This window comes from Methanococcoides burtonii DSM 6242, from assembly GCF_000013725.1.
GTDB lineage: Archaea > Halobacteriota > Methanosarcinia > Methanosarcinales > Methanosarcinaceae > Methanococcoides > Methanococcoides burtonii.
This window is the reverse complement of the sequence record NC_007955.1, coordinates 2,532,499-2,575,032: the sequence shown is the minus strand read 5'-3', so window position 1 is coordinate 2,575,032 and position 42,534 is coordinate 2,532,499. Positions and strand designations below refer to the sequence as shown.

At 42.4% G+C, this 42,534-nt stretch carries 39 protein-coding genes and 1 other RNA gene (1 of these 40 only partly in view); 20 read left to right on the top strand and 20 right to left on the bottom strand.

Annotation, left to right across the window (positions count from 1 at the left end; translation table 11 throughout):
* Positions 1-266: 266 nt before the first annotated feature.
* Positions 267-1,310, top strand: a complete 1,044-nt coding sequence (locus MBUR_RS12700; RefSeq protein ID WP_232221914.1) for a trimethylguanosine synthase — start codon at positions 267-269, stop codon at positions 1,308-1,310.
* A 26-nt stretch (positions 1,311-1,336) separates the two neighbouring features.
* Here the strand turns inward: MBUR_RS12700 and MBUR_RS12695 are convergent, their stop codons facing one another.
* The 3 genes from MBUR_RS12695 to MBUR_RS12685 all read right to left on the bottom strand — a co-directional run bounded on the left by MBUR_RS12695 (position 1,337) and on the right by MBUR_RS12685 (position 2,677).
* Positions 1,337-1,714, bottom strand: a complete 378-nt coding sequence (locus MBUR_RS12695) for a response regulator transcription factor (protein ID WP_011500430.1) — start codon at positions 1,712-1,714, stop codon at positions 1,337-1,339.
* A gap of 92 nt (positions 1,715-1,806) precedes the next feature.
* A complete protein-coding gene (locus MBUR_RS12690) occupies positions 1,807-2,334 on the bottom strand; it encodes an Hsp20/alpha crystallin family protein (RefSeq protein WP_011500429.1) in 528 nt (175 codons plus the stop codon).
* A gap of 103 nt (positions 2,335-2,437) precedes the next feature.
* Positions 2,438-2,677, bottom strand: a complete 240-nt coding sequence (locus MBUR_RS12685) for a hypothetical protein (protein ID WP_048063433.1) — start codon at positions 2,675-2,677, stop codon at positions 2,438-2,440.
* 373 nt (positions 2,678-3,050) lie between these two features.
* Between MBUR_RS12685 and MBUR_RS12680 the strand changes: the two genes are divergently transcribed.
* The gene (locus MBUR_RS12680) at positions 3,051-3,992 is read left to right on the top strand and encodes an IS5-like element ISMbu1 family transposase (RefSeq protein ID WP_011498312.1); all 942 of its coding nucleotides are present in this window, start codon (positions 3,051-3,053) and stop codon (positions 3,990-3,992) included.
* A gap of 135 nt (positions 3,993-4,127) precedes the next feature.
* Here the strand turns inward: MBUR_RS12680 and MBUR_RS14495 are convergent, their stop codons facing one another.
* Entirely contained in the window at positions 4,128-4,709 is a 582-nt protein-coding gene (locus MBUR_RS14495) for a PEF-CTERM sorting domain-containing protein (RefSeq protein ID WP_011500427.1), read from the bottom strand.
* Between the two features lie 146 nt (positions 4,710-4,855).
* Here MBUR_RS14495 and rnpB point away from each other — a divergent pair.
* Positions 4,856-5,209, top strand: an RNA gene (gene rnpB, locus MBUR_RS13210) — RNase P RNA component.
* 37 nt (positions 5,210-5,246) lie between these two features.
* On the opposite strand, the gene MBUR_RS12670 is transcribed toward rnpB, so the two are convergent.
* From MBUR_RS12670 to MBUR_RS12645, 6 genes are all read right to left on the bottom strand, one after another.
* Entirely contained in the window at positions 5,247-5,873 is a 627-nt protein-coding gene (locus MBUR_RS12670) for a DUF116 domain-containing protein (protein ID WP_011500425.1), read from the bottom strand.
* On the bottom strand, positions 5,866-6,501 hold the full coding sequence (locus tag MBUR_RS12665; RefSeq protein WP_011500424.1) for a DUF116 domain-containing protein: 636 nt from the start codon (positions 6,499-6,501) through the stop codon (positions 5,866-5,868). The genes MBUR_RS12670 and MBUR_RS12665 overlap by 8 nt, the downstream gene beginning before the upstream one ends.
* A 99-nt stretch (positions 6,502-6,600) precedes the next feature.
* On the bottom strand, positions 6,601-7,851 hold the full coding sequence (locus tag MBUR_RS12660; RefSeq protein ID WP_048063695.1) for a (Fe-S)-binding protein: 1,251 nt from the start codon (positions 7,849-7,851) through the stop codon (positions 6,601-6,603).
* Positions 7,851-8,657: a disulfide reductase gene (locus MBUR_RS12655; protein WP_011500422.1), complete on the bottom strand. Its 807-nt coding sequence runs from the start codon at positions 8,655-8,657 to the stop codon at positions 7,851-7,853. The genes MBUR_RS12660 and MBUR_RS12655 overlap by 1 nt, the downstream gene beginning before the upstream one ends.
* Before the next feature lie 347 nt (positions 8,658-9,004).
* Positions 9,005-9,664 carry an NAD(P)/FAD-dependent oxidoreductase gene (locus tag MBUR_RS12650; RefSeq protein WP_011500421.1) on the bottom strand — a complete coding sequence of 220 codons (660 nt, stop codon included), beginning with the start codon at positions 9,662-9,664 and terminating at the stop codon, positions 9,005-9,007.
* A gap of 46 nt (positions 9,665-9,710) precedes the next feature.
* Positions 9,711-10,085 (bottom strand): ferritin-like domain-containing protein, encoded by a 375-nt coding sequence (locus MBUR_RS12645; RefSeq protein ID WP_011500420.1) that lies wholly within the window; start codon positions 10,083-10,085, stop codon positions 9,711-9,713.
* 220 nt (positions 10,086-10,305) lie between these two features.
* Between MBUR_RS12645 and MBUR_RS12640 the strand changes: the two genes are divergently transcribed.
* From MBUR_RS12640 to MBUR_RS12620, 5 genes are all read left to right on the top strand, one after another.
* Positions 10,306-11,001 (top strand): RNA methyltransferase, encoded by a 696-nt coding sequence (locus MBUR_RS12640; RefSeq protein WP_011500419.1) that lies wholly within the window; start codon positions 10,306-10,308, stop codon positions 10,999-11,001.
* 117 nt (positions 11,002-11,118) lie between these two features.
* On the top strand, positions 11,119-13,209 hold the full coding sequence (locus MBUR_RS12635; RefSeq protein ID WP_011500418.1) for a minichromosome maintenance protein MCM: 2,091 nt from the start codon (positions 11,119-11,121) through the stop codon (positions 13,207-13,209).
* Between the two features lie 12 nt (positions 13,210-13,221).
* Positions 13,222-13,512: a DUF424 domain-containing protein gene (locus tag MBUR_RS12630; protein WP_011500417.1), complete on the top strand. Its 291-nt coding sequence runs from the start codon at positions 13,222-13,224 to the stop codon at positions 13,510-13,512.
* A 31-nt stretch (positions 13,513-13,543) separates the two neighbouring features.
* Positions 13,544-14,203 carry a hypothetical protein gene (locus MBUR_RS12625; protein WP_157196745.1) on the top strand — a complete coding sequence of 220 codons (660 nt, stop codon included), beginning with the start codon at positions 13,544-13,546 and terminating at the stop codon, positions 14,201-14,203.
* Positions 14,200-15,123 carry a coiled-coil protein gene (locus MBUR_RS12620; protein ID WP_011500415.1) on the top strand — a complete coding sequence of 308 codons (924 nt, stop codon included), beginning with the start codon at positions 14,200-14,202 and terminating at the stop codon, positions 15,121-15,123. The genes MBUR_RS12625 and MBUR_RS12620 overlap by 4 nt, the downstream gene beginning before the upstream one ends.
* A gap of 209 nt (positions 15,124-15,332) precedes the next feature.
* Here MBUR_RS12620 and MBUR_RS12615 read toward each other — a convergent pair whose 3' ends face one another.
* The 5 genes from MBUR_RS12615 to MBUR_RS12595 all read right to left on the bottom strand — a co-directional run bounded on the left by MBUR_RS12615 (position 15,333) and on the right by MBUR_RS12595 (position 20,870).
* The gene (locus MBUR_RS12615) at positions 15,333-15,782 is read right to left on the bottom strand and encodes a hypothetical protein (protein WP_048063432.1); all 450 of its coding nucleotides are present in this window, start codon (positions 15,780-15,782) and stop codon (positions 15,333-15,335) included.
* 114 nt (positions 15,783-15,896) lie between these two features.
* Entirely contained in the window at positions 15,897-16,862 is a 966-nt protein-coding gene (locus MBUR_RS12610) for a biotin--[acetyl-CoA-carboxylase] ligase (RefSeq protein WP_011500413.1), read from the bottom strand.
* 48 nt (positions 16,863-16,910) lie between these two features.
* Positions 16,911-18,407, bottom strand: coding sequence for an acetyl-CoA carboxylase biotin carboxylase subunit (locus MBUR_RS12605; protein WP_011500412.1), 1,497 nt, complete (start codon positions 18,405-18,407; stop codon positions 16,911-16,913).
* 14 nt (positions 18,408-18,421) lie between these two features.
* Positions 18,422-20,137: a sodium-extruding oxaloacetate decarboxylase subunit alpha gene (oadA, locus tag MBUR_RS12600; RefSeq protein WP_011500411.1), complete on the bottom strand. Its 1,716-nt coding sequence runs from the start codon at positions 20,135-20,137 to the stop codon at positions 18,422-18,424.
* Positions 20,138-20,402: 265 nt separating this feature from the next.
* Positions 20,403-20,870 carry a hypothetical protein gene (locus tag MBUR_RS12595; protein ID WP_011500410.1) on the bottom strand — a complete coding sequence of 156 codons (468 nt, stop codon included), beginning with the start codon at positions 20,868-20,870 and terminating at the stop codon, positions 20,403-20,405.
* A gap of 143 nt (positions 20,871-21,013) precedes the next feature.
* On the opposite strand from MBUR_RS12595, the gene MBUR_RS12590 reads away from it, so the two are divergent.
* Positions 21,014-24,451: a DNA polymerase II large subunit gene (locus tag MBUR_RS12590; protein ID WP_048063431.1), complete on the top strand. Its 3,438-nt coding sequence runs from the start codon at positions 21,014-21,016 to the stop codon at positions 24,449-24,451.
* A 40-nt stretch (positions 24,452-24,491) separates the two neighbouring features.
* Here MBUR_RS12590 and mmp10 read toward each other — a convergent pair whose 3' ends face one another.
* Positions 24,492-25,721 (bottom strand): methyl coenzyme M reductase-arginine methyltransferase Mmp10, encoded by a 1,230-nt coding sequence (gene mmp10 / locus MBUR_RS12585; RefSeq protein ID WP_011500408.1) that lies wholly within the window; start codon positions 25,719-25,721, stop codon positions 24,492-24,494.
* A 423-nt stretch (positions 25,722-26,144) separates the two neighbouring features.
* On the opposite strand from mmp10, the gene mcrB reads away from it, so the two are divergent.
* The 9 genes from mcrB (at position 26,145) to MBUR_RS12535 (ending at position 36,596) form a co-directional block, all read left to right on the top strand.
* Positions 26,145-27,449 (top strand): coenzyme-B sulfoethylthiotransferase subunit beta, encoded by a 1,305-nt coding sequence (gene mcrB, locus MBUR_RS12580; protein WP_011500407.1) that lies wholly within the window; start codon positions 26,145-26,147, stop codon positions 27,447-27,449.
* A gap of 36 nt (positions 27,450-27,485) precedes the next feature.
* On the top strand, positions 27,486-27,974 hold the full coding sequence (mcrD, locus tag MBUR_RS12575; protein ID WP_011500406.1) for a methyl-coenzyme M reductase operon protein D: 489 nt from the start codon (positions 27,486-27,488) through the stop codon (positions 27,972-27,974).
* A 5-nt stretch (positions 27,975-27,979) separates the two neighbouring features.
* Positions 27,980-28,582 (top strand): methyl-coenzyme M reductase I operon protein C, encoded by a 603-nt coding sequence (mcrC, locus tag MBUR_RS12570; protein ID WP_011500405.1) that lies wholly within the window; start codon positions 27,980-27,982, stop codon positions 28,580-28,582.
* Between the two features lie 13 nt (positions 28,583-28,595).
* Complete coding sequence (gene mcrG, locus MBUR_RS12565) at positions 28,596-29,342, top strand: coenzyme-B sulfoethylthiotransferase subunit gamma (RefSeq protein WP_011500404.1); 747 nt, start codon at positions 28,596-28,598, stop codon at positions 29,340-29,342.
* 14 nt (positions 29,343-29,356) lie between these two features.
* A complete protein-coding gene (mcrA, locus tag MBUR_RS12560) occupies positions 29,357-31,075 on the top strand; it encodes a coenzyme-B sulfoethylthiotransferase subunit alpha (RefSeq protein ID WP_011500403.1) in 1,719 nt (572 codons plus the stop codon).
* 252 nt (positions 31,076-31,327) lie between these two features.
* A complete protein-coding gene (locus MBUR_RS12550; protein WP_011500402.1) occupies positions 31,328-32,677 on the top strand; it encodes a glutamate-5-semialdehyde dehydrogenase in 1,350 nt (449 codons plus the stop codon).
* A gap of 25 nt (positions 32,678-32,702) precedes the next feature.
* Positions 32,703-33,830 carry a glutamate 5-kinase gene (gene proB, locus MBUR_RS12545; RefSeq protein ID WP_011500401.1) on the top strand — a complete coding sequence of 376 codons (1,128 nt, stop codon included), beginning with the start codon at positions 32,703-32,705 and terminating at the stop codon, positions 33,828-33,830.
* Positions 33,831-33,954: 124 nt separating this feature from the next.
* On the top strand, positions 33,955-35,472 hold the full coding sequence (locus MBUR_RS13205) for an ATP-binding response regulator (protein WP_011500400.1): 1,518 nt from the start codon (positions 33,955-33,957) through the stop codon (positions 35,470-35,472).
* A gap of 86 nt (positions 35,473-35,558) precedes the next feature.
* The gene (locus MBUR_RS12535) at positions 35,559-36,596 is read left to right on the top strand and encodes an AI-2E family transporter (RefSeq protein WP_011500399.1); all 1,038 of its coding nucleotides are present in this window, start codon (positions 35,559-35,561) and stop codon (positions 36,594-36,596) included.
* A 17-nt stretch (positions 36,597-36,613) separates the two neighbouring features.
* Here MBUR_RS12535 and MBUR_RS12530 read toward each other — a convergent pair whose 3' ends face one another.
* The 4 genes from MBUR_RS12530 to MBUR_RS12515 all read right to left on the bottom strand — a co-directional run bounded on the left by MBUR_RS12530 (position 36,614) and on the right by MBUR_RS12515 (position 40,389).
* Positions 36,614-37,285 (bottom strand): PHP domain-containing protein, encoded by a 672-nt coding sequence (locus tag MBUR_RS12530; RefSeq protein ID WP_011500398.1) that lies wholly within the window; start codon positions 37,283-37,285, stop codon positions 36,614-36,616.
* Positions 37,286-37,553: 268 nt separating this feature from the next.
* On the bottom strand, positions 37,554-38,795 hold the full coding sequence (gene hflX / locus MBUR_RS12525; RefSeq protein ID WP_011500397.1) for a GTPase HflX: 1,242 nt from the start codon (positions 38,793-38,795) through the stop codon (positions 37,554-37,556).
* Between the two features lie 37 nt (positions 38,796-38,832).
* Entirely contained in the window at positions 38,833-39,225 is a 393-nt protein-coding gene (locus MBUR_RS12520; RefSeq protein WP_011500396.1) for a DUF2209 domain-containing protein, read from the bottom strand.
* A gap of 159 nt (positions 39,226-39,384) precedes the next feature.
* Positions 39,385-40,389, bottom strand: a complete 1,005-nt coding sequence (locus tag MBUR_RS12515; RefSeq protein ID WP_232222168.1) for a lysylphosphatidylglycerol synthase transmembrane domain-containing protein — start codon at positions 40,387-40,389, stop codon at positions 39,385-39,387.
* Positions 40,390-40,621: 232 nt separating this feature from the next.
* On the opposite strand from MBUR_RS12515, the gene MBUR_RS12510 reads away from it, so the two are divergent.
* Both MBUR_RS12510 and MBUR_RS12505 read left to right on the top strand, forming a co-directional pair.
* Positions 40,622-41,467 carry a phosphatase PAP2 family protein gene (locus MBUR_RS12510; RefSeq protein WP_011500394.1) on the top strand — a complete coding sequence of 282 codons (846 nt, stop codon included), beginning with the start codon at positions 40,622-40,624 and terminating at the stop codon, positions 41,465-41,467.
* Positions 41,464-42,534: the 5' portion of a UDP-N-acetylglucosamine--N-acetylmuramyl-(pentapeptide) pyrophosphoryl-undecaprenol N-acetylglucosamine transferase gene (locus tag MBUR_RS12505; RefSeq protein WP_011500393.1), read on the top strand. The gene runs 81 nt beyond the window's last position; the window shows 1,071 of its 1,152 coding nt (coding positions 1-1,071); the start codon lies at positions 41,464-41,466; its stop codon lies beyond the right edge, outside the window. The genes MBUR_RS12510 and MBUR_RS12505 overlap by 4 nt, the downstream gene beginning before the upstream one ends.

Below are 42,534 nucleotides of genomic sequence, written 5' to 3'. Positions count from 1 at the left end.
GCCAAATTACACAATCAATCCTAACTTAGGATGTCTAAATGTAATATTCAATATATATATGTATTGCACAGATTCCCATAAAAAACAGTATATTAAGCACAACTCAACAGGGAATTTTACAAACCAGTACAATTTATTATACACACATCAACACTAGCACCAATATCCATTATAGAACAAAGGTATCTAAATAAAGATATCGGATCATTCCCAGGATAGCATGAGATTACTTTAAATTGATTGAGCTATTTTCCAGACTGATAATTGTGTCACGAAAAAAGATATTTGATAAAAGGATGAAAGCTGACAATGATGGTATCCGTTTTGCCACACCGGAAATAGTTGCAAAGTACAGGGCAAAACGGCTCAAATGCAGGACCATCGCAGACATCAGTTGTGGTATCGGAGGACAGACGATATTCTTTGCAAAGGAATGTAAAAAGGTCTATGCAATAGAGATAGATCTTAAGAAAATAGAATATGCAGAGATAAATTGTGAACGCTACGGGCTCGACAATGTAGAATTCATTTGCGGAGATGCGCTTTCAGAAGAAGTCATCAACCAGATACCAAAACTGGACGTACTTTTTTCCGACCCTGCAAGACCACCATCAGAGGATGAAAGAAGACTCTCGAGTCTTCAACCGGGAATACCACAAGTATTAGAAGCATATTCCAAAATAACGAATAATTTCGCATTCGAAGCACCACCCCAACTGACACCTGAAAAAATTCAATTCGATTGTGAAAAAGAATATATTTCATTGAACGGACAGCTGAACCGCCTGAACCTGTACTTTGGAGACATAAAGACATGCGACAAGTCCGCAATTGCACTCCCGGCAGAAGCAAGAATTGACTCTGGACACGAACGTTCCAAGCTGTCAATGACGAACAAGATACAAGCATATGCATGTGAGCCGGAACCATCCGTCACAAAAGCAGAATTACTTCCCGAATTGGCAAATGATCTAAATGAAAATAACACAACGCAGGTCCAGCTGTACGAGATCGACCAAAAGAGAAGTCTCTTTACATCTGAAGAACCTTTAGATCACCCACTGGCCAAGAATAGTTATGAGATCAAGTATGTAACCGAGATGGATGCAAAAATTATCAACAGTCTCTTAAAAAAAGATAGTGTAGGAGCCGTGATACTAAGAGCTGGAATAGACCCACAGAAATATTGGGATATTCGAAAAGAAGTTGAGAATGGACTGACTGGAAATAGAACAGTACACCTTTTTGCCAAAAATGGAAAAGCGATCATCTGCAAACCAAGAGTATTGATCAAAGATAGCGACCAATGACAACAAAAGTATAAAAGATCATGATCTCACCCTAAAATCGCATTGATGCGCCCGATAAGGTCTTCAGCCGAAAAGGGCTTATTGATGTAGTCATTCGCATTAAGAACATTCAGACCAAGCATCCGATCAAAACTCTGTGATTTAACAGAAATAATACAAATTGGAACATCAACATCTTCTGATCGGATCTTATGGAAAGTTTCCCAGCCATCCATATCAGGCATCATAATATCCAACAGTATTACATCCGGCTTCACAGATTCGAGTATTTTCAAACACTCAGCACCCCCATCAGCCCCGATGACCTCAAACCCTTCCGGTTCAAGAATCGAACTTATAAGAAAGATAGTATCTGCTTCATCGTCAACGACCAATATTTTCTTATTCAAAGTACCAGAACTCATACTACCCAATCCTATAGAAGATAATTTATATTTACTACTATATAAGAAAATATATAAGCTTAATGTTTTTTTGACATTTCGTCGTCAAAATGTCAGTTAATATCAATATTATACGACCCACCCATAAGACGGCGTTTGAAGATAACATCAAGCACGCCATTCTTAAAAGTTGCTTTTGCAGATTCCGGATACACAGGCACCAGCAAATCAAACGTCCTAACATATGACCAATGCCCACGCGATGCAGTGACATGCAAGGTCATTTCCTCCGCATTAAGCTTAATATCTTCTTTTTCCACGCAAGAGAGGTCCACCATAAAATGGACATGATCATCAGTTTCAATGAGGTCAACAAGAGGGTCCGATTCCGAGATACCCATACGAGAACCCTCAGTAAGATCATCACCATCACCAGTTGTACCAGTATCAAACTCCCGTACAACAGGTTCTTCACCAGGGTGGTGTGTTATCGAAAAACCATAGACTTTTGGCTTCCCAGAAAGGTCACCCAGATCAACATTCATGGCATCCATGATGTTTTCGATCATATCCCTAACATCTTCAAATGAATCATTTTCAAAGAATCCATCAAATAAATGCCGTCTCTTATTTTCATCCATGTTGATCATCCCCACATTATTATAAATGGCACCTAAGTTCCAATCAAATAATACCTATGCGTTTCGAATCACAAATTGAATAATAAAAATATAATAGCTAAAATTATTCCATGCGTTTTTCAGATAGAGTGGAAACCCTCCGACTGGAAAGTGGATCATCAGACATATGTACATCATGATCTATTGAATCAAACTTATCCGAAACTGCTCGCTCCGGTAATCCATTATCAATAGTATCCGCAATGCTGCCCATTTTAGATGATAACTCCACCAATTCAGAATGAAGTTGCTTCGTCTTTTCCACCATTTCTTTATATTGATCGAGAACGATCTGATCAGCCATATTTCCACCACCTGAATATACAAAGATATCGACCTGCACCACACAGGAAGAAACACTAATTATAATATCCAGACAAACTATTACATAATAAAATATATAATTGCTTACATATATACTTATTCAGCCTGAAAAAAACAAACCTCAAAAACATAAGAACTAAAACAAAAAACAAAGGAACATCTGAGATAGATGTTCACTTACATTATAACTTACGAGAATTCCGATAAACCCCTCAAACAGAAGCAATATTTATAACATATTACAATAATTTTGTATTATGTCCTTAACGAACTTTGCTTTTAAAGAAGAGAGAATTCCGATAAACCCCTCAAACAGAAGCAATATTTATAACCTATTACAATAATTTTGTATTATGTCCTTAACAAACTTTGCTTTTAAAGAAGAGTACAAACGTCTTGAAAATCTCGGTGACAAGCTCTCTGAAATTGAATCTCTCATCGATTGGAAACCATTTCGTCCAATTATAGCAGAGATGTATATCAATAAAACAGAGTTCGGTGGCAGACCAAACGTTGATGAAATCGTCATGCTCAAAATGTTAGTATTGCAACAATGGCATGGCCTATCTGACCCTGAACTTGAAAGACAAGCTACTGATAGAATTTCCTTTAGGAAATTCTTGGGCTTTCCTGCAAAAATTCCAGATCATACTACTGTTTGGGCATTTAGAGAACGAATTTCCCAGGCAGGAAAAGAAGATGAAATCTGGAATGAAATGCAAAGACAACTTAATAAGAAAGGTCTGAAGATCAAGCAAGGTATGATTCAGGATGCAACATTTATACATGCTGATCCAGGACATGCAAATCTTGATACTCCTCGTGGAAATGAAGCAAAGACCAGAAGATGTAAGGACGGTACATGGACAAAAAAGGCATCTAAGTCACATTTTGGATATAAACTACATACCATTGAAGATACCGAATATGATCTGATAAGGAGATATAGGACAACTACTGCCTCAGTTCATGATAGTCAGGTGGATCTTTCTGAAGAAGGCGAAGTTGTTTACAGAGATAGAGGTTACTTTGGTGCAATTTCAAAAGGATATGATGCAACTATGCAAAGGGGAGTACGAGGGCACCCTATTGGTATTAGGGATAAGATGAGAAACAAAAGAATAAGCAGGAAAAGAGCAAAGGGAGAAAGACCTTATGCTGTTATCAAAAATGTGTTTACGTCAGGATTTGTAAGAGTAACAACGTTGGCAAGAGTAAATGTCAAAATGGCGATTACAGCATTCAGCTATAATCTCTATCAATTGAGGACAATAAGAAGAAAATCATTAGGATGAATAGCGGTAGCTATTCAAAAAAGTTGGAAAGTATATAAATAGATACTAGCAAACTGCTGGAAATAGAGAGAAAAGCTCAAAATTTTAGCTGGAAATATTTGCTTTGAAAAAAATCAGCAGTTAATCGCAATTCTCTTACTCTTTACGGCGCATGAAAATAAATGCCAATCCGAGAATAGCTACTACCGGAAGTGCAATTGTTGGGAATTCTGGGATTTCCTGACCACACCCACCATCTGCAACTTTGACACTCGCACCACCATCAAGTCCCTGGAGATGCACAGCTGCATCAAAGCCCTGAGAATTTGGTACAAGCACCACGGGACTGTCAAATGTTATTGTAATAGGACCAGTGGTCTTGACACTTGGATGAAAACCAATTCCAGTATTGAAATTACCAAATTCAGCCGAAAAATTGTCAACACCAGTCAGCTTTCGAGTTGCACCAGTGACACTCATTACATTGTCTTCGGTTAGCCCCACAGTGTTCAAACCAAATGTTTTGATATTATTATCACTTGAAATGTGTGTAGGAGCTAAATATATAACTTCCACAGTTACAGTATTACCGTCAACGATCACACCAACATCCACATCCCCGCATGAGAGCGTGTCCTTTGGATAGGTTAAGTTATATAATTCACTCGCACTTGCCACACTAGCCATCGATATAAGGATAACAAGAAGCCCTATAATCAGTAAAGATTTTTTGATCATGTGCACCACCTCATTCTATAACCATGGTTCATTGGTAATAGGCAATAAACATATCGAAAAAAGAATAAACGTTATTATCATGAGTAGAATAAGAAATATAAGTAGTCGTAGGCAACTATATATACAACCCATTCAATGATAAATCTGAGAGAGGAAGGACGATTGCCGGGTATTTGACCTGAGGAAAGTCTCCCCATCATCCAGATACACGAACACCTGTGAAGGGTGTCGGGTGAGAACCCGGGCTCTGGCACAGAAACGATACCACACCATATCAATGCTATGATACCGAAAGGTTGAGGTCGTATGGAACGTGGATGGAACGGCGAAACCTCGTGGATGCAAGTTGGAGTAGGGATCAAGCAGGTTTCTGGACTGCCCCGAATTTATTAACGCATAGCCGAATATCGTCAATGCAAGTGTCCACAAGGACCATTCCCAAATCAGCCCTGCTGATGGGAAGCTTTGCATCAACAGAAGGGAGCTTACTCTCCTCACTCACAACCAACTTATTTTAAACTAAATGGATACCTGTTATCATTCATTTTGAGAGAACTTTTGCAATGTGTCCTCTACGAACACTTCATCTACTTTCGTATTGTAGCAACCATCATTGAGCATAGGGATACCATATGTAATAACCCCAGTACCCGCCAGTGAACGCATACCCTTATTTATTTCATAGTCACAGGCAATGACAAGCACACCATCCGCAGGCCGGTCTTTAAGAATATTCTTCACAAAGGATGAGCCGGTCACGATATAAAATTCATAACCATACTTTTCTGCATCCTCTTTGAGTTGGTCGAACACACATTTCCCACATGACCTGCACTGTATCCCATATTTCGTTGCATATGCAGGACAATCAAGTGAACGCATGCAATGTGGGACGAACATCAGCCGCTTTTTTGTTTTTGCAAAATCTGACATGTGTGCGGAATTTTTCAAAGAGACCATCCACATATCAAGTTTTCGCGGGTCAGAGAACTTACAAAAGAAATATTTAAGCGGAAGGAAGAAGAAATCCAATACATTCGCAAAAAGGCCGGATAACCAGACATTTCGAGTAAGACTTACACGACTAGCATAAAGAGATAATGCTGAAACAAACACAGACAACACCAAAAGAACCAATAACAATTTACCTATAAAATTATACATTGCAGAGCTCCATTTTTTCGATCACTTCGAGAACATCCACTTTTGTATTGAAGCAACCATCTTTCAAAAGACAAACACCCTGAACAGGCATGAACGATATTTCTTCCATGGATTCAGAAAGCTCATTGTAACAAGCTACCCCTATACAAGAACCTGGTTTGTGTGCTTTCATTATCTTCTTTACAAAACTGCCTCCAGGAATCACATAAACTGTGAAACCATGTTCATCGGCAGCTTTACAGATTATGCCAATATCGCATAGACCACATTTTTTACACTCATAGCCAAGTATAGGATCACATCGGGCCCTGCAATTGGGATGGCGCATACACTGGGGTAAAAATACAGCTCTTGGACCTTTTGCATTGATAAAATCATCAAGCATTACAGCATTCCTTATCTCAATGAGGATCTCATCCACAAGAGTATCTCTTATTGAGAAGACACCACACATCCATTTGGCAGGAGAATAGAACAGATAAAGCATGAAAAGAACAAAGCTAGGAAAAATGACCATTTTATTCTTAAAACTGTAAAATCCAACAAGCAATGCCACAACAATCCCCAGTAGAGCAAAGAGAAGCATATATACGAATAGCTTACCCAGAAGTTCATAGGGAATTTCCATGAGCCAGAGAGAGTAGGTAGCAATATTTAAAAGTAACTGTGAAAGAGAACTGAGTAAAAATAAAGAAGGATATAAAAAAATTAACGAAAGGTAGAGAGATCAACTCTCCACACAATCATCAAGTGAAATTCCAAGTGCTTCAGCCGTCAGAACAATAATATCCTCAACAACAAGCTCATCTGCACCAAGGGAATCCCTTCCATCAGAAAGGTTCCTCTTACAGAACGGGCATGCACTTGAAAGGATATCAGGGTTCTTTGCAAGGGCATCCTGAACACGGGTCTCAGCAACACCGAGAGCAAGATCCGGAACTCCAGCCTTTACACCACCGCCAGCTCCACAGCAGCGCTGGTTCTCCTTAATGCGGTCCATCTCTTTAAGGTTCAGACCGGGAATCGCGTTAAGCACGAATCTTGGTGGCTCATATACACCAACGTGACGTCCAAGGTGACATGGGTCGTGGTATGTTACAGTAAGGTTATCAAATGGCTTTTTCCATTCAAGCTTGCCTTCCTTGATAAGATCCTCAAGGAACTCTGTGATATGGACGATCTTGAATGGCATTTCCTCATTAAGCAACCTTGGCCAGTCTATAAGAGAGGTACGGTAGCAACCAGCACATGCATACAAAACGGTCTTTGCACCCTTTGCAACGATACCGTCAACATTCTTCCTTGCAGCTCTACGTGCAATATCCTCGATCTCGTGCTGACCGGTCCTGACAAGTGCGGAACAGCAGCACACCTCATCCTCTCCGAGCATTGCGAACTCGATTCCCAGATGGTTGAGGACACGTGCAGTAGCGAACGCCAGCTTTTGCTGCCTCAGTTCTGCAGTACAACCACCAAAGTAAAGGATTTCTGCTTTGTCAGCGATCTTTACATCATCAGGAATCCATTTAAGTCTGTCCTTGTTGTCAGCCATGTACGGATTACTGTACTCGCCGATGAGCTTTACGAACATTCCCTGCTTACCGTATGGACCATTACCACGTTTGACAAGATTTGCACGCATGGATTCCCACAACTCAATAGTGTTGATACCGACCTCACAGACTGTAGCACACATACCACAGGTAGTGCACTTGTAAACATCATCCTTGAACTGCGCGATATCTTCCTCAGGAATTGCTTTTGGACCGAACAGTCTGGCACGCAGACCATAGGACTTGTTCATGAACTGACCCCACCTGAGGATCTTGTCCCTTGGTGCGAGTCCGGGATCTTTGTTAGAAGCATCGTAGGTTGGACACCATTTGACACATTCACCACAGCGTACACAAGCATCAATCTCCATGAGCTGTACAGCAGTTAAGTTATTTGTATTAATTGAAGGTTCACCTTTCATGATCATTCGCCTCCCTTGTTAGCCATAAGGGTAAGTGGTCCTGCGAACATATGCATATATTTGCTGAATGGGATATATGCGATACAGAAGAACAATGAGATCACAACGTGGAACAGTGATGCAGGTGGTGCAAGATCGGATTGCATCCCCATACCCCAGAGGGTACCGTTCCTGATACCATCAGCAACAAACCCTGTAACAACAATAATAGTAAGTCCGATAAGGAGGACTGAATCGAAAGCAATGGTACTCTCACGAGCCTTTGCAACAAAGAGTCTCCTGAAGATAGCAATAATGATACCGGTCAAAAGAATATAACTAAATACATCATTAGGAACACTGAGCATATCCCTGAAAACTGCAGGCTCGAGAACATGAATACCAACCATGTGGATGATCTCAACAACGAACATTGCAATTGACATTATACAGAGCGCGATCCAGCCACCGAAGATAGCAAGGTGCATTACCCATCTACCAGGACTGCGTCTTAGAGCACGCCTCTGAAGAAGAGCATCAAAGATCAATGTTGAAAAAATATTCTGACCATGACCGTGCCCTTTTGCGCTCATCTGATAAGCCAGGGTTTTAGGGAAGGTAAAGATACTTCCATTGGAAGGTTTTAGACCATACCCTTCAGCGCCTAAGCCCCATTTTTTAAGATTTATGTACATACCGATCATGAAGATCGCTATGGCGATCGTGGCCATGATCATGACCGCTGCGAATGTGATCCTCATAGATTCGGTAAGCATTCCGAAACTGTTTGCGACATCCACAGAAAGTCCACTATAATATTCCATACTCATAAATTATCCTCCTGATATTGCCAAGATGTGACACTACTATATCTTTCTAAAAATTATCGTGAATATTAAATATGATTTCTGTATTGGTAGAACCAATTATATTTAAACATTTTCATAAACAGAACTTACAGCAAAAGTAAGAAAACGCATCAAAACAAACACTTAAGTAAATCTTTTGGAACAAGGTCCAATTTAGAATTGTATGTAGAAGTAATGCAATATTGAGACCACAAACACCCATAATTTAAAAGGATAGTAATCAGAGCCAAGAAAGCATCAGAATCGTATTCATCGTAATAATTATTCCAGAAATATTAGATTATCCATTAACGTGCAAGGAAAAAATATCACACGATACGGACCTCATTTTTAAAAACATCTAGCCCAATATCATCTATAAGCCTACCAAGACGATATTTTTTAGCAGACCTCATATAAAATTCAATGATCCTTCCAACCATTTCAAGGGCTTCAACCTCATCCAAACCCTCAGCGATCACATCACCAATTCGCGGCCTTATTCCGGCGTTACCACCTGCCAGCAAAGTAAATCCCCTCGGAGTTCCCATCACACCAATATCTTTTACCGCAGGTCCTGAACATGAATTCATACAACCGCTTACTGCCATCTTGAACTTTGAAGGCAATTCAATACCATGGTACAACTCATCTAATTTAAGTCCCAATGCCATAGCATCTTGTTGTGCCCTTTTACAATTAGTGATCCCTGGACATACTTTGATACTTCTAACACATCTGCCAATGGATGAAGCAGGCTTCATTCCAAGTTCAGACCAAGCATCTTCGAGATCATTTTCTTTTAATCCAATAAGGGCCACGCGTTGCGCAGAAGTAAATTTAATAGTAGCACCATATTTTCTTGCAACATCCACAACACATTGCAATTCATCAGCACTAATAATTCCTGCCGGAGTATGTGGGACAATTGCATAGGACTCTCTATCACGCTGGAGAATAGCTTTCTTATCCAGTATATCAGATGCCATTATCCCACTTCCGATCACATATAGATCATTAATTAAGATGAACTATTTATTTCATTTTCTTAAGAAGACCTGCAAGACCTGATTTGTGCCTTGCTTCATCGAGTGATGCTTTTGCAAAGAATAATGCTGCAGCCTCATTACCTTCTTCACGAGCGATCTTTGCAGCCTCTGCCTTCTCACCCTCTGCCATAGTCTCCCCTTCGAGCATCATTTCGATATTCTCGATAGTCGTGTCCTTTACAAGACCCAGAAGCTCAGCAACCTCTGCTGCATGCCATGCTTCATCCATTGCGATCTGGCGGAAATAAAGAGCAGCCTCGAAGTGACCTTCGCGCTCTGCCTGCCTAGACATTGCGAAGTACCATCCGACTTCAGTAGTCTCACCTTTAAAAGTAGCTTTCAGAATATCTTGTAAACTCATTTAATATACCTCCTAAATCAGATTTGCAATTACAATATACTCAGAATCATTGATAATGTTTATGGAATACTGAATAGAACTTCAATTAAATGGCAGTGTTGCCATAGAAATATCAGCCATCTAATAACATTCTTATAATAAATTAGCCATACTGCTACCGGATACCCTTGATATTATAGTTGCGCAAAATATACATGTATTGGAGATATTCAGAGAGTGGATGACATTAGATCTGAAAATAATCCTTGTAGAACCTTTATATCAGGGAAATATAGGATCGGTTGCAAGAGCCATGAAGAACTTTGGGTTCTCGGACCTGATACTTGTAAACCCCTGCGAACTGAAAATGGAAGCAAGGGCATTTGCTTCACATGCATACGATATCCTAGAAAGTGCAAAGACAGTTGAAACCATCGAAGAAGCCCTTGAAGGCAGTGATTTAGTTATTGCAACTACCGGCATAACCGGAATGAAAATCGATGAACATATCCGAATGCCCCCATATACCCCAAGGGACCTAAAAGTAAAGTTCAGCGGAATGAGTGGAACGATTGCAGTCATTTTTGGAAGGGAAGATCACGGTTTCACCAACGAGGAGCTTAAACTCAGTGATGTTATCGTAAGCATACCCACATCCAAAATATATCCAATAATGAACCTTTCACATGCAGTCACGATCATACTTTATGAAATGAGCCAGATATTAGCAGGCGAGAACAGCCTTGCAGACGGATTCGACCTGAGATTATTATTTGAGCATATCGATGAAGTTCTTGATGACATCGATTACCCTGCACACAAAAAAGAAAAGACCCACCTGATGTTTAAAAGAATATTTGGAAGGGCTCAACTTATGCCAAGGGAAGTGCAGACATTAAGGGGTTTTATTGGAAAGGTCCAGAAACATATCAAATGAACAGGGCCATACAGTATAGCATTCTAAACGTATTGACTCGAAATATTGATATGTATATAGGGTATTCTGATATCTCCGATACCTGAGGTATCCTTTCAATATAATAATGTGGATTACATGAGTGAAATAAAATGGGATGAAAAGTTCAGGGATTTTCTTAAGCGCTATTACTGGGATGAAATACTCCTGCTGGCAAACGAGTACCCTGAACTCAGAAGTATTGTTGTTGATTTTCCCGACCTCGAGCAATTCGATGCAGACCTTGCATACGAGCTACTTGAGCACCCGGACGATGTAATACCCTATGCTGAACAGGCATTGAGAGAGATAGACATACCTATCGAGAAAGACCTCGATGATGCTCATGTCCAGTTCATAAACGTCCCCAATCGCGTGGCTATCAGAGAACTTCGAAGTAAACATCTTCTAAAGTTCATATCCATCGAAGGTATGATACGCAAAGCTACCGAGGTCAGGCCAAAGATAACAAATGCAGCATTTATGTGCATGAGGTGTGAGAATACCAGTTTTGAGCCACAGGGTGGCCCCAAGTTCGTGGAACCTACTGATTGTGAAAATGAATCCTGTGGTAAGAAAGGGCCATTCAAGCTTCTGATCGACCAGTCCACATTTCTGGATGCCCAAAAGCTCCAGGTACAGGAGTCCCCGGAAAGCCTGAAAGGTGGCAGCCAGCCCCAAAGTCTGGATGTCGATGCAGAAGACGACCTGGCAGGACTTGTTAAACCTGGTGACCGTCTTGTTATCAATGGCGTACTTCGTTCCCATCAGAGAACTTTGAGAGAAGGAAAATCGACATTTTATGACCTTGTTCTCCACGCCAATTCGATCGAATACGTGGATCAGGAATTTGATGAGCTCGATATATCACCGGAAGATGAAGAACGCATCGTTGAGATGGGAAAGGACCCTGAGATCAATAAGATGATAAGAGGTTCCATCGCACCGTCCATCTACGGATATGAAGACATAAAGGAAGCACTCAGCTTACAGCTGTTCTCAGCAGTACCTAAGATGTTACCTGATGGTTCAAGAGTAAGAGGCGATATACACATATTGCTTGTCGGTGACCCTGGTATCGCAAAGAGTCAGTTGCTCAGATACATGGTGAAGATATCACCACGTGGTGTTTTCGCTTCAGGTAAAAGTGCATCATCCAGTGGTCTTACCGCTGCAGCCGTCAAGGATGATCTCGGGGACGGACGCTGGACACTGGAAGCCGGTGCGCTTGTCATGGCGGACATGGGTCTTGCCGCAGTTGATGAAATGGACAAGATGAGCAAGGAAGATAAAAGTTCCCTGCACGAAGCCATGGAACAGCAGACCATCAGTGTGGCAAAGGCAGGCATACTTGCGACATTGAAATCAAGATGTGCATTACTCGGTGCAGCCAATCCGAAATACGGAAGGTTCGATAAATACGAAGGCCTTGCAGAACAGATCAATATGCCTCCGGCCCTTATCTCAAGATTCGACCTTATTTTTATACTTCTTGATGTACCTGACCGAATCAAAGACAGCAATATCGCACACCACATACTGAAATCCCAGTATGCAGGCGAGCTCAACGAACAAAGGCAGAGAGTCCCACACTCAACAGTTACAAAGGAAGAAGTGGATTCTCATATGAAGGTCATCATGCCCATCATTGAAAACGACTTGCTGAGAAAATACGTTGCGTACGCAAGGAGAAGGATCTTCCCCATAATGGAAGATGATGCCCGAGACCATATCATTAATTACTATCTCGACCTGCGCAAACAGGGTGAAGGCAAAGATTCACCGGTACCAGTCACTGCAAGACAACTTGAAGCCCTTGTAAGACTTGCTGAAGCAAGCGCACGCATACGTTTAAGCAATGTAGTAACTATTGATGATGCGAAAAGGACCACACGAATATCCATGGCCTGTATGCGTCAGGTAGGAGTAGATCCCGACACCGGAGCTTTCGACGTGGACGTAATTGCATCCGGAACCAGCAAGAGTCAGCGTGACAAGATACATCAGATCAAAGACATAATCAAACGTGTCGGCGACAGGCATGCAGGCGGAAAAGCACCCCTTGAAGAAGTATATGCAGAAGCTGAGACCGACGAAATAAGTAGGGAAAGAGCTGAAGAGCTTATATCTAAGATGAAAAAGCAGGGAGACCTGTTAGCTCCCGATAGCAAGCACATAAAATTAGTATAATAAGGTGAATATATGTACCTGAAAATACACAGATCCACGAATCAGATCCTCGTTGCTGTTTGCGACAAAGAACTGGTCGGAAAAAAGCTGACCAAGGGTGAAATAGTAATAGATATCTCGGAAGGTTTCTACAAAGGAGAGATAGCATCCGAAGAGACCATCGTACAAGCGATAAGGAACGCCCCGAGTGCGAACATATTTGGAACACGTTCAATTCAATGCGCCATTGATTCTGGTGCCGTTGATCCGGAATGCGTCATATACATAGAGGGCACACCACATGCCCAGATATACAAATTATGAATTTTACATTTATCTAAAAACCGGTGTAAATATGAGTGAAAGTAATATGAATAAGGAAACTTCCATTCTTGACAAAGATGAGCTTATCAAAAGTGTGATCGCAAAACACAAGCGCCTCCTGGAAGAATACAACAAAGAGTTCAGCGAGCTCGATGCAAGATCAAAGGCACTGAATGAACAAATAGAGTCCTCAAAGCAGAAAAAGGAAGATACTCTGACCCGTATTGAGGTTCTAAAGGAGAAACGTCAGCAGCTCTACCATCAGGCAGAGAACGTTCTTGGGAACATGTTCACTGATATCGATGACAAACTGCTTGATAACAAACTAATGCATGCTGCTAATGACGGATTTACCAAGGTCAGACGCCTCATCGACATAAGTGAAGAAAAACAAGTAGTTGATGAACTATTGACCAAGCTGAACGGTATGAGCACACATGGAACCGTCCAGAACTCCGTTCAACAGATAAAAGCAAAGGTTAATGGTGCTATCGAAGCTAGCAACGAGCTTGCAGGAACCATTGGCATTAAGGCCCTTGAGGAAAACTTCCACAAAGCAAGTGAGGAACTTAAGACGATCTCACCACGCCACGGATGGCTTGAGAACAGAATAAAGAGCCATAATGAAGCTCTTGAACACTGGGAAAAGAATCCTGCCACGGAAGAGAACACGACGGAGGCTGACGCATGACCACAACAGAGGCATCAACCATGAGTGAAAAAGACCTGAAGAACACCGTTAACGATTACAGGACCAAGATCACTCATAACGAACGTACCCTGAAAGGTGTTTTTAGGGATCTTAAGCTTCATCGTACAAATATCGATGAGCTAAAAGAGAAAAGGGACAAGCTTAACGCGCAAGTAAAGGAACTTGCAACAAAAGCACGCGAAGATAAGAAACTTCGTGATATCGCTAATGAGAATATCTCAGAAATAAAGGGCACAAGAGATGAGATTCGCAGTGAAAAGAACAAGGTCACCGGCAGTATCACCGAGCTTAAAACAAAACGTGATGAATACAACAAACAATCCCGTGGAAGTGTGGAATCTCTGTCAAGGGCATATGCTGCTGAACTTGATAAGTTCTTAAATGCAGACATTCCCCTCAAACATGAAATTGATATTTTCGAGAAACTTTCCGACCTTGGAGAGAGGATCGATGCCGCAAGTCAGGCTGATGAGCTACATAGCAAGATCGTGGAAACATACAGATCATCAGAATCGATCTACAAAGCCGATGGGACTGTTGGAAAGGATGTAAAGGGACTTGCAGAAGAGTCACAAAAACACCACCTTTCAATGCTTGCATCCTACAAGAAGATCGATGAACTTCGAAAAGAAGCAGATCTCTACCATGCCCAGATCAAAGAGACCTATGATGTTGTCTCACCAATTCGGGAAAAGATCGATCCACTGAAAGCAAAGATATCAGAGCTCAGAGATGAACTCAGCGTATATCTTGACAAGCTCAATGAGATCCAGGTCGAAAAGGATGAGAAGAAACTGGATGAAAAGCATATTGTTGCAAAAGAGAAGTTTGAAAAGACAGGAAGAATGAGTCTTGAAGACCTTAGATTATTGATGGAGAAGGGAGATCTTAAGCTTTAAGCTTATTATCTCATTTTTTATTTTATACATCCATTCTATTCTTTGTTGATCTTTTACACAGTTATTTTTATAAAGACCTTATTCAGCATCCATCCATACACCCACAGTCTTACCCATAGTTAAAACGATAGATGAACAATTCATTATGAATATTTGCTGAGATCTAAAATTGCTTTTGTGAATAATACCTGTTAATTTCAATACATTTCTCAGGAGAAACGTTTAAAGATTACAATAGAAGACATACTTAAAATAGCCATAATGAAACTGAATCCCGGAATATTGTTCTCTGGCGCACTATTATTTTCGAGAGGATCATTAGAAACGTTCGAAGAACTATTTGAAGAAACGTTCGAGTCATTCAAAGCGGGTGCAGGTAGTGACGGGTCAAGATATTGATATACCGGAATGAATGTGATCAGATCACCATCTGACCCATAGTAAACAGAGTCCAGAGTAATGTTGAATATCTCTTTTGAATTATGCAAATAGATGAAAACTGAACCTTCATTCAGTATTTCATCTTTGAGGAGAACGCCATCAAGCAAAAGTTCCACCCAAACATTGCCATCATCACTCACATCCTTGACCACAAAGAGATATCCTTGACTGAAATGCCATTCACCTTTGGTTTCAATAAAAATACCTTTACCATCCATAAGGACATCATCTTTTACAGCAGATACAGGGCAAACATAAATAAAAAATATTAAAAATAATAATAGGATCGAAAGTAAATGTCTTAAAACTCTTTTATTCACGTGCCACACCTACTACCCATGAATGCAACTTCCGGCAACGATCTCTTCCAGACCTTCTGCAGTCTCCACAAGAAGAGTACCATTTTCAGTGATACCTACTGCTTTTCCCCTTATGATCCTTTGAGGCGTTACCACATCCACATCCCTGCCTATCGTTGAAGATAGAGATCTCCACTCCTCAAGAATTGAATCGAAACCTGACGTCTTAGATCGGATATACTCATCTTCAAGTGCCCTCAGCAATGCCTGAACAAAAGCGATCCTGTCCAGCTCTTCGCCTTTTATTTCACTAAGACTTGTTGAACTCGACCTGAGATCTTCCGAAAGTTCTTCGATGAGCACATTGACATTGATACCTATACCAATGATAACAAAATTGATCTGATCGCATTCAGCATCCATTTCTGTTAGAATACCACAAACCTTCTTATCCCCGATCAAAACATCATTTGGCCATTTAAGAGATGCTTCGACACCAAGACCACGAATTGCCTTTGCAACTGCAACTCCGGCCATGAGAGTGAAACGTGGCGCATATGCCGGAACTACATTCGGTTTAAGGATCACAGACATCCAGACACCACCCCTTGGAGACATCCAATGACCACCTTTTCGACCACGACCGCTATCCTGCATTTCCGCAATTACAACAGTACCTTCATCCGATGATGACCCCATTTTCTTTGCGACATCGTTGGTTGAATCCACCTCATCGAAATATCGAATATCCCCTCCGATAATACTCGTATCAAGACCATCCATTATCTCTGATGGATAAAGTTTGTCGGGTGCTGACACCAGAACATGACCGGACCCAGGCGAGGATCTGATCACATAGCCTTCCTCACCTAGTGCTTTCATGTATTTCCAGACCATCGTCCTGGAAATGCCAAGTATTCCCCCAAGTTCTTCACCGGAAATAGGATTATTCCCTGCCCTTTTCAAAGCTCTGATTATATCCATTTTCTTATCAGTCAAGTAAACCCCCCAAATTCAAATGATAATAAAACAATATGTCAACAGACCTTATTTAGTCTGTTGACCATTTGACTGCTGTTTTGCAGCATTTACATAAGCACTGACTACCGCAGTAGCAGCTGCTGTCTTACGTGAATTATTACCAAGTACAGATGCAAGAGTGAAACCTTTTTCCTTTTCATCCTCCACGACTCCCTTTACTGCTTCAAGGATATTATGGTCTTCGATGAAATGAGTTGTCAGATCCCCACGTACGAACGCTTCATTGGAAAGGACAGCCTTATGGAATGGAATATTGGTAGTGACACCAACAATGACAAACTCATAAAGTGCTCTCTTCATCCTACTGATAGCCTCTTCCCGAGTCTCACCCCAGGTACAAAGCTTTGCAATCATCGAATCGTAGAAAGGAGGGATCGTATAGCCCATATAGACACCACTATCTATACGTACACCCGGACCCCCTGGTGAGCGGTACCTGGTGATCTTACCCGGAGAAGGTGCAAAATCATTGAGAGGGTCTTCGGCATTGATACGACACTCGAATGCATGCCCTGTGATCTTGATATCTTCCTGCTTGAAAGGAAGTTCTTTTCCACATGCAATATGCAACTGCTGCTTCACAAGATCGAGGCCGGTAACAAGCTCTGTGATACAATGCTCCACCTGAAGACGTGTATTGACCTCGAGGAAATAGAAATCTCCCTTGGAATAAAGGAACTCGACAGTACCTGCATTCTCATAACCGATGGACTTTACCGCTTTGACAGCAGCCTCACCCATTTTCTTACGCAGCTCCGGGCTCAGCACCGGAGATGGAGCTTCTTCCATGAGCTTCTGGTGCCTGCGCTGTATAGAACATTCCCTGTCCGATACATAAACGGTATTGCCATGACTATCTGCAAGTATCTGGAACTCGATGTGGCGAGGTTCCTCCACATACTTCTCAATGAACACAGTAGGATCACCAAAAGCAGATTGTGCTACCGATTGGATAGACTCCAGAGAAGACTGGAACTCATCCTTTGAATAGACGACCTTCATACCAATACCACCGCCACCTGCAGATGCTTTTATCATCACAGGATAACCAATGGAATCAGCCATCTCGAGGGCTTCATCCACATCTTCAATGGCCTTGTCATATCCCGGAACTACCGGAACACCAGCTTCTATCATAAGTTTTCTTGCAGCGATCTTGCTGCCCATCTTCTCAATGACCTCACTAGAAGGACCGATGAACACGATCCCAGCAGCCTTACACTTCTTTGCGAAAACCGGATTCTCTGAAAGGAAACCATATCCAGGATGGATCCCTTCCGCACCCGACTCCTTTGCCACTTCGATTATCTTGTCCATGTTCAGATAACTCTGGCTTGAAGGTGAAGGACCGATATGATATGCTTCATCTGCATATTTTGGAAAAAGGGCATTCTTGTCAGCATCCGAATATACAGCAACTGTGGAAACATCAAGTTCCCTGCATGCACGCATTATACGGATAGCGATCTCACCCCTGTTTGCTATAAGGACTTTCTTGAACATGATAAGAACTCCTGTTAGTTAATAGTCATCAGTACTTCGACCTTACTGACCAGATCCCCTTCGGAAACGAAGATACCCTTTACCACACCGCCATGGGAAGCATGGATAGCATTCTCCATCTTCATGGCCTCGATCACACAGACCTTGTCGCCTTCTTCAACAGTATCTCCGACACTGACATTTATGGAAAGGACCATTCCCTGCATGTGGCTTGTAACCGCACCCTCGCATTCAACTACCTCTGAAGACTTCTCAGCAACAGTGACAGAACCTCCGGCTGGCTCTACTTTGACCTCAAATACCTCGCCTTCGATCTCAACTATATAATCCGTTGGAATGGCCACATTCACCGGTGCAACACCAGTAGCTGCCTTTGTTGCAACAAGCTCTTCCTCCTCAGCTTCACCAAGCAGGAACTTAGGTGCAATTGCAGGATACAGGATATAAGTAAGTACATCCTCCTCTTTCTTCACAAGACCCTTCTCTTCGGCCTCTTTTTTAAGTGACTCATACTCAGGTTTGAGAAGGTCAGCAGGACGAACTGTGATAGGCATCTCATCGCCAATTATCTTCGCGATCATTTCGGAACTGATAGGTGCAGGTGACCTGCCATAGAGACCACGCACATAATCCTTGACCTCTTTCGGAATGACCTTATAGCGTTCACCCATAAGCACATTCAAAACAGCCTGTGTGCCTACGATCTGGCTGGTCGGGGTGACAAGCGGAGGATAACCAAGCTCCTCACGTACTTTTGGCATTTCCTCCAGAACCGCCTCATATTTATCAAGGGCATTCTGCTCCTTAAGCTGTGAAACAAGATTGGAAAGCATACCGCCAGGGATCTGATACAACAATACGTTAGTATCGATCTGCTCTGAAATAGGATCAAGGATACCCCGGAACTCTTCTTTAAGGTCCTTGAAATATTTTGAAGCTGCTGTGAATTTCCCAAGATCAAGTCCTGTGTCATATTTTGTCCTCTGTAGAGCAGCAACAACAGATTCCGTAGGTGGCTGGGAGGTTCCTCCTGCCAGGGGAGAAAGTGCAGTATCGAGAATATCGACACCTGCCTTACATGCAGCCAGGTAGCTCATGGATGCCATTCCTGATGTACAATGGCAGTGGAGTGCCACAGGAAGTCCTACCTCTTTTTTGAGTGACGTTATAAGCTCATATGCTTCATGCGGTGCGAGAAGGCCTGCCATGTCTTTGATACAGATCGAGTCACAATCACGTTCAGCAAGCTCATTTGCAAACTCGACATATTTCTCCACTGTATGTACCGGACTTATTGTATAACTGATAGTACCCTGTACATGAGCACCGACATTCTTTGCAACTGAGATAGCTTTCTCCATGTTGCGTATATCATTAACAGCATCGAATATCCTGAAGATATCAATGCCATTCTCATGTGCTTTGGTAACGAATTTTTCCACAACATCATCAGAATAATGACGATAGCCCACAAGGTTCTGACCCCTAAGAAGCATCTGCGCAGGAGTTTTCTCCATGCGACTCTTAAGCTCCCGGAGCCGCTCCCATGGGTCTTCGTTCAGATAACGGATACAGGTATCGAATGTTGCACCACCCCACATTTCAAGGGAATAGTAGCCAACCTCATCAAGTTTGTCGATGATAGGCAGCATGTTACGGGTTCGCATACGTGTTGCGAGAAGGGATTGGTGAGCATCCCTCAGAATAGTTTCCGTTATTTTTACTGTCATTATTTGTACCTCATAATTATCAATTCAGACCCAGCTTGGATCAATACGTTTATCATAAGCCGAAATTGAACTTAATTGAACATATACTTTTATGTAGTTTCTGGTAAGCGTTTATAAGCAAAACGTGATAAGTAGTATTTAATTAATAATATAATACATCTGCATAGTTCGATTCACAACATTCAAACCCCTATCCAAAATGAAAAAAATAGAAAATGGAAAATAGAAAAATAGAGAAATCGAAATATGCATTTTAATGCAATATTTATACAACTCCAACCGTACCTAAAAGTTTCAAGAAAACTCCACCTACAGAGATAATGATCTTATCTATAGTGCTTGCTGCCTCGATCATAATCTTGCCATTATCATATGCATCATTGAAATCCGCAACAGCATCCTCAGAATCCAGTAGATCCCTCACTACATCTTCACTGGAAGTTACAATAAGATCTGGTTCAAAACCAGGATTGGAAGCATTTACATCTTCAAAGGTCGTAACCTCCAGATCTACATTAGTTACTGCTTTTATAGCAAGTTTGCTTGCATCGTTCATATCGATGAACAAAAGCATTTCTTCATTTCCTATAACATATTTAACACTTGAAGGAACTTGATCGACGTTCTCATTAAAATCGTTCACAGCAAGGTCCAGGTCGTCAAAAAGATCTGCAGATGCAGGAATTGAAAGCATTGAAATAATCAACAGAATTGTTAGTATACCCCATTTCATTATATACACCTCATTAAAACTAAATGTTACTATTTAATTATATCGTTACAAATATAAAAACATATGGTTTAATCTCAATCGACATCAACATCTTTTTAATTTCACACCTTATAGTCACTGACAAGAAGGGAGAACAAACCAATATGGCAGAAATAGTTGCAAGCGATGAAATGAATGAGTACTTCAACACCCTTGAAGGCACACTAAAAAAAGAGATAGACATTGTAAACGATGCCCGATCCAGGGGTAAAGACCCAAAACCACATGTCGAGATACCTCTTGCAAAGGACCTTGCCGACCGTGTGGAAAACCTCATCGGAGTCAAAGGGGTTGCCGAACTTATACGCAAACTTGAAGAAACGATGTCAAGAGAAGAAGCTGCACTGGCACTTGGAAGAGAGGTCGCCCAGGGAAAGGTAGGAGAGTTCGACTCGAAATCAGAAGCTATAGAAGCTGCCATACGCGTATCTGTTGCAATGCTCACAGAAGGAGTTGTAGCAGCTCCCATAGAAGGAATAGACCGTGCCAGTATAGGAAAGAACGATGACGGTTCTGAATATGTGAGCATATTCTATGCAGGCCCGATACGCAGTGCCGGAGGTACAGCTCAGGCACTATCTGTCCTTGTCGGAGATTATGTGCGCAGAGGCGTTGGTATCGACAGGTACAAACCTCGTAAAGAAGAAGTTGAGCGTTACATCGAAGAGATCATGCTCTACAAACGGGTTGCAAGTCTCCAGTACACCCCTTCTGAGGAAGAGATACGCCTTATTGTAGAGAACTGTCCTATCTGTATCGATGGAGAACCCACCGAAGCGGAAGAGGTCGAAGGACACCGCAACCTTGAGAGAATTGACACTAACCGGGTGCGTGGCGGAATGGCATTGGTACTTGCCGAAGGTCTGGCACTGAAAGCCCCGAAGATACAAAAGCATGTGAAAAATCTGAAGATCGATGGCTGGGAATGGCTCGAGCAACTAATCTCCGGTGTAAAAAGTTCATCCGAGAGTGATGAAGATGAAGAGACTGATGGGAAGCCGAAGATAAAACCAAAGGATAAGTATATGCGGGACCTCATTGCAGGAAGACCTGTTTTTTCCCATCCATCAAGACCCGGGGGGTTCAGACTTCGATACGGACGATCACGCAATACCTCATTTGCAGCTGCGGGCATAAGTCCTGCCGGAATGATAGTGATGGATGATTTCATTGCACCCGGAACACAGCTTAAGGTAGAACGTCCTGGAAAGGCCGCAGGCATGGCCCCGGTAGATTCCATTGAAGGACCCACTGTCCGCCTTAATAACGGCGATGTTATCAGAATAGACACCATCGATGAAGCATACGCCCTTCGTTCCGAAGTAGAAGAAATAATTGATATCGGTGAGATATTAATCAACTACGGGGATTTCCTTGAGAATAACCATCCCCTTGCACCTTCCCCATATTGCTTTGAGTGGTGGATACAAGAATACAGGAAAGCCGCCCCAGATACAGAAACCAATGAGGCGGAACTGAAAGAGCCGACACAAGAGGTTGCATTGGACCTGTGCAAGGAACTGAACATACCACTGCACCCGAAATTCACATACCTTTGGCATGACATTGACAATTCCCAGTACACAGCACTTGCGGACCTTATTTCGAAAGATGGTCTGCTTGAAGCGGACGGGTCATTTCTTAAGTTGCCACTACAAAGAACAATTGATACAGGAATGAAGAAGGTACTCGAAGACCTCCTTGTACAACACAAGATACAGGGTCAAGCGCTAACTATAGAAGAACCACTTCCGCTTATCCATTCCCTGGGACTCGATGAGGAGCTATCGAAAGGATGGGATTCACTCGGACATGAAGAACTGCTCGAGAATATCAATGAGATAGCCGGGTTTGTAGTCAGACCCCGCGCCCCAACCCGCATTGGTGCCAGAATGGGGAGACCGGAAAAATCCGATAAAAGGAAAATGACACCGGCACCACATGCGCTTTTCCCTATTGCAGAGGCAGGCGGTAACACCCGAAGTCTCGAGAAGGCAGCAAATTTCAAGGTCAACACGAATTCAAAGGCAGGCACTATCCCGGTAGAGATCGGAAATAGGATCTGCCCTGCGTGTGGAGTGGAAGGCTTTGAATTCAGATGTGAATGTGGAGAATACACATTACCGAAATTGTTCTGCCCAAGATGTGGCATTTCGGTAAACAAGGAAAAATGTCCGAAATGTAATTCCAAGACCACCTGTACCAGCATGCGTAAGATCGATTTCAAAAGCATTTATCAGAAAGCTTTTGAGAGTATAGGAGAAAGGGATCACCTCGATTCTTTCAAAGGTGTCAAGAAGATGATGTCAAAGCACATGACACCGGAGCCTCTTGAGAAAGGCATTCTCCGAGCTAAACATGGTCTGTTCACATTCAAAGATGGTACTGTACGATATGATATGTCGGACATCCCCCTTACCCACATACGACCAGCAGAGATAGGCGTCAGTTGTGAAAGGATGATAGAACTTGGCTATTTGAAAGACATCTATGGCAAACCCCTGATCGATAGTGAGCAGGTACTTTGCCTCAAGGTACAGGATCTGGTGATCTCATATGATGCCGCCGACTATATTTTGAGAATCACACAGTATATTGATGATCTGCTAGTGAAATATTATAAGGTCGCCCCATATTATAATGCAAAACACATCGACGATATTGTTGGCGTGCTTCTTATGGGACTTGCACCCCACACATCCGCAGGTGTTCTTGGAAGACTTATCGGATTCACCACTGCTTCAGTGGGTTATGCACATCCGTACTTCCATGCAGCAAAAAGGAGAAACTGTGATGGGGACGAAGACTGCGTTATGCTTCTTATGGATGGCCTTCTTAATTTTTCCCGTGATTATCTTCCCGACAAGAGGGGAGGACAGATGGATGCACCACTTGTTCTGACCACCCGCCTCGATCCAAGCGAGGTCGATAAGGAAGCACATAATATAGATATGTGTGCATCTTACCCGCTGGAATTCTATGAAGCGACCCAGAACATCGCAAATCCAAAGGACTTTGAAGGTACCATGGACCTTGTAAGTGGCAGATTGGGTACGACACTGCAATATGAGGAGTTCATGTTCACCCATGACACATCCAATATTGCTGCCGGGCCGCTCAAAAGTGCATACAAGACCCTTGGGACCATGGTGGAGAAAATGGACGCTCAACTTGAGCTTGCTAAGAAGATACGTGCGGTGGATGCGCCCGATGTTGCGGAAAGGGTATTGACATCACATTTCCTGCCGGATATGTTCGGCAACCTGAGGGCCTTTTCAAGACAGAGGACCAGATGTGTCAAATGTGCTGCCAAGTTTCGCAGGCCACCCCTTACCGGAAGTTGTCCGAAATGCGGTGGCCGTGTGATACTGACAGTACACGAAGGAGCCGTTAAAAAATATCTGCAGGTTTCTATAAAAATAGCGGAAGAGTATAATGTTTCCAGCTATACAAAACAACGTATAGAACTGATAGGTTATGATATGAAATCCCTTTTCGAAAATGATAAGTCAAAACAGATGGGACTTTCCGACTTCATGTGAGGTCGGAAGGTCTGTATTTTAATTACGGCAAAGGCTCCATTTATACAGGCATACCAATCGCGTTGATGTGTTCGATAAGCTCTTTAAAATTCTCAAATTCAAGATCTAAAACCTCTTTTTCGGTCATACCAATAGACATCTCGCCATCCACGGTCAATGATTCAGGACCACGCCTTACCATCCTATCAACGCCATCGGCAGAAAGTACTGCCTTTGCCTCGGGATCGTGAACAAAAGCACGCCCAGGGATCAGCACTGTTTCTGTGACTTCGGAAAGATCAATATCATTGAGGTCATCAATGGTTATCAAACATCCAATGTCCTTGTTAAGTCCGATTACATTAACAGTGCCTCCGAGCTTGCCAAATATCTCAGACAGTCTGCCTGCAGCTACATTACTTGTTAGTATAGTGGCTTTTTTTCGGACCTCAGGAAGTTGTGCCAAAAGGTCATCGTTCAAACGTATGGCAAACGGAGAACCTATAAGAGGATCTTCCATAGGAGTGCCAGTGATCCTGAGATCATGTTTTGATGCAGCTTCGCGAACTATTTGGGTGAATTCATCCACCGTGTGGGTCTTGATATTGTCCATAATTGGTGCATTCCCGAGAATAAGGCCTTCTTCCCTTGAATTTGCAAAACGCATCAGAATAGCACCTGTCGCACCCATCTCTTCGAGGTCACTCAGTGACTTTTCGAGTACGGCACCATCGTTAATACCAGGTATTACGACGATAGCACCATAAACCTCACAATTTGCGCAGAACTCCCGAAGTACAGCCAACGATATCTCTGGTTCAGGATCGTTCATATACTTCCCGCGGATCTCGGGGTCAGTAGCAAATACTGTAAATGAAACTTCGGTTACACCGTTCTCAATAAAGAATGAAGCATCTTCTTCAGAAGTGAATCCTTTTCCACTTGTGTAGCCAAGATGGATGGGTTTTTGGAACTGAGATAGCAAATATACCAGTTCTTTAAGGTCCGGATAACAGCTGACATCGCCACTGCCACTTATTGTGATCTTGTCAAGCTCGCCACTGCTAAAATGTATAGCTTGTGAGACCTCCCCCATGACATATTGAGCAGGTTTGAAACCGGAGTAGAGCTCTTTTACACCACGTGTACAATAGTCACACCCCTTTGAAAAAGGAAAGCAGTGTTTACAACCAAACGCAGGTACATCTTTCACTTTCTTGAAATAGCAATAACTGCAAAACCCACGGCAATCCACACCTGGGTTGCCTCCAACATCTGCTCCGATTTCCATATCAATCGGAGATACCTTAAATCATGTAATACAAATCATTTGTGGTGTCAAACCCGGGTAAGCCCCATTGTGAATATTATTACTTACAAAATTAAAATATACAGTATTAAAATACATAACTGTTGTTACAAATGTAGTAAAAAGTATGTATATTGTATGTATATTACATACAAAGTATCAAACACATAAAGACCCGCACGAACTATGTTCATGATTTATCGTGAGGAATTTGGCTATCCATAATCTAAATCCAAAAGCTTTAAACGTAAAAACAGCATTCCAAATTTGAATTGACTAGAAGGGACTACAATTGGGAATGTAAAAAACACATTAATGGTAATCGAAGAGAAGTTCCGAGCCATTAGTTCAATTATGTGATTTCCAGGAAGAGTTCCTGTAATAAAATTTAGGAGGAAACTATACGTGTCTGACAAAGTAGACATATATGACGACAGAGGTACACTGTTGGAAAGCGATGTAGATATACTCAACCTCGCCCCAACAACAAATACAGCAATAGGAAAGATCATCAAAGACACAAAGAGAACTGTTGCTATCAATCTTGCAGGTATAGAGAAAGGTCTCGCAACCGGCAAGTATGGTGGTAAAGGACGTCAGATTCTCGGACGCAGTCTTGAATATGATATCGTAGGGAACGCAGATGCTATCGCAGAGTCTGTTGCAAACCTTGTAAAGGTAAGCAATGATGACGACACAGTAGTAAAAGTGATCGGCGGCGGAAAACAACTTCTTGTGCAGGTCCCAAGCGCAAGAACAGACGCTGGTGCTGACTTCGTTTCAGGAAGCACAGTAAGTGGCGCAGCTGTTGTAGAGACCATCATTAATACGTTCAACACCGACATGTTCGATGCACCACTAGTAAAGGGCGCTGTCTGGGGTAGCTACCCACAGACCATGGACATGAGTGGCGGTAACGTTGCATCAATTCTCAGCATACCACAGCAGAATGAAGGTCTCGGTTTCTCCTTGAGGAACATCATGACCAACCACGTCGCTGCTATCACAGGCAGAAAGGCAATGAACGCTGCTGCACTCTCTTCGATCTACGAGCAAGCAGGTATGTACGAGATGGGTAATGCGGTAGGTTCATTCGAGAGACACCAGTTACTTGGATTTGCATATCAGGGTCTTAACGCTAACAACGTAGTCTATGATATCGTCAAAGAGAACGGTAAGACCGGTACAATCGGCACAGTTATCGATACAGTTATCGAGAAAGCAATCGATCTCGGCGTCATCGAAGTTGACCACACAGCACCATCCGGATACAAATTCTATAAAGCAAATGACGTATCCATGTGGAACGCATGCGCAGCAGCTGGTCAGCTTGCAGCTACACTCGTAAACTGTGGAGCAGGCAGAGCAGCTCAGAACGTATCATCAACTATCGTGTACTTCAACGATATACTCGAGAAGCAAACAGGTCTTCCTGGCTGTGACATGGGTAGAGCACAGGGTACTGGAGTCGGATTCTCTTTCTTCAGCCACTCAATCTACGGTGGTGGAGGTCCAGGTATCTTCAACGGTAACCACGTTGTAACAAGACACTCCAGAGGATTCGCAATTCCTTGTGTATCCGCTGCATGTGCAATTGACGCAGGTACTCAGATGATAACTATCGAAAAGACATCTGCACTTGTCGGAAATGTGTTCGGTTCGATCGAAGAATTCAGAGAGCCAATCAAAGCAGTTGCAGGGGCACTCTAATACAAGTGTTCTAACAGATCTCAAAGGTAATACATAATGGTCGAATCTGTCACAAATTTAGAAGATCTCATTCAGATCGAGATATGTCCAGCACGGTTCCTGAGTCCAGAGACCGCACAGAGACTACTCAATGAACTGAGCAACATCGAAGGCATTACACGGGCATTCGTACATGGCCCGAGGTTACCAAAGACCGTACCATACGGACCGGCAACCGGACACGATGTTGATCATAAATTCAGTAAAAATATCCAGATCGGTGAAACGGATATGGACCTTGCTGTAATTGTTGGCCGCATAAGGCTGGAGATCCTTAACGAAGAAATCAGAGAGAACATCAGAGAAGTGTGCGAGCGAACACTACCGATGGGCTATGAGTTCCGGCAAGGACTTTTCATACAAAGGAGGCAAACCGTTTCAGACTATGCAAAACGCGGACCTGGTGCTGACCCGACTACTTTAGGGCTAGCTGATCCGAAAGGAAAGGTCGGAAATCGTGTCTGTATGTTAAATCCAGCGGAGTGATCGATTTGTTCGACCGGGAAACTCAAGTTGTAGATTGCAGGCATGGAATGGGCCTTGGCCGAGGTGGAGGACTCGCACAGCGCGGTACACTTTCCGAGACAGGACGCCCTGATGTCATCGCAGTTGCAATGAGCCCGGGAAGACGACATATCACAAAGCCGATATGTGAACTCACATACGGCATGCGCAGGGAGGAGATACAGGTCAGTGTACTGGTACTTAATTCTGGATCCGGCATTCCTGATACTCCTATGAGATCAGGTTCATTCGGGATAACACCTGAAGAGATTGCCCAGATATCCAGACATAAACTGGCCGTTATCCATACCGGAAACATACGGGATCACGTGGTTAAGAAAGTAAGGGAAATTCTAAAGGAAGCAGATACCCCGGCAATAGTCGTCTGTCAAGCAAACATTGATTTTGAGGATCTTGCAAGGGTAGGCATAAAGACCAAGATTGTAAAGCCAAAAAGTAGCGAGATCCAGACGAAAGGTAAAGTCATGGATATCGTAACAGGCATCACAAGAGGTGAGTCCTGTTCAAGGGATAAACTAAACGAACTTGTGAAAGCCGTTAAAACTACAATGAGATCGATCGATAATTAAGGAGTGTTATAACATGGCATACGAAGCACAGTATTATCCAGGTGCAACATCCGTTGCAGAGAACAGAAGGAAACACATGTCCGGTAAGGTCGAGAAGCTCAGGGAAGTCTCTGATGACGATCTGACCTTAGTACTCGGACACCGTGCACCAGGTAGCGATTACCCAAGCACACACCCTCCACTTGCTGAGATGGGTGAACCAGAATGTTCAGTCAGAGAGATGGTCGAAGCAACACCAGGCGCAAAAGCCGGTGACAGGGTAAGGTACGTTCAGTTCGTTGACTCAATGTACAACGCACCTTCAACCCCATACTTCAGATCCTACGCAGTAGCTATCAACCACAGAGGTGTCGACCCAGGTACACTTTCCGGTCGTCAGGTCGTAGAAGCTCGTGAAAGAGATATGGAAGAAGTCGCAAAGTTCCAGCTCGAGACAGAAATGACCTGCCCGGCACTTGCAAGTCTTCGTGGCGCAACAGTGCACGGTCACTCACTCCGTCTCCCAGAAGACGGTATCATGTTCGATATGCTCGACAGATGCCGCCTTGAGAACGGCGTAGTAATTATGCACAAGGACCAGGTCGGAAGAGCTATCGATAAAAAGGTAGACTTCGGAAAACCAATGTCTGAGGAAGAAGCTGCCAAGAGAACCACAATCTACCGTGTAGACAATATTGCATTCAGAGATGACGCAGAGGTCATCGAATGGGTCCACACAATATTTGAGAAGAGAACCGCATATGGATTCAAGCCAGAGTAAGCGAGGTGAAAAAAATGGCAGATGATAGAAAGAGAATGTTCCAGAAAGATCTGGAAATCAAATTCACAAAAGCACACGGCGACAACAAGATGGAAGGCGGAGAGATCACTGACAAGAAAGTGACCTACTACCGTCTTGGTGTAGACCAGAACCCAAGAAAGGTCGAAATGAGGAAGGCAGGCCAGGAAATAGCTGACAAGAGAGGTCTTGTTGGTTACAATCCTATGATGCACTGTGGTGGAATACCACTCGGTCAGAGAGCACTAACACCTTCCTTCATTTCCGGTACTGACATCATGGTCGAGTCCGATGATCTTCACTACGTCAACAACGCTGCAATGCAGCAGATGTGGGATGACATCAGAAGAACCACAATTGTCGGTATGGACATGGCTCACGAGACACTCGAGAAACGTCTCGGCATAGAAGTCACACCAGAAACGATCAACCACTACCTTGAAGTGCTCAACCACGCACTCCCCGGTGGAGCAGTTGTTCAGGAGCACATGGTCGAAACACACCCAGCTCTTGTAGATGACTGTTACTGTAAGATCTTCACCGGTGACGACGAGCTTGCAGATGAGATCGATGACCAGTTCCTCATCAACATCAACAAGCAGTTCCCAGAGGAACAGGCAGAAGCACTCAAAGCAGCTATTGGAAAGACAACCTGGCAGGCAGCACACATCCCAACCATTGTTAGCAGAACAACAGATGGTGCACAGACCTCAAGGTGGATGGCAATGCAGGTTGGTATGTCCTTCATCGCAGCATACAACATGTGTGCTGGTGAAGCAGCCGTAGCTGACCTTTCATACGCAGCAAAGCATGCTGGTGTAATCTCAATGGGAGATATGCTTCCAGCAAGACGTGCTCGTGGACCAAACGAACCTGGTGGAATTTCCTTCGGTCACATGGCTGATATCATTCAGACAAGCCGTGTTGACGCAGAAGATCCAGCACACGTAGCTCTAGAGGTAGTAGGTGCAGGATGTATGCTCTACGATCAGATCTGGCTCGGATCATACATGTCTGGTGGAGTCGGTTTCACACAATACGCAACCGCTGCATACACCAACAACATCCTCGATGACAACCTGTACTACAACGTTGACTACATCAACGACAAGTACGATGGTGCAGCAAACAAGGGTGCAGACAACAAGGTCAAGGCAACAATGGATGTTGTCAAGGACATCGCAACAGAGTCCACGATCTACGGTATCGAGAACTACGAGAAGTACCCAACCGCACTCGAAGACCACTTCGGTGGTTCCCAGAGAGCAACAGTACTCTCCGCAGCAGCAGGTAGTGCAACAGCACTCGCAACCGGAAACGGAAACGCTGGTCTTTCCGGATGGTACCTTTCAATGTACCTGCACAAGGAAGCACTCGGACGTCTTGGTTTCTTCGGTTTCGACCTGCAAGACCAGTGTGGTGCTACAAACGTATTCTCCTTCCAGTCCGACGAAGGTCTGCCACTTGAACTACGTGGTCCAAACTACCCTAACTACGCAATGAACGTAGGTCACCAGGGCGGTTACGCCGCAATCACTTCAGCAGCACACGCAGGACGTGGAGATGCATGGGCAGTTAACCCACTGATCAAGGTCTGCTTCGCAGATGACATGCTTCCATTCGACTTCACCGCTCCAAGGAAAGAGTTCGGTAGAGGCGCATTGAAAGAGTTCGAGCCTGCTGGTGAGAGATCCCTCATCATCCCGGCAAAATAATTTCAACAACCTAAAAAGCAGGCATTTGTCTGCTTTTTTCTTCTTTTTTTATTTTTAGGGAAAACTTTTCCCATAAACAATTATTTTTGATAGCGGAAGCTTTTTGCTTGAATACTATCAAACTGTAAAAATCCCTAAATAAATCGTTAATTATATCAGTAAAGTAATCATCATCCAAAGCATTCAAACAGCATTGGATAAATGAAATTTTGTAATATTTAAACATCATAATTACACAAGGGTGATCACTTCATGGCCACAGACATAGAACAAAAAGTAATGGAAGCAAAAATGGCATCCATCGTACTTGCAAGTGTAGACACTCAGACAAAGGATAACGCTCTGGAAGCTATGGCAAAAGCACTTGATGCCAACCGTAACAAGATACTGGAAGCGAACAAAGCTGACCTTGAAGAAGCTGAAAGGATGAAAAACGAAGGCAAACTTTCACAGGCCCTTGTCGATCGTTTGAAAGTGACCGACCCCAAGATCGATGGTATGATCAGTGGCATACGGGATGTAATAAAGCTGGAAGACCCATCAGGCAGGACAATAAATACCCTTGAACTCGATAAAGGACTTGAACTCTATCAGGTCAGCTCCCCGATCGGCCTCATTGGAGTTATTTTTGAATCCAGACCCGATGTGGTACCACAGGTCATGTCCCTCTGTCTTAAAAGTGGTAATGCAACAGTGTTCAAAGGTGGAAGTGAAGCACTTAACTCGAACCGTGTCATATTCAACATACTTGTAGAAGCCCTGGAAGATACCCCGGGAATACCAAAAGGTGCATTCCAGCTTATGGAAACAAGAGAAGAAGTAATGGACATCCTTGCTCTTGACGAATATATAGACCTTCTGATCCCACGTGGCTCTAACGACTTCGTGAAGTTCATACAGGACAATACCAAGATATCAGTATTAGGACATGCGGATGGTATCTGCCATGTATATGTTGATACTAACGCTGACCTGAACAAAGCCTATGATGTCTGTTTTGACTCAAAGGTACAATATCCTGCAGTATGCAACGCAATGGAAACCCTGCTTATAAACAGGGAAATAGCCGAAGAGTTCCTGCCCGAGATGGTAAGAAGGTATGAAGAGGTAGGAGTTGAGCTTCGTTTTGATGAAGGATCATACGCCATAGCAGAAAAACTTGGCAGCGCGAACATTGCAAAAGCAACCGAAGATGACTGGAAGACCGAATACAACGACTTTATCCTCTCCATCAAGCTAGTGGATTCAATTGAAGAGGCTATCGATCACATCAACAAGTATGGTTCACACCATACAGATGCGATCATCACCGAGAACAAAACAAAGAGAAAACAGTTCATCGCCCTTGTCGACTCATCCAGTGTAATGGTGAACGCATCCACACGGTTCGCAGACGGATTCCGTTATGGAAAAGGAGCAGAGGTCGGGATCAGCACCAACAAGATACACGCCCGCGGCCCTGTGGGAATGGAAGGACTTGTCATTTACAAATATGTGCTTCTTGGAAATGGTGATAAGGTCGCAACCTATGCAGGAGACACTCCAAGACCATTCACACACAAAGAACTTGACAGCAAGCTCTCCGACATTATCAACGAATGATGATAAAAGCATGTGAGGTAGCAATTTGACCAATCGAAAAGAAATAATCGGTGATGCTGAAAAGATCGTTATTAAGATAGGAACAACTTCCATAAGCCGGGAAGATGGCAGCCTTAATAACGAGTTCATGGATACGATAGCATCACAGGTATCTGAGCTGCATAGAGCCGGAAAACAGATAATACTGGTAAGTTCCGGTTCCATAGGAATAGGTATTGAAATACTCGACCTTGGATGTCGCCCGAAAGAGATACCCGTGCGCCAGGCTGCCGCTGCTGTGGGGCAGGGAGTCCTCATGCAGCACTGGACAGAAGCATTCCAAAAATATGGTTTGAATGTAGCGCAGATCCTGCTAACATACGATTCATTCACCAACCGTCTGACCTACCTCAACCTAAGGAACAGCATTTCCACTCTTTTGAGCTATGGGGTCATCCCCATAATCAATGAGAACGACCCCATCTGTGTCCATGAGATAGAAGCAACTCTTGGGGACAATGATAAACTTTCAGCAATGGTTGCCAGCAAGATGGAAGCAGACCTGTTAATACTTTTTACAGACATAGATGGCCTTTATGACAAAAATCCAAAAAGACACGATGATGCAGTTCTGCTAAGGACTGTTGAAGAGATAACTCCTACCATCGAAAGCTATGGTGGAAACCCCACTAGCATGAAAGGTGTCGGAGGAATGAGGACAAAGATAGATGCCGCCAAGATCTGCAATATATCAGGTTGCTACATGGTCATCGCAAACAGCAATGTCGATGATGGTATCCGAAGAATACTGGATGGCGAAGAATTGGGAACCCTCTTCCTCACTAACCAGTTCGTACACAAAAATAGGATACGCTGGATAATCCTCGCCAGATCATCAGGAAGTATCGTAGTCGATACCGGTGCAAAGGAAGCATTGGCTAAAAGAATGAGCCTTCTTCCATCAGGAGTTCTAGGCGTTGCAGGCACTTTTGACCGAGGGGACATTGTAAAACTTGAATGTGACGGTGTTGTATTCGGAAAAGGGATAACAGATTATACGTCCGAAGAACTGAAAGCAATCAAAGGAAAACAGACCAACGAAATTGCAGATATACTCGGATACAAGAACTATGATCATGTGGTCCAGAAAGACAATATTGGCCTGTTCAAATAACATCATCTCAAATAAAAATCCATTGACGACAAACCAGTGAGATGGATAATTGAACGACCATAACCTTATTATAATTTTTATTTAATCCTAATCAATCATAGCAACGAACGTCAAAGGTGCATTAATGAAAATAGGGGAAGATGATCAGAATCGTGAGATAAGACCAAAGATATTGATAGCAGAAGCTGACGAAAAGGATGCAGAAGCATTGGTCTCACACCTATCCCCAAATTATGATATTATAAGGGCAGTAAATGGAAATGAAGCAGTAATTATTACAAAAGAAAAACATCCAGATCTGGTACTTTTGAACAGCACTTTACCCGAGATAGATGGATATGAGGTATGCAGACTTCTTAAAAGAGATGAAAGCAACAAGGTCTTGCCTGTTATAATGATAACTTCAATAACAGACGAGGACGAAAAAACAAAAGCTATCGAATCAAAAGCTGATGATCTTCTTGTAAGACCAGTGGATATTCTTGAACTTACAACAAGAGTACGTTCTCTGCTCCGCATGAAAGAACTTCACGATCAACTTGTCAAAGAAAAAGATCAGGCACAAAAGTACGTTGATGTTGCTGGATCTATAATTGGGGTCATAAGCAAAGACCTGAAGGTCACGCTTGTAAATCAGAAGGCATGTGATGTTCTTGGTTATGAGAAAGATGAAATTATCGGAAAGAACTGGTTCGATGCATTCCTTCCGGGATATGTCAGAGAAAGAATAAAGGAAGGATATATAGGAGTTATTGAAGGCAAATTGGAACCACCGGAATATTCAGAAAAGCCAATCCTAAACAAAACAAATGAGGAGAGACTTATATTTTGGCATGATGTCGTTCTCAGGGATAAGGACAACAACATAATAGGCACCATTAGTTCCGGCGATGATATAACAGAGAGGAAGATCGCAGAAAAAGCAATGGAAGAAGCAAATCGGGAATTAGAGCTTCTTGACAACATAAAAGATCAGTTTCTAACGAACCTCACCCATGAACTTAGAACACCCCTCATTTCAATAAAGGGATTTACTGAACTTATGTTGGAAGACCATATGGGACCTATAAATGATGCCCAGAAAAATGCCATTCATACTGTTCTCCGAAATTCAGAACGACTTAGGCACTTAGTAGAATCATTGCTCTACGTAAGTGGAGAACATACAAAAAATATAAAGTACAATATGGATGTACTCAGTCTTACTAAGATCACTGAAGAAATACTTGAAACCTTTACTGCCCCAATACTAAAAAAGGGACTTACCATTGAAAGAAATATCCAAACCGATTTGCCCACGATACTAGGTGATAAAGACCATCTCAAAAGGATGATCAACCATCTTCTGGACAATGCGATCAAATTTACTCCAGAAGGTGGAAAAATAGGAATTTCTGCACTCCATGATAGTGAATCGGTGATTATAAATATTGAAGATACAGGAATTGGCATCCCCGAAGAGCTTTTACCAAACATATTCAGTAGATTTTATCAGGTAGACGGCTCCACAAGAAGAAAATATGGAGGAACTGGAGTGGGACTGCATATATGTAAAAAGATAATCGAAGCTCACAAGGGTTCGCTATCTGTATCAAGCAAGATAGGCGAAGGTACCATTATCAGTGTAAAACTGCCAATATAAATAGATATGTCGTCTGTGGATAAATAATATAATAACAATTAATTATCTGCAAACATTATAAATATAATCAGATGGGACTGATCCTGATGATAAAGAAAAGAACGGTAAAATTGGCTTTAGCCCTTCTCAGCATCATTGTTCTTGCGGTTGTATTGAGTTATGCACTATTGCCTTATATTAACGCATTTCTAGGAGCATTTATCCTCTATGTCATATTCAAACCAGTCTATATTCTACTTACAGAACGCCTCAAACTGAAAGAGAATATATCCGCAATCTTGGTAATGATACTTTCAATGATACTGGTAGTATTACCCATATACTACATGTTCACCCTTATAATAGGGGAAATTGAAATGGTAATAACCAATATTATCACAAATCTCAGTTATGTGGATATCACGAATTATTTTGACATCGTGAAAAATATTGACTACATAAATGAGATCGCACCTGACATTGATATACAAGGCAAGATAGTCACACTCATATCCACCCTCGGCTCATACCTTAGCAAACATCTCATAGGAGCAGTACAAAACATCAGCGGACTTCTGATATCCGTCATAATTATGTTTTTTTTGCTATATTATCTGTTCACTTCCACCAATACCAATATTAGCAACCAACTGCAGGACCTAATACCCTTTAACAAAAAAAATACAAATAAGCTTCTGACCGAAATAAAAAATATAATCCATTCCACACTGATTGCCACACTTTTAATAGCTGTTCTTCAAGGGACGATCATAGGTATCACATTCTATGCCGTAGGCATAAACGGTGTAGCCCTTTGGGCAGCTGTCACTACAGTACTGTCATTCTTGCCAGTCGTTGGCGCTCCTCTTGTCTGGGCACCAGCCGTCCTGTTCAAGCTCATAACACAAGATTATGTTGCAGCCATAGTGATCCTTGTAGCAGGAATAATCCTCAGCAACATTGACAATGTGTTAAGACCTTACATACAGAAGAAAGTAGGCGCAATGCATCCCTTTGTATCATTGCTCGGTATCTTTGTCGGTATCTACCTCTTTGGACTAGTAGGCATTGTTGTAGGACCACTCTTAATATCATCATTCCTTTTAATATTGAAAATGTTCAATGAAGAATATATTCAGAATTGAAAATGTAAAATGAAATGTCAGGCTTTACCAAAAGCCTTTTTAGCTTTTTTGATCCTCCCAACGACCACCTGTTTCAAAACATATGAAACCGGAGTTCTCTTACCACCTGGCCTTACTTTACCATCACGTATTGCCTCAAGTACTGACTCAAGCGTCCTATCCGTAGCATCGATCTTAGTATAGGAACATCCAACCATCCTGGCTTCATGTGAATCACTTCCCCCAACTTGGGGAAGCCCCAGCTCCCCTGCAACCTTCCTTGCCTTATTATTAGCAACTCCGGTAACACACCTGGAATTTAGTACTTCCACTGCATCTGCATCCAATCCATCAACATAACCAATGCCATGTGAGGTTACCTTAAAGGGATGCGGGATTATTACAACACCACCAAGTTCCCTTGCACGTTCGATAGTTTCCTCAGGAGTCATACCTGATTCAATATCCCCTTTAGGATCAAGCACCAGAATATGACCCTTCGAAGAAGTTACCTCAACTCCAGGGATCACAATAATATCCGAATTGGTATCCTTTGCCAGACGAGAACAAACAAGACCTCCCTCACGAGTATCATGGTCACAAATTGCCACACCATCAAGACCGTTCATTTTCGCATATTCAAGAATCGAAGCAGGATCGGAATTACTGTCCTTTGAAAACCAGGAATGTACGTGAAGATCAAAACGCATGTATAGAAGGCTGCTCTCTAAAGTTATAAACTTTTGGAAGAATCGATAGAAAGCAGGATGTCGAGCAAAAGCAACAACATACAACAACAACCTAAAATGAACGAAAAGGATGCGAACGGGGGGAAAATAAAACGATTAAATCATAGTGGGGGTGGTATAGTGGAGGTTTGGGAATAACCCGTTCGCATGATATAGAACGATATAATTTAATATAAACCTTTCGTGCAAATACGAACTGTTTGCAGAGAGTCGCATTGATACACAAGAATCATATACTATATTTACGAACTTTTCTTAATATCTCTTCCCGAGCTTCGACCTCCAGAACGATATATTCACCGTAATCAATACTATGAACTATACCTTCATCATACAACCATGATACAATAGAGAGACTATCTTCAGACATATCCAAAGATATACTGGAACGAGACCAATGAGGTAAATTCTCATATATCGTATCCAAAAGCACTTCAAACCCATCACCAGAACTTGCAGAAACCAGTACAAGATGAGGGGCAAGATAACTTATCGCATCAACTTTCCTTTCGAGGTCATCTGGATCGACCATATCGGCCTTGTTCAAAACAGCAACTATTTCTGCCCCTTCGGTGCGCTTCCAGAAAATGTCATGACTTACTACAAGTTTTTGCCTTATCACATCCAAGGGATCACTCATATCCACTACAAGGAGAATAACATCCGCGAGAAATATCTCATCAAGTGTAGAACGAAATGCATCGACCATCCAATGAGGAAGGTCCTCAATAAAGCCAACCGTATCTGTAAGAAGCACACGTCTTTGCTTTATTGAAAGGGAGCGTGTAGTCGGGGACAAGGTAGTGAATAACATGTCTTCAACTTCCACCCCTTCTTTCACAAGCGATTGGAACAGAGTGCTTTTACCTGCATTCGTATAACCTGCCAGAGCAACGAGGGAAAAACCCCTTTCATGTCTGAAAGAGCGAAGAGACTCACCTCCCTTACAAGAATTATGAATTTCGTTCCTTATCCGGACTATTCTTTTCTTAACATCCTGCTCATAGGAATCCTCATAGCCACCCAGACCCATGAACCCAGGACGTTCGTCCTTCTTAAGCAAAGAAACTATAGCCCTTGCTTTTGGCAACTCATACTGCAACTTTGCAAGTTCCACCTGTAATTTTGCACGCCTTGTAGTAGCCCTTGATGCGAATATCTCAAGGATCAGATTGAACCTGTCAATTACCTCACATTTGCAGGTCTCAGAGATATTATAGATCTGTGTAGTTGACAATTGGTGATTGAAAATCACTTTTTCAGCATCCAATGCCTCTACAAGCTCCGCCAGTTCATCGACCTTCCCCCTACCCACCTGATACTTGCGATCAGGATAACGTGTCTGTGTCAGCACACCCACTACATTGTAATGCGCAGCTCTTGCCAGTTCCTTAAGCTCGACAAACTTTCTCTCATTTGTACCATGATCAGTACCAGGCTCATTTCTCTGTACAAGGATTACTTTTTTCATGCTCGACCTTTTACAATTTTTAGACTGACGTTCCGGCTCACTCAATATCAAGCTCTTTCATAAGAAGTTTTCTGGAACTTAAAGAAACATAATGTGCAAACTCTATTGCCAGCATTTCACTCAAAGATTCCTGATATTTGATGTCACGCGAGAACATGTTCTTGGACAACCATTCCGGCTGATTATACAGATCACCCTTCTCAACAACAATAGTTCCAGGGAAAGCTATCTCTGAAACAGTTACTTCGATAATACGTACTATATCAAGTACAGCAAGAGGATCATGACTTAAAAATGGCTTAATTGCCACCTGTGAAATTGATTCGATATGACTGGCGGAAACCTCCAGAGCAACCGCAGCACAGACCATATAATATCCATCTTTTATCTTATGCCTTCCAGAGATATCGACTGCTATAATAGGAAACATTCTAACACTCACAATTTATTCAACTTTAATCGTTTCGATCTGATCGATATTGTTCAATTATGTATAAGTTTAATTTGCTCGATAACAATCTAACCCACCTATGTTTTCAGGACATATAATATCTTTGAGAGTAAATATAAATATGCCATTACTAAAGCATTATTTTATGAGCTCTTTCAGGTATTCCGTATCCTTGAGTATCTTAAAACTAACAAAACCACCCACGATCAAGTTCAGGTAAAGAGTAAAAGCACGCCACGCCACAACAACAATGCCTATCAGATAAACAGGTACGAATAAAGAGAATAGCGATGTTGCACCAAGTTCAGCTACCCCGCTTGAACCTGGAGTTATAGGTATCACAAGTAAGATCATGAGAAGCACCTGTGCAGCAAAAGACATAACAATGGCAGGCGGCTGATTCAACCCTATAAGTATAACTGGTATCATTGCAAACTCAACGATCCAGAAAAGAATGGTATAGACACTTCCAAAGAACAGCCCTTTACGGCCTTTTGTAACAAAGAAGGCCATACTATTATGAAAATCATCAATGATCATATCCAATTTGCGTGTGAGATCTTCGAGACGGCCACTTTCAGCCGTCCCTGTAACCACAGCAGTACGATGGATGATATAATTCAATGTTTTTTTCGTGTAATGAGGATGCCATACTGCATATATAATGGTCAGGAAGGTTAGGAACAATAGTAATTCACCCATCACTACCACCGTGCTCAGCGCAGAAGTTGATATCACACCACGAAATAGATGAAGTGCTACCGGAGCAGACACCAGTATCAATATGCCATCAAGCAATCTTTCCCCAAGAACTACAGCTGTTGCAGATCCCACAGGGACATTCTCCTGACCAAGCAGATGTACCCTCAATGGCTCACCACCAATTGAAGATGGTGTGACCGACGCAAGGAAAGTACTTGAGGTCACGATCTCAAAGGCTCTTGTAATAGAAACATCAAACCCAAGGAACTTGCACATCGCCCTTGTACGCAACCCCCAAAGTAGATAGGACAAAAGATGCAGACATAATGCAAGTAAAAGAAATTCCGTTCGAATATTTCGAATACTTACCAATGTTTGGGGATCCAAAGTGTAGAACATGACAGCAATAATGGAGATGACGCTAATAAAAAGAGAAATCATCAACCATTTTTTGATATTGTTCAAATGTTATCATCCCTACAATTATGAATACGCCTGACATACAACTGTTATTTCATATATTAGTAGCCCCATATAAGAGATGTGTTTCTATATATGGACGAGTGTGACGATATTAGCAAAGTATAAATACGATATGTGCAAATACTGGCTAACTAAAAGGTACGATCAAATAATAAAATATCTGTTTTGTATTAATTTATGAGGAATGTTGATGAGTTCCAGAAATGAAGAAAGCAACATCATTGATACAACTGGTTACGACCTCGATAAAGGAACTACTAAACAGAAGTGGAAGAAAATATTGCACGACTGGGCCGAGGATCACCCATTGATATCAAACTATCAGCCATACACAATTGCCGCAACTATCATATTCGGGCTTATGACCTTACAGATCAACATAGAACAATATATCGGACTTAATCCATCCCTGAACTATGCAGATGTTATGGTGATGATAGAGGGCAATGCTGTCACATACATACAGGCTTTTGCAAACCCCTGGCTCACGTATTTTTCAGCTTTTATATACATGATCGGGTTTTCAGTGCTATTAATAGGAACATTTCTCATATTCCTATACAAAAAGGATGCAAAAGGCCTTCAGGAATTCTCCATAGCGTTCACACTTATCTATCTGGTAGCATATCCTTTTTACATATTGTTCCCGGTATCTGTCACGAGCAACACCCTTCCGAACATGGCTCCTTTGCTTTACGGACTAGACCCTTCAATCGTTAAGATAATGCATATATGTGACCCGACCCTTGACAACTGCTTTCCCAGTCTGCACACTGCCCTATCCCTTATGACAATGCTTATTGTTTTGGCGAGGACAAAGAATTACGGATTAAAAGCATTAGCTGTCTTTACGACCATAAGCATCCAGTTCACCATCCTATATCTTGGCATCCACTGGATAACAGACCTGATAGGAGGTATAATGTTAGCATTCACAAGTTACTATATCGCAACAAGATATCGGGAACTTATCGTTACAAGATCCAGTAAATTAATAACAGTAAGATTTGAGAATAAGGATGGAAAACGATCATGAAGATAATGATATTTGTCTGCGGAGAAGGACTTGGACATACCAGCCGATGTATATCGCTCGCACAGCAAATGAAAACTGCCGGTCATGAAGTGCTCATGGGAGCATATGGATATTCAAAGGACCTTATTAAGAAAAAAGGACTCAAAACAGCAGAGATTATCCCTGAGATCCAACTGGTCGGAGACTCGGGAAGTCTCGATCTTAAAAGCTCGGTGATAGCGACCATCAAAAGCGGACAATTTATGGGAATAGGAAAAATACATCGAACACTGAAAGAGTTCAAACCGGACCTTGTGATTTCTGACAGTTACTACACAGGCATCTTTTTCGCATGGCTGAGAAAAAAACCGGTCTACCTGATGGTCAACCAATCCAATATGGAAGAGTTCTTCATGGGAAAGGGCATCTTAATGGGATGTCTTGGAAATGTAACAAAGAGATTTTACACCAGGGTATTCAGGAAAGTAGATGGAATTATCATACCTGACTTTCCAATGCCGAATACCATCTGCAAGTATAATCTTGATTTTGAAGAAAGAGTTCTCAATTCTGTATTCTATAGTGGCCCTCTTGTGGGAAAGAAATACAAAGAAGTACGTGAAGCAGAGCTTACGCGACCACACGTACTGTCGACAATCGGAGGATTCGGATATAGAGAGCCATTGTTCCACAAGGTCATCGAAACCGCCAGACTGGACAGAAATATCAATTACACACTTCTATCCGGACCAAGCATCAAACCCGATAAATATACAGATCTGCCGGAAAACGTAACGATAATGGAATTCATCGATGAACAGTTCCCATATCTGAAAGCTTCCGACATTGTTATCGCACCGGGGGGACATAGTATGATGATGGAAGCGTTATCTTTTGGTGTGCCCATTTTATCATTTCCTGATATGGGACATATTGAACAGGAAAACAATGCAACGTCCCTTGAAGAAGAAGGGTGTGGAAAGCGCCTCGAGTATTCCATATCTCCTGAAAAGCTCCTTGAACATATCCATCAGTTGATCGAAGATGATGCATATAAAGATAAAACACAGTATTTACGCAGTCTTTCA

Excerpts from the sequence above, each read along its gene's own strand:
- MBUR_RS12605 (WP_011500412.1), bottom strand. The coding sequence starts at position 18,407 with ATGTTCAAGAAAGTCCTTATAGCAAACAGGGGTGAGATCGCTATCCGT.
- MBUR_RS12650 (WP_011500421.1), bottom strand. The coding sequence starts at position 9,664 with ATGGCATCTGATATACTGGATAAGAAAGCTATTCTCCAGCGTGATAGA.
- MBUR_RS12530 (WP_011500398.1), bottom strand. The coding sequence starts at position 37,285 with ATGCGTTTTGATCTTCACGTACATTCCTGGTTTTCAAAGGACAGTAAT.
- MBUR_RS12520 (WP_011500396.1), bottom strand. The coding sequence starts at position 39,225 with ATGTTTCCTATTATAGCAGTCGATATCTCTGGAAGGCATAAGATAAAA.
- MBUR_RS12550 (WP_011500402.1), top strand. The coding sequence starts at position 31,328 with ATGGCCACAGACATAGAACAAAAAGTAATGGAAGCAAAAATGGCATCC.
- mmp10 (WP_011500408.1), bottom strand. The coding sequence starts at position 25,721 with ATGGAAATCGGAGCAGATGTTGGAGGCAACCCAGGTGTGGATTGCCGT.
- MBUR_RS12695 (WP_011500430.1), bottom strand. The coding sequence starts at position 1,714 with ATGAGTTCTGGTACTTTGAATAAGAAAATATTGGTCGTTGACGATGAA.
- MBUR_RS12670 (WP_011500425.1), bottom strand. The coding sequence starts at position 5,873 with ATGTATAATTTTATAGGTAAATTGTTATTGGTTCTTTTGGTGTTGTCT.
- MBUR_RS12510 (WP_011500394.1), top strand. The coding sequence starts at position 40,622 with ATGAGTTCCAGAAATGAAGAAAGCAACATCATTGATACAACTGGTTAC.
- MBUR_RS12665 (WP_011500424.1), bottom strand. The coding sequence starts at position 6,501 with ATGGAAATTCCCTATGAACTTCTGGGTAAGCTATTCGTATATATGCTT.
- MBUR_RS12640 (WP_011500419.1), top strand. The coding sequence starts at position 10,306 with ATGACATTAGATCTGAAAATAATCCTTGTAGAACCTTTATATCAGGGA.
- MBUR_RS12685 (WP_048063433.1), bottom strand. The coding sequence starts at position 2,677 with ATGGCTGATCAGATCGTTCTCGATCAATATAAAGAAATGGTGGAAAAG.
- oadA (WP_011500411.1), bottom strand. The coding sequence starts at position 20,137 with ATGACAGTAAAAATAACGGAAACTATTCTGAGGGATGCTCACCAATCC.
- MBUR_RS12595 (WP_011500410.1), bottom strand. The coding sequence starts at position 20,870 with ATGAAATGGGGTATACTAACAATTCTGTTGATTATTTCAATGCTTTCA.
- MBUR_RS12535 (WP_011500399.1), top strand. The coding sequence starts at position 35,559 with ATGATAAAGAAAAGAACGGTAAAATTGGCTTTAGCCCTTCTCAGCATC.
- MBUR_RS12690 (WP_011500429.1), bottom strand. The coding sequence starts at position 2,334 with ATGGATGAAAATAAGAGACGGCATTTATTTGATGGATTCTTTGAAAAT.
- MBUR_RS12655 (WP_011500422.1), bottom strand. The coding sequence starts at position 8,657 with ATGAGTATGGAATATTATAGTGGACTTTCTGTGGATGTCGCAAACAGT.
- MBUR_RS12635 (WP_011500418.1), top strand. The coding sequence starts at position 11,119 with ATGAGTGAAATAAAATGGGATGAAAAGTTCAGGGATTTTCTTAAGCGC.
- mcrG (WP_011500404.1), top strand. The coding sequence starts at position 28,596 with ATGGCATACGAAGCACAGTATTATCCAGGTGCAACATCCGTTGCAGAG.
- hflX (WP_011500397.1), bottom strand. The coding sequence starts at position 38,795 with ATGAAAAAAGTAATCCTTGTACAGAGAAATGAGCCTGGTACTGATCAT.
- MBUR_RS12620 (WP_011500415.1), top strand. The coding sequence starts at position 14,200 with ATGACCACAACAGAGGCATCAACCATGAGTGAAAAAGACCTGAAGAAC.
- MBUR_RS12590 (WP_048063431.1), top strand. The coding sequence starts at position 21,014 with ATGGCAGAAATAGTTGCAAGCGATGAAATGAATGAGTACTTCAACACC.
- MBUR_RS12680 (WP_011498312.1), top strand. The coding sequence starts at position 3,051 with ATGTCCTTAACAAACTTTGCTTTTAAAGAAGAGTACAAACGTCTTGAA.
- MBUR_RS12625 (WP_157196745.1), top strand. The coding sequence starts at position 13,544 with ATGAGTGAAAGTAATATGAATAAGGAAACTTCCATTCTTGACAAAGAT.
- mcrA (WP_011500403.1), top strand. The coding sequence starts at position 29,357 with ATGGCAGATGATAGAAAGAGAATGTTCCAGAAAGATCTGGAAATCAAA.
- MBUR_RS12645 (WP_011500420.1), bottom strand. The coding sequence starts at position 10,085 with ATGAGTTTACAAGATATTCTGAAAGCTACTTTTAAAGGTGAGACTACT.
- mcrD (WP_011500406.1), top strand. The coding sequence starts at position 27,486 with ATGGTCGAATCTGTCACAAATTTAGAAGATCTCATTCAGATCGAGATA.
- MBUR_RS12630 (WP_011500417.1), top strand. The coding sequence starts at position 13,222 with ATGTACCTGAAAATACACAGATCCACGAATCAGATCCTCGTTGCTGTT.
- MBUR_RS13205 (WP_011500400.1), top strand. The coding sequence starts at position 33,955 with ATGAAAATAGGGGAAGATGATCAGAATCGTGAGATAAGACCAAAGATA.
- MBUR_RS14495 (WP_011500427.1), bottom strand. The coding sequence starts at position 4,709 with ATGATCAAAAAATCTTTACTGATTATAGGGCTTCTTGTTATCCTTATA.
- MBUR_RS12615 (WP_048063432.1), bottom strand. The coding sequence starts at position 15,782 with ATGGATGGTAAAGGTATTTTTATTGAAACCAAAGGTGAATGGCATTTC.
- MBUR_RS12515 (WP_232222168.1), bottom strand. The coding sequence starts at position 40,389 with ATGATTTCTCTTTTTATTAGCGTCATCTCCATTATTGCTGTCATGTTC.